We start from the raw sequence: 55,287 nt of genomic DNA, 5'->3' as shown, positions 1-55,287 counted from the left end.
GCCGAACTGGTTCCGCGAGGTGGAAAGCCCCGAGCACCTGGCCGCGCTGGCCGAGGCGGTCTGGAACCAGCACCTGGTGGAGGTGCGCTACGAGCCGTGGGGACGGGAGGAGGTCACCCGCGTGCTCGAGCCGTACGGCCTGGTTCTCAAGACGGGGGTCTGGTACGTCGCGGCCCGCGTCGACGGGGACTTCCGCAGTTACCGCGTCGGCCGGATCCGCTCACTCACCCAGCGGCCGGACCGCTTCGAACGCGCCGGCGACTTCGACCTCGCCACCTACTGGGCGTCCTGGGCCGAGGACTACCGCGCCCGGCTGTTCCACGCCGAGGCGGTGGTGCGGTTGTCGCCGCTGGCCCGCGACCTCGTGCCCTATTACCTCGGCCCGCACGCGGCCCGGGCGCTGCGGGAGACCGCCGGGCCGCCGGACGAGCACGGCTGGGTGCGGGCGACGCTGCCGATCGAGACGCCCACCCATGCGCGGATGGAGTTCTTCCGGTTCGGGCCGGACCTGGAGGTGCTGGAGCCGCCGGAGCTGCGCGACCTGATGGTGCGCAGCGCCGCCGAGGTCACCCGCCTGTACGCCGACGGCCCGGCCGGATAGGGCACGTGCTGGGCCAGCCCGCTACCGCCGCCTGCCGCTCAGCCCGGACCGCAGGCGTTCGACCGCTTCGGACAACACCTCGTCCCGCTTGCAGAACGCCCAGCGCACCAGAGGGCGCCCGGCCTGCTTGTCGTCGTAGAACACCTCGTGCGGGATGGCGACCACGCCGCAGCGTTCGGGCAGCATCCGGCAGAACTCCACGCCGTCGTCGTAGCCGAGGGGGCGTACGTCGGTGGTGACGAAGTACGTCCCACCCGGGACGAACACGTCCAGCCCGAGCGAGGACAGACCTTCGCTGAGCAGGTCCCGCTTGCCCTGCAGGGACGACCGCAGGCCGTCGTAGTAGTCGTCGCCGAACGCCAGCGCCTGCGCGACCGCCGGCTGGAACGGCCCGCCGGAGACGTAGGTGAGGAACTGCTTGGCGGTGCGCACCGCGGCCACCAGCGGCGATGTGGCACAGACCCAGCCGATCTTCCAGCCGGTGACGGCGAACGTCTTCCCGGCGCTGGAGATGGTCACGGTGCGCTCGCGCATACCGGGGTACGTGGCGAGTGGGATGTGCGGCGCGCCGTCGTAGGACAGGTGCTCGTACACCTCGTCGGTCACCACCAGCAGGTCGCGCTCGACGGCCAGCTCGGCGATCGCGGCCAGCTCGTCCGCGGTGAGCACGGTGCCGGTCGGGTTGTGTGGTGAGTTGACGAGCAGCAGCTTGGTGCGCGAGGTGACCGCGGCGCGCAGCGCGTCGACGTCCAGCCGGAAGTCCGGCGCCCGCAACGTGACCGGCACGCGCCGGCCGCCGGCCATCGCGATCCCGGCCGCGTAGGAGTCGTAGTACGGCTCCAGTGCGACCACCTCGTCGCCCGGCTCGACCAGGGCCAGCAACGCGGCCGCGATCGCCTCGGTCGCGCCCGCGGTGACGAGCACCTCGGTGTCGGGGTCGTACTCCAGGCCGTAGAAGCGGCGCTGGTGCGCGGACACCGCCTCGCGCAGGGCGGCGATGCCGATGCCCGGTGGGTACTGGTTGTGCTCGCCGGACCGGATCGCGTCGACCGCGGCGTCCAGCATCGGGGTCGGGCCGTCGGTGTCGGGGAAACCCTGGCCGAGGTTGATCGAGGAGGTTCGCAGCGCGAGCGCCGACATCTCTGCGAAGATCGTCGTCCCGAGCCCCTGCAGGCGAGCGGCCATCCGTGGGTGCGTCACGGTCACCGACCTTACTGCCGGAACACTGCGAGAACACCGCCGGAACGCACCGGCGACCGCCGCCGGCGGCCCCGGCCGCCTACCCCGGCCGGTGTGAGCGGGATGCCGTCCGGGGTCGGTCGCGCGCCGCGACCCTTGCCGATGGCAAGGTGGCAGTCGGTACGCGAACAGGTGTCGGCGAGGATGGGGACACACGACCAGGAGGTCCGCATGAGCGAGACGCACTCACCCGGGCCCGGCACGTCCGGGACCTCTGGCACGTCCGGGACCTCGGGCACGTCCGGGACCTCGGGCATGTCCGGGATCCCTCCGATGCCCAGCTGGCCACGCGCCGAGGAGGACGCGTCCGCGCGGCCGACGGAGCGTCCCCGGGTCGTCCAGATCGCGGTCTACCTCATGTATGTCGGCGCGGCGCTGTCCGCGGTGTCCGCCATCGCCGTGTTCGGCTCCCGCGACCGGCTCGCCAACGACGCCCGCGACATGCTGCGCGGGCAGAAGCAGCCGCTCACCCCCGAGAAGATCGACGCCACTGTCAACACCAGCCTGACGCTGTTCGTCGTGCTCGGCGCGGTGGCCGTGGCGCTGTGGATCCTGATGGCGGTGATGAACGGCAAGGGCAAGTCCTGGGCCCGCACCGCCGCGACGGTCCTCGCGGTCGCGAACGTCTTCAACACCGTCCTGACCGGCCTGTCCATCGTGGGGCTCGCCCTGCTCGCCACCGGCACGGTCGCCGCCGTGCTGCTGTGGCTGCCGGCCGCCCGTCCATGGTTCGCCACGGCCCGGCGCCTGCGCGTCTGAGTACGGAGATCATGCCCACCGCTCTCGTCACCGGACCCACCGCCGGTCTCGGCCGTGCCTACGCCGAGGCGCTCGCCGGCCGCGGTTTCGACCTCGTGCTCGTCGCCCGCGACCGGTCCAGGCTGGGATCCCTCGCCACCGAGCTCTCCGGCCGGTTCGGGGTGAAGTGCGAGGTCCTGCCCGCGGACCTCGCCGACAAGGCCGAGCTTCGTACGGTCGAGGAACGCCTGCGCACCGGCGAACCCCACGTCGACCTGCTGGTCAACAACGCCGGCTACGGCATGGGGGAAGGATTCCTCGACAGCAGCTCCGACGACGAGGAACGCCTCCTCGACGTCCTCGTCGTCGCGGTGCTGCGGCTCACCAAGGCCGCCCTGCCCGGCATGCTGGCCCGTCGTACCGGCGCGGTGATCAACGTCTCCAGCGTCGCCGGGTTCGTGCCCTACGGCACCTACGGCGCGGCGAAGGCGTGGGTCACGACCTTCACCGAGGGCGTCGCGAACGACCTGGTGGGCACCGGCGTCCGCGCGTTCGCGGTGTGCCCGGGCTATGTGCGGACGGAGTTCCACCAGCGGTCCGGCCTGCGGGTTCGGGGGCTGCCGAACTTCATGTGGCTGACCGCCTCCGAGGTGGTCGACGCCAGCCTGCGTCACCTGGACTCCGGCCGGCCCGGCCCGGTGGTGGTGCCGACGACCCGCTACCAGGTGGTCGCCGGTGCGGCGAGGTACGCGCCGCGGCCGTTGGTGCGGGTCGCCGCCCGCGGTGTGCGGATGCGCCGGCGCTGAGCCACTCCGCCGAGAGCCCCTCCACTGGGCACTTCCATTGACCCGTCTCCACAAGGACAGGCGCGGCGCGTGTCCTAAGCTTGCCGCCGTGCCCAGTGAGCGTTCGCAACTCCTCGACCAGATCACGTCCAAGGCGATCGTGCGCGAGACCGTCACGTTGTCGTCGGGAAAGACCGCCGACTACTACATCGACCTGCGCCGGATCACTCTCGACGGTGCGGCCGCGCCGCTGGTGGGACGGCAGATGCTGGAGCTCACCGGCGACCTCGACTTCGACGCCGTGGGCGGCCTGACACTCGGCGCCGACCCGTTGGCCACCGCGATGCTGCACGCGGCGGCGGCGCAGGGACGGCGGCTGGACGCGTTCGTCGTCCGCAAGGAGGAGAAGCGGCACGGCCTGCAGCGCCGGATCGAGGGACCCGACGTGGCCGGCCGGCGGGTGCTCGCGGTGGAGGACACCTCGACCACCGGCTCGTCGGTGCTCACCGCGGTGGAGGCACTGCGCGAGGCGGGCGCGGAGGTCGTCGCGGTGGCCGTCCTCGCCGACCGGAGCACCGGTGCGCAGGCGAAGGTCGAGGCGGCCGGGCTGCCCTACCGGTACGTCTACGGACTCACCGACCTCGGCCTGGGGTAGTCAGGGCATGTCTCGCCCCGGCCCCACAGTCCCGGACGAGTCCGGCCGTGCCGCAGAAACGAGGTCCGCGTGATCTGGATCGCCGCAGCCGTCGTCCTCGTCGTGCTGGCTGTCGCGGGCGGGGTGGTGTCGTACAACCGGTTCGTCAGCCAGCGCAACCTCGTCCAGGACTCCTGGCGGCAGGTGGACGTCGAACTCCACCGTCGGTACGACCTGGTGCCCGGCCTGCTCACCTCGGTGCGTACGCACGAGCACGGCGAGACCGAGGTGTTCGACGAGGTCGTCCGGCGGGCCGACGTGGCGGCGCGTGGCGGCGACCTGTCCCTACGGGCCGGCCGCGAAGCAGCGCTCGCGGAGGCGCTGCGGCGGCTGTTCGCGGTGGCCGACCGGCACCCGGCGCTCGGGAAGGACGAGGAGTTCGCGGACCTGCAGCGGCAGGTCGCCGAGACCGAGGACCGGATCGCGGCCGGTCGGCGCTTCTACAACGCGAACGTACGGGCGTACAACACCCGCGTCGGGGCGTTCCCCTCCAGCCTGCTGGCCGCCCGCTGCGGCTTCGAGAAGGCGGAGTACTTCGAGGTCGAGGAGGCGCAGGTGCGCGCCGCACCGGCGATCGACTTCGGCGCGCTGGGCACCCCGTCCCAGACACCGCCCGGCGACCAGTAGCGGAAGCCGCCGGTCAGTCGTTCCGGTGGGTTGTGCCGGGCAGTCGTGTCGTTCAGCTGTACCGGTCGGCCTGGGGCGTTTCGGTCTCCGCCTCCGGCGCAGGGACGGCCTGGTGACCGTTTCGGTGGGTCGCCCGCATCCGGAGGTACTCCAGACCGATCGGGACCACGGACACCAGAACGACCACGACCAGCATCAGCTCGATGTTGGTGCGGATCACCTCGATCCGGCCCAGGAAGAAGCCGAGGACGGTGACCCCGGCGCCCCAGATGACCGCGCCGATCGAGGTGTAGGTGGCGTAGCGGCGGAAGTTCATCCTCGCCACACCCGCGGTCACGGTGATGAACGTCCGCACGATGGGGACGAAGCGGGCCAGCACGATGGCGCGGGCGCCGTACTTGTCGAAGAAGTCCTGCGTCTTGTCGACGTACTCCCGTTTGAACAGCCGGGAGTCCTCCCGCCCGAACACCCGTGGCCCCGCACGGAAGCCGATGGCGTAGCCGACGAAGTTGCCCACGGCCGCGGCGACCGCGACCAGGACGCACACCAGCCACAGCGGCGTGCCGATCGAGCCCGTCGCCACCAGCAGCCCGGCGGTGAACAGCAGCGAGTCGCCTGGCAGGAAGAAGCCGATCAGCAGCCCGCACTCGGCGAAGATGATGAGCAACACCCCGACCAGCGCGTAGGGGCCGAGCGTGTCCAGGATCTTCTGGGCGTCGAGCCAGGAGGGAAGGAGCGCGAGTGTCGTCGTGGGTGGCACTCAGAGAGCCTAGCTGGCCAACCCCGGAACTCTCCGGGCCGTCCGGCCTCCTGCTGCGGAATGTTCGGGCGGTCCTGTCCGGAATGCCCGTCCCGTCCGGGTACGCGAGGCCGGTGTGGTGGACGCGGCCCGGAACCTTGCCCGGGGCGGGGCCCGCGGACCTGTATGCAGGGCATCCGTCGAAGATGGTGCGGTGCGACTCCGTGACGATCCAGCGCAGCCCGGCCACCGCGACGAGCCCGGCCACCGCCACGAGCCCGACCTGTCCGACCCGCAGGTCGGCGTGGGTCCGTGGGTGGGGCCGTGGCCTGACGACCCGCGTTACGACCCCGAACTGCTCGAGCAGGGCGACCGGCGAAACGTCGTCGACCGCTACCGCTACTGGCGCCGGGAGGCGGTGGTGGCCGACCTGGACACGCACCGGCACGACTTCCACGTCGCGGTGGAGAACTGGCAGCACGACCTGAACATCGGCTCGGTCGTACGCACGGCGAACGCCTTCCTCGCCCGGGAGGTGCACGTGGTCGGCCGGCGGCGCTGGAACCGCCGCGGCGCCATGGTGACCGACCGGTACCAGCACGTACGCCACCATCCCGATGTCGGCGCGCTGGCCGCGTGGGCCGCCGAGCACGACCTGCCGCTGCTCGGCGTGGACAACCTGCCCGGTGCCGTCGCGCTGGAGACGTACGAACTGCCCCGGGCATGCGTGCTGCTGTTCGGGCAGGAGGGCCCGGGCCTGTCCGAGGCCGCCCGCCAGGCGTGCACGGACGTACTCTCCATCGCGCAGTACGGCTCGACCCGTTCGGTCAACGCAGGCGCGGCCGCGGCGGTGGCGATGCACGCGTGGGTACGCCGGCACCGTTACGACCAGCGGCCCGGCGCGGAACCGGCCGGGCAGACTCCGGACCAGCCACCGTCGCCTCGGACCTCGGCTCGGACCTCGGCTCAGACCTCGTCCACCAGGTCGGCGACGGAGTCGACCACCAGCGAGGGGCGGTAGGGATAGCGCTCGATGTCCTGGCGCCGGGTGACCCCGGACAGCACCAGCACGGTGCGCAGGCCGGCCTCGATGCCGGAGATGACGTCGGTGTCCATCCGGTCGCCCACCATCGCGGTGCTCTCCGAGTGCGCCTCGATGCGGTTGAGCGCGCTGCGCATCATCAGCGGGTTCGGCTTGCCGACGAAGTAGGGCTCGACGCCGGTCGCCTTGGTGATGAGCGCGGCCACCGCCCCGGTCGCCGGGAGCGGCCCCTCCGGCGAGGGGCCGACCGTGTCGGGGTTGGTGGCCAGGAACCGCGCGCCGCGCTCGACCAGCCGGATGGCGGTGGTGATGGTGGAGAAGCTGTAGGTGCGCGTCTCGCCGAGTATGACGTAGTCGGGGTTGCGATCGGTGAGGACGTACCCCATGCCGTGCAGGGCGGTGATCAGTCCCGCCTCGCCGATCACGAAGGCGCTACCGCCGGGTGCCTGGTCGGCGAGGAACGCCGCGGTCGCCAGCGCGGAAGTCCAGATCAGGTCCTCGCTGACGTCCAGTCCGACGGACCGCAGCCGGGCGCTCAGGTCGCGCGCGGTGTAGATCGAGTTGTTCGTGAGAACCAGGAACCGTTTGCCCGACTCGCGCAGCCGGGCGACGAACTCCGGAGCGCCCGGGACGGGCTGGCCCTCGTAGACGAGCACGCCGTCCATGTCGGCGAGCCAGCTCTCGACCGGCCTGCGTTCGGACACCTCGCCACCTCCGGATCGGGAACCCCGCGCGCCTACCGTAGCCGGAGTGGACCGGCCCGGCGCGCGCCGAGGTGTCCCGGTCAGGCCTGTCCGCACGTCCGGCAACTGCCGCGCCGGCGCAGGTGGTACGCCAGCGTGGCGGCGGCGAGTCCGGCGCCCCACAGCGGCCACAACAGTTCCGGTCCCATGGTGGCCCACCACTGCTCGGCGAACTCGGGTCGCTGGATCAGCCGCCAGTACTCCAGCCCGGCCGAGGTGACGATGACCGACACCAGCGCCGCGGGTACGACGGCGACCTTCGGCGGCACGGTACGGCCGGCCCGGAACCACACCCAGCGCGGGTAGACCTCGCCCCACCGCTGGACGAGTCCCAGGGTGAGGATCGCGCCGAGGATGCCGAGCGACGCCAGCGCCGCGCCCGCCATCCACATGCCGTCCTGCTTGCCCTGCCGGTAGAACTCCTCGTCGATGCCGAGCGGCACTCCGAGCGCCCAGGCCCATCGGGTCGCGGCGTAGACGAGGGGAACCACCACGGCCAGGCCGACCGCCCAGCGCCCCCACCTCGCCGCCGCGGCGGGCGTCGTCCAGCGCGAGACCCGTCCGGGCGTACGGCCGCAGGCCAGGCAGGCGGCGCGGTAGCGGCGGGCGGTCGCCACCGCGAGCCCGGCCCACGCCAGGCCGCCGAGCACGAACACCGCCTGGTGGGTGACCGTCCACAGGCCCGGGTCGACGATGTGCGGCATCGAGGAGCCGGTGACCAGAACGTAGAGGCCGATCCCGGCAAGGATCGGTGCGTACGCCACCAGCATCAGCACCCGCCGGTCGGGCACGACGACCAGCAGGGCCAGCGCGCTGACCGCGGCGTACCCGGCGAACACCGGCGCCGCCCGGCCGAGGGTGCGCCCGGCGGCCAGCGCGCGGGTGGCCGCCAGGCCGAGCGCCGCGCCGAGGATGCCGAACGCGGCGAGGGCGGGTGCGGCGACGTCGGCCGGCACCGAGCCGAGGACCGACTCGAACCGCGTCGGGTCGTGGCCGGGCCCGAACGGGAATCCGGGGCCGCCCGCGGTCCAGAAGAGACCGAGGACGGCGTAGAGGGCGGACCACGCGGTGGCGGCGTACCCCAGCCGGACCGGCCAGGGCGTGGACGCGCGGTCCGGCGTTGCCGTCGTGGTCTGTGCTGGTGCCGGCGTGCCCGAGGTGGAAGCGCCTGCCGGAGCCGGCGCGGATGGCTGTGCGGGCGTTCGTCTGCTCATGCGTCCAGCCTCGTCACGCGGACGGGCCGGCACCTCTGCCGAACGGCCGACCGCGCGAGCTCACCGACGGTCCGGCGTACGCCGAATGCCGTAGTCGGGGCGCGGGCGGTGGGTGACCCCCGGGCAGGCCCGGGGGAGATCGTCGGCACCGGAGCGGATCCGCCTCCGAAATCCGCTCCGGCGCCGGGCCGGTGGGTCCCCTCGCCCCCGGCCGGAGCACCCGTTCGGACACCTCGGTGGGCCTGCGGTCGCCCCCTCCAGCGACCGCCCGGCGCATCGGGCGTACGGCATGGTGCTCGGTGGAATGTCAGTCAGGCCGACGCGGGGCGGTGTTTCGAACCGGCGTTTCGAAACGGGCCCGCGACGGCTGGGGACGCTGCTCGCCGGCGATGCGCGGTGGCGCGTGGTCGGCGCAGGCCGCTGCCAGGGGCCTGGGCGGCTGCCGCGATGGCCACCTGCGGACATCGCGAGATGACCATAGCGGTCCGGTAGCGGTGCAGGAACCCGGGGTTACCGGATTGTCGGACAAAAGGTGACCTTCTCGTTTCGGAACGTCACCGTCTCCCATCCCGCAGTCCTCCCCGGTCGCACGGCCGGTCCGGTGACGACAGCCGCGACGCGCGGGTCTACCCTGTGCGCGATGCGGACAGTGACCGAGCGGGAACTCATAGCGGCGTTCGTGGCGCTCGCGGGTTCGCCGGACGACCAGGACGACCGGGACGCCGGCGATCATCTCGGCTCCCTCGTCCGCGGCGCCATCTCGCTGCTGGACATCGGTGCCGCCGGGGTCCTGCTCGCCGGCGACGACGGGGCGCTCGGTGTCGCCGCCTCCTCCGACGACGTGGTGGCGCAGGTCGAGGCCGCCGCGCTGGCCGGGCCGGACGGCCCGGGCGTGGACTGCTTCCGCACCTTCGCCGCGGTCGGAACGCCCGACCTGGGCACGGCGCTGGACCGATGGCCGCGGTTCGCGGCGCTGGCGCTCGGTGCCGGTTACACCGGTGCGTACGCCCTGCCGCTGCGGGTGGGGGGCGCGGTGATCGGCGCGATCACCCTCCACCGTGCGGCGCCCGCGACCGGCACCGCATGCGAGGCTGCGGCCGAGATCTGGCCCGGCGACGACGCGCTGACCCTCGCCCAGGGACTGGCCGACGTCGCCGCCGCCACGGTCGTACGCCGGCGGGCGCTGCGGCAGTCCGGCGTGCTGGCCCACCAGTTGCGGTCGGCGCTGGACAGCCGGGTGGTGATCGAGCAGGCCAAGGGCATCCTCGCCGAACGCGGCGGGTTCGGGGTGGACGAGGCGTTCACCCAGCTGCGCGGGTACGCCCGGCGCAACCGCATCCGGCTGGCAGACCTCGCCGACGGGATCGTCGACGGCACGGTCGACACCCGCCCGGTGCTGGGCCGTCCGGCGGCGGAGGTGCGCGGACGCAGGTAGGCGCCGGCGGCTCACTGGTGCCGTTCCACTGGCGTTCATCGCCCCTGCCGGGACAGGTCGAGCGCCGACCGCGCGAGCCCGGCCCACCCGTCGACCGGGACCGCGCCCGCGCGAACTCCCCGCTCCAGGCCCGCGTCGCCGAGGATCCGGCGGGCCGCCGACCGGCCGGCCACGCCGGCGACCACGGTGCGCGCCGGCTGGTCCGGCCACCGGTACGCCTCGGCCAGCATCGCGTACAGCACCAGCCGGACGCGCCTGCCGGCCAGTCCGGGACGGGGCCGGACCCGCAGATGCGCGGAGTCCACCGACGGCGCGGGTGCGAACGCCGCCGCCCGGACCCGGCGGATCACCCCCAGCTCGTACGTCGCGCCCCACCGGGCGGTCTCCAGGTCGCGGGGGAGCGCGCGGCTGACGCGCTGGGCGAAGCCCCACTCGACCACCAGGTCGGCGGCGGCCAGGCTGCTCGCGTCGCCGTTCGCGTCCGGCAGCAGCCGGCGCAGCAGCAGGGTGGACAGGTCGTACGGGATGGACGCGACCACCTGGAACGGCCGGCGTGGCAGCGGCACCTTCACCAGGTCACCGGCGACCACCCGGACGTTCGGGTGGTCGCCGAACCGGCGCTCCAGCCGGGTGAGGAATCCGGGGTCGCGTTCGATGGCGAGGACGCGGGCGCCGGTGCGGGCGAGGGGAGCGGTGAGCGTTCCCGGCCCGGCGCCGAGGTCCAGCACCAGGGAGTCCGGCCCGAGGCCGGCGGACTCGACCAGCCCGCGCACCGCGGCGGCGGACCGCAGCAGGTGGATCCCGTGGTGGTTGGCGGACCGACGAGCGGACGAGCGAGCAGGCGTGGACGAGCGGGCAGGAGCGGACGAGCGGGGCGTACGGGCAGGCATGACGATCCTCGAGGGGTGCGCTGCGGATGGGAGCCGTGAAAAGGCCCCACCGAGAGCACTCGGGAGGTCACGCCGGCACGCGGGGAGGAACGACGACCGGACAGCAGCCGAAGAGAGGCAACCGGGCGGAGGTGTGCCGCGAGGGGTCAGCCGGAAGGCACCAGACCGGCGAGGAAAGTCCCGGCCGGCGCGAAGACGCCTGGGTCAGACCGTCACCGAGAGATCGGTGGGGCGGTCCAACCGCAGGCGGATGAAGAACGCGCACGCACACATGCACATGGCCGCGACCCTAGTGCGGGTACGCGACGGCCCGCGACCGAATTTCGATCGCGGGCCGAGGCGGATTCCCACGCGGATGCTGGACGTACGACAGACGTACGAGAGGGACGAGGAGTACGAGCGCGACGGCGGCTCAGCCCGCGTCGGTCTGGGTGACCTTGGAAAGCCCACGCGGTGCGTCGGGGTCCAGGCCGAGCCGGCGGGCCAGGCTCTCCACCATGAGCTGCCCGGGCACGACGGCGGCCAGCGGCGCCACCATCTCCGGCAGGTCCGGTCCCGGCACCGACAGCGCGCACGCGGCGCCGAACGCCGCGTCGCCGCCGATCCCGATGGTGGTGGCGCCCCGGCGGGCGAGGTCGGTGGCGACCTCGGTGAGTCCGCCCACCACCGGGCCGTCCTTCGCCGCGACCACGATGGCCGCCACGTCGGCGTCGACGACCGCGATCGGGCCGTGCCGCAGGTCGGCGTACGACAGGCCGCGGACCGGCCGCAGGCAGGTCTCCTCCAGCTTCAGCGCCACCTCCAGCGCGGTACCGAACAGCAGCCCGCGCCCGGACACGAGAGTCTCCGCCGACTTCGCCAGCTGGGCGGCCGCCGCGTCCACGCCCTCCCGCCGCTCGACCAGCTCCGACATCTGCGCGGGAACCCGGGCCAGGTCGGCGTCCAGGGACGTCGGGTCGGGTGCGAGGGCGGTGGCCAGGACGGCCATCGCGGTGAGCTGGGTGGTGTAGGTCTTGGTGGCGGGTACGGCGTACTCGCGGCCGGCGTCGGTGGCGAGAGTCAGGTCGGCACCCCGGGCCAGCGCACTCGTCCCGTCGTTGGTCACCGCGACCGTCCGGGCGCCGCGACCGGCGGCCCACTCCTGGGTCTCCACGATCTCGCGGGTCTCACCGGACTGCGAGACGCACACGACCAGCGCGTCGGTGAGGTCGACCTCGGCGTGGTAGTGGGTGGCCACGCTCGGCGCGGCGAGTCCCGCCATCCGGTGGGCGTGGGTCTCGACCAGGTAGCGGCCGTAGACGCAGGCGTTGTCGGAGGAGCCGCGGGCGACGAACAGGATGTGACGGGTGCCCTCGGCGAGGCGGTGCAGCTCGCCGCGCAGCGGACGGAGACCGTCCAGGGTCCGGGCAACCGCCTCCGGCTGCTCAGCGATCTCCCGGGCCATCTGGGTGGTCATGCGGCGACTCCGAAATCATCAGCGAGGCTCGTGTGTGGGCACACCCCGTCGTGGCACGATGCTCGCGACGAGGCTGCTCACGGTGTCGGAGCGACCCTAGAACGCCTGGCGGGCGGCCCGGACGGGAGGTGCCGACGGTGGACGAACGTCACCGGGTGGTCACCGACGGTCCGGTGCCCAAACACGCGCAGCTGCGGCGGATCCTGGAGTCGCTGATCGAGACCGAGCTCTCCCCGGACGCGGCGATCCCGTCCGAGCGCGACCTGATGGCCGCGCACCGGGTGTCCCGGATGACGGTGCGGGAGGCGATCGGCCAGCTGGTCTCCGAGGGCCGCCTCTACCGCGTGCGGGGCAAGGGCACGTTCGTCGCGGCACCCCGGGTCGACTCGATGCTGGAGCTCACGTCGTTCACCGAGGACATGCGCCGCCGCGGCCACGAGCCGGCGACCGTGGTGCTGCGCTCGATCGAGGCCGTTCCGCCGGCGCCGGTCCGCCGTGCGCTGGGACTCACCGCCGCCCGGACCGCCTACCGCGTCGAACGCCTGCGGATCGCCGACGGCGTGCCGATGGCGCTGGAGGACGGTTGGTACGCCGCCGACCGGGCGCCCGGCCTGCTCGACCGCGACCTGTCCCAGTCGCTGTACGCCGTGCTCTCCCGGTCGTACGGCGTGGTGATCGACGCGGCCAAGCAGGCCCTCCGCTCGGAGGTGGCCGACGCGCAGACCGCCCGGATCCTCGGTGTCACCGTGGGCGCCCCGCTGCTGGTGCTGGACCGCACCTCCACCGCCCGCGGCCGGCCGGTCGAACAGATCACCTCCTGGTACCGCGGCGACCGTTACCAGGTGCACATCGACCTCGCCCGGGCCAGCGACGCCGGCCGGGTCCCCTGGCAGCCGGGCCGCTGACCGCGGAGTGCGGGGAGGTCCGCCGGGTGCCCGCGACGCGCTGAGCCGGAGGGTGGCCTGCCCCGGCCCGGTCGCCTCGGCGATACTTGGCGTGAGCAGGACCGACAGACCAGTTCGAGGAGCGCCCATGCCTGTTGCCACGCCTGAGGCCTACGCCGAGATGCTCGACCGCGCCAAGGAGGGCGCGTTCGCCTACCCGGCCATCAACGTCACCTCGTCGCAGACGCTGAACGCTGCGCTCCGGGGGTTCGCCGAGGCGGAGAGCGACGGCATCGTCCAGGTCTCCACCGGAGGCGCGGAGTTCCTGTCCGGCTCCACGGTGAAGAACATGGTCACCGGTGCGGCCGCGTTCGCGGCGTACGCCCGCGAGGTCGCCAAGGGCTACCCCGTCAACGTCGCCCTGCACACCGACCACTGCCCGAAGGACAAGCTGGACAAGTTCGTCCGGCCGCTGCTGGAGCTGTCGGCGGAGCGGGTGAAGCGCGGTGAGGAGCCGCTGTTCCAGTCGCACATGTGGGACGGCTCGGCGGTGCCGCTGGAGGAGAACCTCCAGATCGCCAAGGACCTGCTGGCCAAGGCGGCCGCGGCCCGGGTCATCCTCGAGATCGAGGTCGGCGTGGTCGGTGGCGAGGAGGACGGCATCGTCGGCGCGATCGACGACAAGCTCTACACGACCGTCGGCGACGGCCTGCGCACGGTCGAGGAGCTCGGCCTGGGCGAGCACGGCCGCTACATCACCGCACTGACGTTCGGCAACGTGCACGGCGTCTACAAGCCGGGCAACGTCAAGCTGCGCCCGGAGATCCTGAAGGAGATCCAGGAGGCGGTCGGCGCGAAGTACGGCAAGGAGAAGCCGTTCGACCTGGTCTTCCACGGCGGCTCCGGCTCGCTGCTGGAGGAGATCCGCTCCGCGCTCGACTACGGCGTGGTGAAGATGAACATCGACACCGACACGCAGTACGCCTTCACCCGCGGCGTGGTCGACCACATGTTCCGCAACTACGACGGCGTGCTGAAGGTCGACGGCGAGGTCGGCGACAAGAAGGCGTACGACCCGCGGGCGTACGGCAAGGCCGCCGAGGCGACGATGGCCAAGCGGGTCGTCGAGGCCTGCGAGAACCTCCGCTCGACCGGTACGACGCTCGGGAAGTGACGCCTCCGGGCCGGCCTCCTCGAGGGCCGGCCGTGCCCCGGTGCCCGGTGCCGGCTCGGGTCGGCGACAGCTGGATTGAGCGCTTCGTTCGAACATGCAGGAGCCAGGACGGTGTTCACCGTCCTGGCTCCTTGCGTTCTCTCAGCGGGGCATTGGCTGACGATGTGCAACGTTTACCCGGCAGTTTGATCAACGTTTACCCGCGTCGTGGTACGACGGCCGTATCCGGCCAGGATTACCGGGAACTCTCCCGGCTTGAAGTATTGCGCGCGTTTCGCCAGGTCCGTGAAACTTAATGGACAGCGGCGACGCTTCGGACGACCCGGTAACCCTGGGCCTACGAGGGGCGTCGCCGCGACCATGTCCGGCGCATCGCACCCGCCTGGAGGTGTGCAGACCGGGCGGCGCGGGGAGGCAGTCGCGTAGGCGGCAGGATGGGCGCATGAGCACGAACCTGCTGGGCGAGCCGCCCGCCACCGAACTCCCGGAGGACACCGCCGCGCGCGCCGCCCTGGACGAGGGCACGGACGCCGCCGACGTCGCCCGCGCCCACCCGACGTACTCCCTCGCCTGGGCGCTGCTGGCCGAGCGCGCGCTCGACGAGGGGCGCGACCTGGACGCCTACGCGTACGCCCGGGTCGGCTACCACCGCGGCCTGGACTCGCTGCGGCGAAGCGGATGGCGCGGCCACGGCCCGGTGCCGTGGGAGCACACACCGAACCGCGGCTTCCTTCGCGCGCTCGCCGCACTGGCCAAGGCCGCCGGTTCGATCGGCGAGGCGGACGAGGCCGAACGCTGCTCGGCGTTCCTGGCCGAGTCCAGCGCCACCGCCGCCAAGGAACTCGGCCTCGCCGGCTGACCTCACTGGCTTACCTCCGGCCGCCCGGCCATCGCGATCTTGCCGGCGTCCAGCAGGTCGCGGAGCGCGCCGACGGACTCGCGGACATCGGCATCCCGCCGAGCCCGACGGCGCTGACCGTCAGCTGTCCGCCGGGACGATCACCCGCAGGCGCTGGGGTACGACGTTCCAGGTGCACCGGCGTTCGGTGCCGCTGTCCTGTCCGTCGGAGTTGAGCCGGAAGCGCTGTCCCGCCACGCTCACCCGGCGCGCCCGCACCGTCACCGTGTCGTCGTCGTTGTCGTGGCCGAGCTTCAGTGCGCGGCGGGCCCGGGCGATCGGATCCACCGCGAAGTTGACCACGACGTCCACGTACCCGTCGGCGAGTTCGGCATCCGCAGCCGAGCGGTCCGGGTCCGGCCCGTCGTCGGAGCCCGCGGTGCCCTCGGCCGCCGCGTTCGGTGACGGTGACGTGGAGTTGGTGACGGCCACCTGGAGTACGGGCCGGTCGAAGTCGGTGACCACCTGGTCGTCGGCCTCGATCCGGACGTGGAACGGCCGGGCGCGTGGGTGGTCCGCGTCGTGCAGGGCGTGCAGCGCGGCCAGCACGGGGATCCCGGCCAGGCCCGCGCCGTCGGCGCCGCCTGAGCCGACTGTGCCGCCGGAGCTGCCGACGTCGGCCTCCCCGGACCGCATCGGCCAGATCCGCGGCCGGTGCGGGCGTCCGCTGACGCCGAGGTGGACGGTGCTCACCACGATGTCGCCGCGGCAGTCCTCCAGCAGGTCGAACCGGCGTTCCACACCGTGAAGCACGACCTCGGCGGCTCGTGCCGGGTCGTCGGGAATGCCCGCCGACCGAGCGAAGTCCGATTCCGGCCCGTCCGGGAGGATCGCGAGGACAGCGTCGTCGAGTTCGTTGCGCTTGTGCAGCGCGCCGACCACGGTGTGCAGGTCGCTGTCGCCGCCGGCCACCACGATCTTGCGACCGCCCCGGCGGTGCAGGGCGCCGTCCAGGTCACCCGGCATGGACACCTTGCAGACATGGACGTCCGCCTGTGTGCGCAGGATGCCGATGGCCTCGCTGATCGAGTCCGGGATCCCCTGGTCGCCCGAACCGTCACCGTCTGGGTTGGTCACCACGAGCAGGGACTCCACGTCCGGCACCCTACCGTCACTGCCTCGAAGAGGCTGTCCTGCGGATCGTGGCCCGGATCACGGCATGCGACCCAGGCCACCGGTGACGCCCGGCGGCCCTACTGCCGGAGCCTCGTCCGAGCGTCGACTACCCTTGCCCGCGCAAGGGCCGTGATCTGCGATTCTGCGTGCCCGCACGGCGATGTTCAAGCCCCGCGGTGACCGCAGCCCCAAGTACCGCCACCGGAAGGACCACTCTGATGCCCGCGATCGTGCTAGTCGGCGCCCAGTGGGGCGACGAGGGCAAGGGGAAGGTCACCGACCTGCTCGGCGGTTCGGTCGACTACTGCGTCCGCTACCAGGGCGGCAACAACGCGGGCCACACCGTGGTCGTCGACGGCGAGTCCTACGCCGTCCACCTGCTGCCCTCGGGTGTGATCACTCCCGACTGCGTGCCGATGATCGGCAACGGCGTCGTCGTCGACCCGGCCGTCCTGCTGGACGAGATCGCCATGCTGGAGTCGCGCGGTGTGAGCTGTGACCGGCTGCTGATCTCGGCCAACGCCCACCTCATCGCGCCGTACCACGCGACGGTCGACAAGGTGACCGAACGCTTCCTCGGCAAGAACCAGATCGGCACCACCGGCCGCGGCATCGGTCCGACGTACGCCGACAAGGTCAACCGGGTCGGCGTCCGCGTGCAGGACCTCTTCGACCCCAGCATCCTCCGCCAGAAGGTGGAGGGTGCGCTGGAGCAGAAGAACCACCTGCTGGTGAAGGTCTACAACCGCCGCGCCATCACGGTGGACGAGATCGTGGACGGGTTCCTGCGGTACGCCGACGCGCTGCGGCCCAAGGTCACCGACACCTCCGCGGTGCTCAACAAGGCGCTCGACGAGGACAAGGTCGTGCTGCTGGAGGGTGCGCAGGCGACGATGCTGGACGTCGACCACGGCACGTATCCGTTCGTCACCTCCTCCAACCCGACGGCCGGCGGTGCCTGCATCGGTGCCGGTGTGGGCCCGACCCGGATCGACCGGGTGGTCGGCGTGCTCAAGGCCTACACGACGCGGGTGGGTGCGGGGCCGTTCCCGACCGAGCTGCACGATGCCGACGGCGAGCACCTGCGCAAGGTGGGTGGGGAGTACGGCGTGACCACCGGCCGGGCCCGCCGCTGCGGCTGGTTCGACGCGGTGATCGCGCGCTACTCCACCCGCGTCAACGGTTTCACCGACTACTTCATCACCAAGCTGGACGTGCTGTCGGGCTTCGAGCGGGTGCCGGTATGTGTGGCGTACGACGTGGACGGGGTACGTCACGACGAGATGCCGATGACGCAGACCGACTTCCACCACGCCCAGCCGATCTTCGAGTACCTCGACGGCTGGTGGGAGGACATCTCCGGCTGCCGGTCCTTCGACGACCTGCCGAAGGCGGCGCAGGCGTACATCCGCCGGCTGGAGGAGCTCATCGGTGCCCCGGTGGCCGGCATCGGGGTCGGGCCGGGCCGCGACGAGGTCATCTCGCTCCGCCCGCTGATCTGAGCACGCGCCCAAAGGAGGACCCGGCCGATGAGTGCTGACCTGCCGACGCTGGTGGTGGTGGACGCCGCCAACGTGATGGGTTCGGTGCCGGACGGCTGGTGGCGGGACCGCTCCGGTGCGGCCGCCCGGGTCCGGGACGCGCTCGCTGACGTCGCCGCTGCCGGGCTGCCCGGCGTGGTCGACCCGCCGGCGGAGGTGGTGCTGGTCACCGAGGGCGCCGCGCGGGACGTGCCGGATACGCCGTCCGTCCGCGTCGTTCCGGCGCGCGGCTCCGGCGACGACGCAATCGTGGACCTGGTGCGTTCGGCCGGACCCGACCGACGGCGGGTCGTGGTGGTCACCGCCGACCGGGGACTGCGAAACCGCGTCCAGGCGCTCGGCGCCGAGGTGGTCGGGCCGCGCACCGTCTACCCGCGCTGACCTCAGTGCCGACCTCGGTGCCGACCTCAGGTTTGACCGCCTCGCGGGCTCGCTAGGGTCGTGGCCATGGACGTACTCCTCGTCGGGTCCGGTGGCCGTGAGCACGCGCTCGCTCTCGCCCTGTCGCGCGATCCGGAGGTCTCCGCCCTGCACGCGGCGCCCGGGAACGTCGGCATGGAGCCGCTCGCGCACCTGCACCCGCTCGACCTCGCCGACAACGCCGCCATCGCCGACCTCGCGGCCCGGCTGGGGGTCGACCTGGTGGTGATCGGGCCGGAGGCGCCGCTGGTCGCCGGTGCCGCCGACGCGGTACGCGCCCGCGGGATCGCCTGCTTCGGGCCGTCCGCCGCGGCCGCCCGGATCGAGGGGTCGAAGGCGTTCGCCAAGGAGGTCATGGCCGCCGCCGGTGTGCCCACCGCGATGGCGCACGTGTGCGAGAAGCCCGAGGAGGTGGCCGCCGCGCTGGACGCGTTCGGTCCGCCGTACGTCGTGAAGGACGACGGGCTCGCGGCCGGCAAGGGCGTCGTGGTCACCGAGGACCGGGACGCGGCGCTCGCGCACGCGGCCGGGTGCGAACGCGTGGTGGTCGAGGAGTACCTCGCGGGCCCGGAGGTGTCGCTGTTCGGCATCTGTGACGGAACGACGGTCCTACCCCTGCTTCCCGCGCAGGACTTCAAGCGCGCCTGGGAGGGCGACGCCGGGCCCAACACCGGCGGCATGGGTGCGTATGCACCGCTGGACTGGACGCCGCCTGGGTTCGTCGACGACGTGGTGGCGCGCGTGCTGCAGCCCACGGTCGACGAGCTGCGGCACCGGGGAACGCCGTTCGTCGGCGTTCTCTACGCCGGGCTCGCGCTCACCGCACGCGGTATCCGGGTGATCGAGTTCAACTGCCGGTTCGGTGACCCGGAGACCCAGGTCGTGCTGGCGCTGCTGAAGTCACCGCTCGGGCGGCTGCTGTACGCCGCGGCAACCGGGGATCTCGCCAGCGCCGAGCCGCCGCGCTGGCTGGACGGCGCGGCGGTCACCGTGGTGATCTCCTCCGCCGGGTACCCCGAGAGCGCCCGGCGCGGCGACCCGATCGAGGGCGCGGAGGAGGCCGACCGGCTGGAGGGTGTCGACGTCATCCACGCCGGCACGGCACGCGACGCCGACGGCCGGCTGGTGACCGCCGGCGGCCGGGTGCTCGCGGTGACGGCGTACGGATCGGACCTGCGGCTCGCGCGGGACAGGGTCTACGACGCGGTGGCCCGGATCTCGGTCGAGGGCGGGCACCACCGCAGTGACATCGCCGCGAAGGCAGCGCTGGGCGAGATCGTCGTACCCACGTCGTGAACGGCGCGCTCGACGCGGCCGGGGCGCCCGTGGCTCCCGGTGTGACTCAGGAGCGCTGGTATGTCATGCACTCCGCGGAGTCGCGCATCCGGCCGATGCTGATGTCCGGCGCCTGGCACTCCAGGTCGACGTTGTGCGTGCAGTCGTCCATCTTGCAGGCGCCGACCTGGCCCGCCGGCATCGGCGACCCGCCCTTGCGGGGGATCCCGAAGAAGGTGTCGCAGGCGGCCATCTGCGAGTCGCCGATCGTGATGGCCAGCGCGTGGCAGGCCTGGTCGCGGTTGTAGGCGCAGGCGTCGGCCGCGCAGTTGCGTACGACGGGCATGTCCATGGTGGCCCCCGGTTCCGGTCTCGTCCGGTCTGTTCCGGTCGAGGTCTGGTCGGCGCGGTGGGTCCGCGTCGTTCGGCGTTCGCTTCCGGCGTACCCGCACCACGCTACGGGTGCACCACCCACCGCAGCGGAGATTGGCGTGTTCGCGGAATTGCCCATGACACAGGCGCGGACGGCGGGAGGCCGGACAGCGGGAGGCCGGACGCACAGCGGTCCCGACGCCTGGCCGGCGCCGGGACCGCCTCACGTAGGACGTGCTGTGGTCAGCTCGCGGTGAGTTGCTTGTTGTGGTCGTCGCGCCAGTCGATCCAGTCGCGGACCTCGGCGAGGTCGTAGTCCGGGCCGGACACCCCGACCGTGAACTGCGTGATCCCCGCGGCCACCATGCCCTCGGCCACCTCGTCGGGGGAGCCGCTGACCCCGGCGGAGCGCTCGATCTGCGCCGGGTCGCGGCCGACCTCGCCGCACCAGCGGTCCAGGACCTCGCGCTTGTGGCTGAGCGTCTCGGCGTCGCCGAAGCCGTGCCAGATCGAGGCGTACTCGGCGGTGTAGCGGAGCGTCTTCTTCTCCCCGCCGCCACCGATCAGGATCGGGATGTCGCGGGTCGGCTTCGGGTTGAGCTTCGCCCACCGTGCGGTGATGCGGGGGAGGGCGGCGGACAGCTCGTTCAGCCGGCTGCCGGCGGTGCCGAACTCGTAGCCGTACTCGGTGTAGTCACGCTCGAACCAGCCGGCCCCGATGCCGAGGATCAGCCGGCCGTCGCTGATGTGGTCCACGGTGCGGGCCATGTCGGCGAGCAACTCGGGGTTGCGGTAGCTGTTGCAGGTGACGAGGGCGCCGATCTCGACCCGGGAGGTCGCCTCGGCCCACGCACCGAGCATGGTCCAGCATTCGAAGTGCAGGCCGTCCGGCTCACCGGACAGCGGGAAGAAGTGGTCCCAGTTGTAAACGACGTCGACCCCGGCCTCCTCGGCGGCCGCGACCGCTCGCCGGATCTGGGCGTAGTCGGCGTGCTGCGGTTGGATCTGAACGGCGACACGTGCGGGTGTTGTCATGGCGGCCAGCGTATTCCGCCGGCTGGTACACACCGGACGGCCTCCACCGGGGGAGCGGCCGTCCAGTACGCCCCGGTTCGACCGGGTTTCGTGCCCGGCGGCCCGCGCGCTGGCACCTGCAGATCGCCGGCAGGTGAGCCGGGAGACAATGGGTGGCGTGCCGCAGCCTGTGATCCCCGACGTCCTCGCCGCCCGCTACGCCTCCGCCCCGCTGGCCCACCTGTGGTCACCGGCGCACAAGATCGTTCTCGAACGCCGTCTGTGGCTGGCCGTGCTCCGTGCCCAGCAGGAGCTCGGTGTCCAGGTGCCCGACGGAGTCGTCGAGGCGTACGAACGCGTCGTCGACCAGGTGGACCTCGACTCCATCCGGGAGCGGGAGAAGGTGACCCGCCACGACGTGAAGGCCCGGATCGAGGAGTTCTGCGCCCTCGCCGGCCAGGAGCACATCCACAAGGGCATGACCAGCCGCGACCTCACCGAGAACGTCGAGCAGCTGCAGGTGCGGGCGTCGCTGGAACTGGTCCGCGACCGGGTGGTCGCCACCGTCGTCCGCCTCGCCGACCGGGCCGCGGAGTACTCCACGCTGGTGATGGCCGGGCGCAGCCACAACGTCGCGGCGCAGGCCACCACGCTCGGCAAGCGGTTCGCCTCCGCGGCCGACGAGCTGCTGGTCGCGCTGGAACGCCTGGAGGACCTGCTCACCCGCTACCCGCTGCGGGGGATCAAGGGTCCGGTCGGCACCGCGCAGGACCAGCTCGACCTGCTCGACGGGGACGCCTCGCGGCTGGCCGAACTCGAGCGCCGGGTCAGCGAGCACCTCGGGTTCGAGCGGGTGCTCACCAGCGTGGGGCAGGTCTATCCGAGGTCGCTGGACTTCGACGTGCTGTCCGCGCTCGTCCAGGCCTCCGCCGCGCCGTCCAGCTTCGCCACCACGGTGCGCCTGATGGCCGGGAACGAGCTGGTCACCGAGGGCTTCCAGCCCGGCCAGGTCGGCTCCTCGGCGATGCCGCACAAGATGAACACCCGCTCGTGTGAACGCGTGAACGGCCTGGCCGTGGTGCTGCGCGGCTACCTGTCGATGGTCGGCGAACTCGCCGGAGACCAGTGGAACGAGGGCGACGTGTCCTGTTCGGTCGTCCGCCGGGTCGCCCTGCCGGACGCGTTCTTCGCCGCCGACGGGTTGTTCCAGACGTTCCTCACCGTAGTCGCCGACTTCGGTGCGTTCCCCGCCGTCGTGCAGCGCGAGCTCGACCGCTACCTGCCGTTCCTCGCCACCACGAAGATCCTGATGGCGGCGGTACGCCGGGGCGTCGGCCGGGAGACCGCGCACGAAGTGATCAAGGAGCACGCCGTCGGGGTCGCGCTGGAGATGCGGGAGAAGGGCGTGGACCGCAACGACCTGTTCGACCGGCTCGCCGATGACGGCCGGCTCGGTCTGTCCCGCGGTGAGCTGGACGCGCTGGTCGACGACCCTCTGACCTTCACCGGCGCGGCGGCGGCGCAGGTGGCCGAGGTCGTACGCCGGGCACAGGAGGTGGCCGAGCGCTATCCGGAGGCGGCGGCGTACGCGCCCGAGTCGATCCTCTAGGGACGCCGTGTTCCTGGGGTAGGCCTGGATCCGCGCGGCCGCCCGGCCGATGCTGAAGGCGTACTTCTGCGGGAGGGAGGCGTCGGCGGTGAGGCGGTGGACCGAGATCTGCGCCGGCGTGGTCGCGGGACTGGTGCCGGCCGGCGTCGGCGGCGCGCTCGGTGCTGTGGCGGGCGGGCGTTCCGGCCTGGTCGCCGGGCTCGCGATCGGTGGCGTATCGGGCGCGGCGTTCGGGTGGGCGGTCGCGTCGTTCGTGCCGTACGACCTCGCCTCCGTTCGCGGGATCGCGCGGTACGTCGTCGACCTCACCTGGAGCCTGCCGAACACCTGGCTGGGCGGGGTCCTGCTCACCGGCAACCTGCTCGCCGGGAACCGCCTGGTCGCGGACCTGAGCCGGCACGGCGGCACACTGCACCTGGCGCGGGGAACGCTGCCGGCGATGGGTGGGGTGCGGTACGTCACCACGGTCGGCACCGTCGTCGCCGGGATTTCGGCCGTACCGACCGACTCACCGGGCGCACTGGCCCTGCTCGCCCACGAGCGCGGCCACGTCCTGCAGGCCCGGCTGTTCGGACCGGCGTACGTCCCGTTGGTGCTGGCCAACTACGCGGTCGCGGTGGTCCTGCCGTTCTGGTGGTTCTGGCACGACCACGCGTCGTATCCGATCCGCTCGGTCGCGGCGTACCTCCAGCACGGGGTGTATCCGCACGTCTGGAACGAGGAGTGGTGCTACCGGGCGTACGGGCCCCACAGGTGGCACAGGACGTGGCGGCGGCGATGATCCCGCTCACGGGTCGATCCACGGTCGGGGCGGCCGCCTCGGGGTAGAACCCAGGATCAGCGACCCCGACAGCTTGGAGCAGGCAATGCCCGACACGAATCTCCCGAAGGTGGCCTTCCTCGGACTGGGCCGGATGGGCGCGCCGATGGCCCGGCACGTGCTGACCGCCGGGTACGACCTGGCGGTGTGGAACCGCACCCGCGACAAGGCCGAGCCGTTCGGACGCGACGGCGCGCAGGTCGCCGACACACCGGCACGGGCGGTGGCCGGCCGGCAGGTGGTCGTCCTCATGCTCGCCACCCCCGAGGCCGTCCGCGACGTGCTGTTCGACCCCGACGACGGCGTGGTGAACGCCGCCGAGCCGGGCACGCTGGTAATCGACTCCAGCACCATCGGGCCCACCGCGTCCCGCGAGGTCGCGGCCCGGCTGGCCGAGCGCGATCTGCGCTACGTCGACGCGCCGGTCTACGGTTCGGTCGCCCCGGCCACCGAGGGGACGCTGCGGGTCTTCGCCGGCGGCGACGCCGAGGACTTCGAGCGGGCCCGGCCGCTGCTGGAACTGTGGGGCGACCCGGACAAGGTGGATCTGGTGGGCCCGGTCGGCACCGGCAGTGCCGCGAAACTTGTCGTCAACCTCACCCTGGGCACCTCGATCGCCGCCATCGGGGAGGCGCTGCGGCTCGGCCGCGAGCTGGACCTGGAACAGTCCCTCATCAACTCCCTGATCGAGGCCAGCCCGCTCGGCGCGGCGTTCCCGCCGATCCGGGCGATCATGGAAAGTGGGCAGGCCCAGCCGGCGAACTTCGAGCTCGGCCTGCTGCGCAAGGACCTCGACCTGTGCCTGGCCGAGGTCGACGACCTCGCCCTGACCGGCGCGGCCCGGGAGGCCTGCCAGCGGGCGATGGCCGCGGGGCACGCCTCCGACGACGCCCGGGCGCTCGCCGTCGTGATGGCCGGCCTCATGTGAGCCCGTCAAGCATGCTGCGCGGATGAACGCTGATTCGGATTCCTCCGCGCAAGAATCCGGGCGATTCTGGCGGCTGCCGCGGGGGAAGCCGTGCGCCATACCGCGCTTCGTAGACCACAGCGGGGATGCCGTGCTGGTGAAGAGCGAGCGCGGTGGCGCAGCCGGCGACCCCTCCGCCGACGACGAGAACCTTCCTCATGAGCTGGACTCCCCTCTGCCGAAGCGTCGACGTCTTCTAGCCGGATGCGACGAGTTCCACCTCGAAGCCCTGGCCGTCCTCGAGGTAGCCGGCGTAGTGGTCAGGTCCGCCCGCGTGCGGATGCCTGTCGGCGAACATCAGCTCCCACCCGTGGCCGGGTGCGGCGGCTACCAGTCGGTCGACCTCGCCTCGTCCGGCGATGTGGAACGCCAGGTGGTTCAGGCCGGCGCGGCACCGGTCGTGCGGGCCGGGCCGTAGCGCGGGTGACTGCTCGGCGACGAGGTACGTCGGGCCGAGCCGCCAGCTGATCCCGGCAGCCCAGTCCTGGAAGACGGTCCAGCCGAGCTCGCCCAGCAACCAGCCCAGGCTCTCCTTGGTGGCGGCCAGGTCGGCGACCCAGAGTTCGACGTGGTGAAGCTGTCCAGGTGTGGTCACCCGACCGACGTTATCGCCGTTCTGGCTGGGTGAGCAGCCACGTCGGCGGGAGGATGGCCGCCATGGCCTCAGCCTCAGCGTCTCCACCTTCGCCACCGACGAACTCCCGGCGGCCGAACGTCGTGCTCGTCGTCTCCGACGACCACGGGTACGCCGACCGCGGCGCCCTCGGCATCGACCCGCGGGTGCGTACGCCCGCCCTCGACCGACTGGCGGCCACCGGTGTCACCTGCGAACAGGCGTACGTCACCGCGCCGATCTGCAGCCCCTCGCGAGCCGGGCTGATCGGCGGCCAGTACCAGCAGCGGTGGGGCGCCCGGTGGTTCGACACCAGCGCGTTCCCCGACCACCTTCCCTCCCTGGCCGAACGCTTCGCCGACCTCGGCTTCGCCACCGGGTACCTGGGCAAGGTGCACTACGGCGGTGAGGGACGTGGCGACCGGGCCTGTCCGCCGCACCACGGGTTCGCCGAGAGCTGGTACGGCCTGGCCGGGCAGCAGATGGGCCGGCTCAACTACCTGCACCACTCCCGGTCGGCGGTGGAGCGGTACGGGCCGGAGGCGTCGTGGCGGATGGCCGTGCAGCCGATGCTCGACGGCGACGAGGAGTCGGAGCTGGAAGGCTTCCTGACCGACGAGATCGGCGCCCGGGCGCGTGACTTCGTGGCGCGGCACGAGGACGAGCCGTTCTTCTTGATGGTGGCGTTCAACGCGGTGCACAACTTCTGCTTCCAGCTGCCGGAGGAGGAGCTTGTCAAGCGCGGGTTGGCGAAGGTCGACGACTGGGACCCGTCGGTGTCTGCGTACGTCGACTGGTACGACGGCGCGATCTGGCCCGATCTGCCCGACGGGCGGGACTATTACCTCGCCCAGCTGGAACTCATGGACGCCCAGATCGGCCGGCTGCTGGACGAACTGGAGACCCGGGGCCTGGCCGAGGACACGATCGTCGTCTACACCACCGACAACGGCGGCTCCACCTGCAACTTCGGTGTCAACGCGCCCTTGCGCGGGACGAAGTACACGCTGTGGGAAGGCGGGATCCGGGTGCCGTTCCTGGTCCGCTGGCCGGGTGGCGGCGTCGGCAGTGACGCTGGCGTCCGCAGTGACGGTGGCGTCGGCAGTACCGGTGGCGTCCGCAGTGACGGTGGTGCTGCCGGGACCGCCGGGGCGCAGGGTGCGCGCTCGACCTACCGGCTGGTGAGCACGCTGGACCTCTATCCCACGTTGCTGTCCGCAGCGGGCGCCGACCAGACGGCGTGGGAGCACAGCGACGGCGTCGACCAGTTGCCCGCGCTGCGGGGCGAACCGGACGCGCCGGGCCACGACACGCTGCACTGGGACTGCGGATTCCAGTGGGCGGTCCGCCACGGTGACTGGAAGCTCCGGCACGCCGATGACGGCCCGCACGCTCAGGCGCTGCTGCGGACCGAGCACGCCGAGGTCGGCGTGGGCGACCGGCTCACCCACCTCGGCGATGACATCGGTGAGGAACGCGACCTCGCCGCCGAACACCCAGAACTGGTCGCCGAGCTCACCGCGCGGCACCGGGCCTGGCAGGCGGACGTGGCATCGCGTAGGTCAGCGGACATCACGTAGCCGGGGCGTTGGGTTCTGGGGGCGCCGGGTTCCGCCGACAGCGAAGTGCCCTGGCCCACCCCGGCGTTCGGGGCCAGACTTCGGCGCATGTCGTCGCGAACCGTCGCCGTCCTGTCCGACATCCACGGCGTGCTGCCCGCGCTGGAGGCGGTGCTGGCCGAGCCGGACGTCGTCGCCGCCGACCAAGTCGTGCTCACCGGCGACCTCGCCGCCGGTCCGCAGCCGGTGGAGACGCTGGACGCGCTGGCGGCGCTCGGCGACCGCGCGGTGTGGGTACGCGGCAACGCCGACCGGGAGCTGGTGGAGTACGCCGCCACCGGAACGATGGCCACCGACGATCCCGTGGCGCGGTGGGCGGCCGGGCAGCTGCGCAAGGAGCAGTTGACACTGCTCGCGGAGCTGCCCACCTCGGTGACGCTGGACGTCGACGGGCTCGGGCCCACCGTGTTCTGCCACGCCACCCCGCGCGACGACGAGGAGGTCGTCGTGGTCGACTCGCGGCTGGACCGGTGGAGCGAGGTGCTGGCCGGCCTCGACCCCGCCGTACGCACGGTGGTCTGCGGGCACACCCACATGCCGTACGCCCGGCTGGCGAACGGCCGCCTCGTGGTCAACCCCGGTAGCGTCGGGATGCCCTACGGCGGGGCCGGCGCGCACTGGGCGTTGCTCGGGCCGGGGGTGAGCCTGCGGGTGACCGACTTCGACGCGGACGCGGCGTGCGAGCGCGTCGCCCGCGAGTCCGGGTATCCCGACGCGGCCGAGTGGGCGGACTACTACCTGCGCTCCCGGGCCTCCGACGCGGACGCACTCGAGGTGATGGCACCGCGAGACGGCCGGCGCACCTCCGGTCTGGAAGGATCGGAGCCATGAGCGAGCCCGCACCGCCGCCCGGCCTCACCCACGTCTACTCGGGCAAGGTCCGTGACATCTACACCGACGGCGACGACCTGATCCTGGTCGCCTCGGACCGCATCTCGGTCTACGACGTCGTTCTCCCCACGCCGATCCCGGACAAGGGGCGGATCCTCACCGCCCTGTCGCTGTGGTGGTTCGAGCGGCTGGCCGACCTCGCCCCCAATCACGTGCTCTCCAGCACCGACGTCCCGGCGGAGTTCTCCGGCCGGGCGATCCGCTGCCGGCGGCTTTCCATGGTGCCGGTCGAGTGCATCGCGCGCGGCTACCTCACCGGCTCCGGCCTGGTGGAGTACGCCGACAGCGGCACCGTGTGCGGCGTACCGCTCCCGCCCGGGCTGGTGGACGGATCGAAGCTCCCCGAGCCGATCTTCACCCCCACCACCAAGGAGGCGGTGGGCGCCCACGACCAGCCGATGACCTACGACGAGGTCGCCGGCAAGGTCGGCGCGGACACCGCGGGCGACCTGCGCGATCTCACCGTGGCGATCTACCGCCGGGGTGCGGAGATCGCGGCCGAGCAGGGCATCGTCATCGCCGACACGAAGGTGGAGTTCGGTTTCGCGCCGGACGGGACGATGACGATCGCCGACGAGTTGCTGACGCCGGACTCGTCGAGGTTCTGGCCGGCCGATTCCTGGGAGCCGGGCCACCCGCAGTTCGCCTACGACAAGCAGTTCGTCCGCGACTGGGCGACCTCCACCGGCTGGAACAAGCAGCCGCCCGCGCCCGAGGTGCCGGCGGACGTGGTGGCCGCCACCCGGCAGCGCTACGTCGAGGCGTACGAACGCCTGACCGGCGACACCTGGTCCTGAACCCGCCCGCGCGTCAGGCCTGAGCGTCAGGCCGGCGCGTCTGGCGGCGTGGTGGTCGTCGGCGTGGGCTGAGGCTCCGGCGGCGGCGGGTCGGTCGTCGGCGTCGGTGTGGGCGTCGGCTCCGGGTCCGGCGGGGGAGCGGGCGGCGAGGGCTCCGAGGTCGGCGGTGGCGAGGAGTGGCTGGGCGGCGGAGGCGCCGGCGTGCTCGTACGGGTCCGGGTGGGTTGCGGGGCGGGTGCCGGCGGAGGGACAGGAGCCGACGTCGCCGTTCGGCTCGGCGTGGGGGTGGGCGCCGCGGTCGGCGGCCCGTCCGTCACGGTCGGCTTCACCCCCTGCGGCGAGCGGCGGTCGATGACGACGTCCGAGCGTGCCGCCGGTCGCGCGGCCTCGATCGCCTCGGGGGTCACGGCGGCGGTCGGCGGCGCCGTCGGACGTAGGACCCCCGCCACCGGCGCGGTGGGTGAGTCCTGCACGAAGCCCATCCAGTCGTCCTCCGGCCCGTCCGCCGTGGTGTCCCCGACCGCCCTGCCGGGCACCCGGACCTGGTCGGCGTCGGTGACGGGCGCCGCGGTACCGCCGAGAACGGCCACGGTTCCCCAGGCCAGCGTGGCCACCGAGGCGGCGGCCAGGGTGCCGAGCGCGGCGACGCCGGCGGTCCGGCCGCGCATTGCGTTCGCGCCGGTCCACGAGTCGGTCCACAGCTGCCGGCCGGACCTGGTGAGGCGTTCGGTCCAGGAGGGAGCTACCGGCTGCGGGGCCACCGGATGGCTGCTCGGGTCGACGAGCGCGAACGCGGGCGGGCCGGTTCGCCGCAGCGCGGCGAGGTAGCCCGTGGCGTACGGCCCGAGGACGAGTCCGGCCAGCCGCTCCGGCAGGGCGGCGCCGGCCGCGACCAGCCGCCGGTGCAGGTCGGTGCAGCTCGTGCAGGTCCGCAGGTGCTCGCTGACCTCCTCGGCCTCCTCGTCGTACAGGCCGTCGAAGGTGTGCCGGCCCAGCGTCTCCAGGATCTCCCGGCACGGTGCCGGGAGGTCCGCGCGCTCGTCGAGCTGGTGGCGTAGGTAGACGCGCCGGAACGCCGCCTGCGCGCGGTATCCCGCGACGGCCGCGTCCGAGGCTTCGGCGCCGAGCACGACGGCGAGGCGCTCGGGGGAGTCGTGCTCGACCGCGGCGTGCCACAGGGCGGTGAGCACGGACTCCGGCAGGTGTGCCACTGCCCTGTCGGCGGGGTCCGCGAGGTCCCGGGTGTGAGCCGCTGCCAGCGGGCCTGCCGGGTCTGCCGGATCCTGCTCCGGGCCGGAACGGTGCAGGCCGTTCCCCGCGTCCAGCGACGTGGACGTGGACACTCGCAGGACCGCACGGAGGAAGAACGGACGGAACGCCGCCCGCGGACCGGCGCCGGCGTGGACGGTGGCGAGCACATGGTCGCCGGCCGCCCGCAGCCGGTCCTCGACCGTCGGGGAGGCCGCGTCACCAGTCGGGGAGTCGCCGTGCGGGGAGTCCCCGGCCAGGGCGCCGGCGGGCAGGGAGGCGAGCAGGAGCCGGCCCGCGGGTTCGTGCCGCCGGAGAAGTTCGGCGTAGGCGTCGGAGTCCCCCGAACGCGTGGCCGTGATCAGTACGGCGTCCGGGCGGGGTGCGGCCGGGTCGGGAGCCAGCTCCGCCAGCAGGGTCCGCAGCCGGTCGTGGCCGACGTGCCGCCCGGCCGGGCCCGTCTGGGTCTCCCAGCGACCCGGGAGCAACGGGTGACTCTGCGCGTCGAGGCGATGCTGTGGTTCCGGTTCGGCTGACCTCGGGTCGTGCGGTCCCTCCGACATGTACGCGCCCCCTCGTACGATCCCCTACCGGAGTGGGCAGCCTATTGCCTGATCGGCACACTCGCCACGAGGCGGAAGCGGCCCGGGTGGCCCCGCTCGCTAGGCTTGGCCGAAGTTGTCGCGTCCAAGTCGCGTCCAGGAGAGGGGCACCCGTGGCCAGGGTCGTGGTCGATGTCATGCCGAAACGGGCCATTCTCGACCCGCAGGGCCGTGCGGTCGCCGGTGCGCTGGAGCGGCTGGGGTTCGGCGGCATCGCGGACGTCCGCCAGGGCAAGCGGTTCGAGCTCGAGGTCGACGGCGAGCTCACCGAGGAGCGCCTCGCGGAGTTGCGCCGGGCCGCGGAGACGCTGCTCGCCAACACCGTGATCGAGGACTTCACCGTCCGGGTCGAGCACGTCACCACGCAGGCCTGACATGCGCATCGGAGTGGTGACCTTCCCCGGCTCCCTGGACGACCGGGACGCCGCCCGCGCGGTGCGGATCGCCGGCGGTGAGGCGGTGGCGCTGTGGCACGGCGACGCCGACCTGGCCGGGGTCGACGCAGTGGTGCTGCCCGGCGGTTTCTCCTACGGCGACTACCTGCGGTGTGGAGCGATCGCGCGGTTCGCGCCGATCATGGGCCCGATCATCGAGGCGGCCGAGAACGGCCTGCCGGTGCTCGGCATCTGCAACGGTTTCCAGATCCTGTGCGAGTCGCACCTGCTGCCGGGCGCGCTGGTTCGCAACGACCGGCGCAAGTTCGTCTGCCGCGACCAGGGGCTGCGCGTCGAGAACGCCGAGACCGCCTGGACCTCCGCCTACACCGCCGGTCAGGAGATCGTCGTTCCGCTGAAGAACGGCGAGGGCGGGTACGTCGCCGACGAGGACACCCTCGACCGGCTGGAGGGCGAGGGGCGGGTGGTCGTCCGCTACCTCGGCGACAACCCGAACGGCTCCTACCGCGACATCGCGGGCATCACCAACGCCGCCGGCAACGTCGTCGGCCTGATGCCGCACCCCGAGCACGCGGTGGAGACGCTGTGCGGGCCGACCAGTGACGGGCTCGGCTTCTTCGCCTCCGTCCTGGGCCGGCTGGCCGCCGCTCGCTGACCCTCCGGTTCGTACGCAGAACTTCGTACGCAGAACTTCGTACGCGGAACACCGGCACGCTCCCGCCGACCTGCTGGCCGGCGGGAGCGTTCCGTCTGCTGTCAAGGCCGCCTTGTCAGGGCGGCACACCTATTCCTTGAGGGCCTCGTTGCCGGCGCGCTGCGCGTCGGCCAGCCCCTTCCCGACCGGCGTACGACCGAGGAAGATCTCCTTCATGATCGGGTCCATCGCGGTGGCACCGGCGTTGACCCGCGGGCCCACCGGCGCGGGGAACGTCTTACCGGAGGCCGCCTTCCGGAACGCCGCGATGTCCACGCCCTGCTTCTTCCAGTAGGCGACGAACGCCCCTTCGTCGGCTGTCACGCCCGGGAACGCGTACCCGCCCTCGGCGATCGGCCGCTGGCCCTGCGCGGAACCCATCCAGGACAGCACCTTCGCCGTCGCGTCCGCGTGCGTGGTCCTGGCCGAGGCGACCGCGGCGACACCGTGGACGACGCCCACCCGGCCGGCCGGGCCCTCCGGAAGGGGAGCGACGCCCCAGTCGAAGTCGGCGTTCTCCTCGATGGTCTTCAGGTTGTACGGACCGGACTCGAACATCGCCAGCTTGCCCTGCACGAACAGGTCCCGCGTCTTGTCGCCGTTGTCGTTGGTGTCTGCTGCAGACGGGGCGACGTGGTGCTTGTTGATCAGGTCGACGACGTACTGGATCGACGCCCTGGTCTTCGGGTTGTCGGTGGCGAACTGGTCGCCCTTCTGCCACGTGGCGCCGTTGGAGCCGACGAAGTTCCAGTAGACGCCCTGGGCGTCCAGGCTCGCGTTGTAGCCGTACTGCTTGATGCTGTCCGGGGCGAAGCCCGACTGGCCGGGGTGCTTTCCGGCGGCGTCGACGGTGAGCTTCCGCGCCGCGGGCAGGAACGTGTCGCCGTCGCCGTTCGGGCTCCAGCGCAGGGTCGCCGGGTCGACGTTGGCCTGCTTGAGCAGTCTCTTGTTGTAGTACAGGCCGATCGAGTCCCACAGCTGGGGAACGCCCCACAGCTTCCCGTCACGGGTGTAGAGGTCGACGACCGAGGGCTTCCAGTTCTTCTTCTCCGCCTTGAGTTTCGAACCGACGTCGAGCAGGTTGCCGTTGTCGGCGTAGATCCCGAAGTTGGAGGTGTTGGTCCAGAAGATGTCCGAGGCGTTGCCGGCGGACACGTCGGCGGTGAGCTTGTTCCAGTAGTCGTTCCACGGCACCAACTGGACCTGGACGTCGATGTTCTTGTTCTTCTTCTCGAACTGCCGGAAGGACTTCTCGTACGCCTTCGCCACCTGGTCGTCCCAGAGGCGGAAGGTGACCACCGTCCTGCCGGACTTGCTGCCATCACCGGCACCGCTGTCGCTGGTGCCGTCGGTGTCACCGCCGCCGACAGCGCAGCCGCCGGCCGCGAAGGCCAGCGCCGCGGTGGCGGCGATGAGGAGCCGTCGAGCCTTTCGCACAGGCTTTCCTTTCGGGTTTCTTCTTGCTGGTCGGCCGACCGGCGGCCCGGACTATCTCAGTCCGGTGAGCGAGATCGACCGGACGACGTGACGCTGGAAGACGAGGTACACGACGAGCAGCGGCGCCATCGCCACCGTCGTCGCGGCGGTCACCAGCGTCCAGTTTCCGGAGTACTGGCTTTGCAGGCTGGCGGTCGCCACCGTGAGCACCTGCCACTTGGTGCTGCTGGTGATGATCAGCGGCCACAGGAAGTTGTTCCAGTGGGAGACGACCGTGATGATCGCCAGGGTGGCGAGGATCGGCCGGCTCATCGGGACGACGACGTACCAGATCGTGCGCAGCGTGCCCGCGCCGTCGATCTTCGCCGCACTCAGGATGTCCTCGGGGATGCCGCGGAAGTACTCCCGGAGCAGGAAGATGGCGTACGGCGAACCGAACACGAACGGCAGCACGATTCCCCAGAACGTGTCCCGCAAACCCGCGGTTGACAGCATCGTGTAGAGCGGGATCAGCGTCACCACCTGCGGCACCATCAATGTCGCGAGGTAGACCCAGAACAACCCGTCCCGGCCCGGGAAGCGCACCCTCGCGAACGCGTACGCCGCCAGCACCGAGAACACCAGTTGGCCCACCAGCACCACCAGCACGACCTGCACGGTGATCACCAGCGGCGGGATGAAGTCGTAGCGCCCGCCGAACAGCTCGGCGTAGTTGGCGAACGTCACGGGGTCTGGCAGCGCGAGCGGCCCGCCGGTGGCGAACTGCCTGGCCGACCGGAGCGAGGTGAGCACGCTCAACAGGAACGGTGCGAGCGTCACCACGGCGCCCCCCAGCAGCAGGACGTACGTCATCACGTTGGCGGCCAGTGCGCGTGCGCCCCAGCGCTCTCGGCGACCGGCGGGCCTGTGGGTCCGGCCCTCGCCGGCCCTGGTCGGCCCCGGTCCGGTCGGGCGTCCCGTGCCCGGCCTGACGGGCGTACCGGTCGAGGCGTCAGGAGAGGTCATAGGTGATCCGCCGGCGGAAGTAGAGCTGCTGGCCGACGGTGACCGCGACCAGCAGGACGAACAGCAACACGGCGAGCGCGGCGGCCCGGCCCAGCCGGAACGCCTCGAACGCCTCGTAGTAGATGCGGGAAGCGATCACGTCGGTGTGCCCGGCCGGCCCGCCCTTCGTCATCGCGTACACGGTGTCGAAGACCTGGAAGCTGGAGATCACGCCGGTGACGAGGATGAAGAACGTCGTCGGCCGCAGCAGCGGGAGGGTGATCCGCCAGAACACCTGCCGCGGCCCGGCGCCGTCGATCCGGGCGGCCTCGTAGATCTGTTCGGGGATGGCGTTCAGCCCGGCCAGGAAGAACAACGTGACGTACCCGACCTGCGACCACACCGTCACCGAGGCCACCGCGGGCAGCGCCAGGACCGGGCTGGACAGCCACTCCACCCGGTGCCCGGTGAGCGCGTTCAGGGCGCCGTCGGACGGGTCGAAGATCCACCGCCACACCACGCCGAGCGCCAGCGGCGCGCAGATCCACGGGATGACGTAGACGACCCGGAAGATGCTCGACCCGGGCAGCCGGCGGTTGAGCAGCAGCGCGGCCACCAGGCCCAGCACGGTCTGCACCGGGATGACGATGAGGACGAAGAACGCCGTGACGAGCACGGAGTTGCCGACCTTCGGGTCGGTGAGGATGTCGCGGAAGTTGGCCAGGCCGACCCACTTCGCCGGGCTGATGAGATTCCACTGCGACAGGCTGAGCGCGAGAACGACGAACACCGGAAGGATCAGGAAGATGCCGACGCCGAACAGGCTCGGTGCGAGCAGCGCATAGCCGGTACGGGCGTCCCGTCGGCCCAGTGTGTTCACGTGCCTGATGCTCCCCGTGTTCCCGTACTCCCCGTCGGTCCGCACTGGTCGTGAGGTGCGGTCGGTGGCGCGTCGTCGACGCGGCAACCGGGAAAGCCTACTGATCTCGTCGGTCACTCGCCCGAGGGCGCTGCAGAGCGGCGGAGAGCGGCGGAGAGCGGCGGGACGGGGCTGCCGGACAGGCCGGGTGGCCGCGATCGGTACCGTTGGGCCTGTCGTGCCCGCCTCGCCGCCGGTGCCCAGCCGCCAAGGGTGCGGCGAGGACGCGGACGAGGACACAGCGGACAGGAGAGCGCCCCGGTGAGCGTCGACACCGTGAAGCAGGCCGGGGACAACCCGGACGCCCCCCAGCCCTACGCCGAGCTCGGCCTGAAGGACGACGAGTACGCCCGGATACGGGACATCCTCGGCCGCCGGCCCACCAGCTGCGAGCTGGCGATGTACTCCGTGATGTGGAGCGAGCACTGCTCCTACAAGTCCTCCAAGGTGCACCTGCGCAAGTTCGGTGACCTGCCCGCGGAGACACACCGGGGCAAACTGCTCGCGGGCATCGGCGAGCAGGCCGGGGTGGTCGACGTCGGCGAGGGGTACGCCGTCACGTTCAAGATCGAGTCCCACAACCACCCGAGCTACGTCGAGCCGTACCAGGGCGCGGCGACCGGCGTCGGCGGGATCGTCCGGGACATCCTGGCGATGGGTGCCCGCCCGGTCGCGGTGATGGACTCGCTGCGGTTCGGCCCGGCCGAGGCACCCGACACCCACCGGGTGCTGCCCGGCGTGGTGGCCGGGGTGGGCGGCTACGGCAACTGCCTGGGCCTGCCCAACATCGGCGGCGAGGTCGTCTTCGACCCGACGTACGCCGGAAACCCGCTGGTCAACGCGCTGTGCGTGGGTGTCCTGCGGCACGAGGACCTGCACCTGGCCAAGGCGGCCGGCGTCGGCAACCAGGTGATCCTCTACGGCGCCAAGACCGGCGGCGACGGCATCGGCGGGGTGTCGGTGCTGGCCAGCGAGACCTTCGACGCGTCCACCGGGGAGGGCGGCGGCGGACCGGCGAAGCGGCCCGCGGTCCAGGTCGGCGACCCGTTCATGGAGAAGCTGCTGATCGAGTGCACGCTGGAGCTGTTCGCGGCGGGCATCGTGGTCGGCATCCAGGACCTCGGCGGCGCGGGCCTGTCCTGCGCGACGTCGGAGCTGGCCTCGGCCGGCGAGGGCGGCATGCACGTCTGGCTGGACCGGGTGCCGCTGCGCGACTCCTCCCTCGCGCCGGAGGAGATCCTGATGAGCGAGTCGCAGGAACGCATGATGGCGGTGGTCGCGCCCGCCGACGTGGAGCGGTTCCTGCAGATCTGCGCGAAGTGGGACGTCCCGGCGACCGTGGTCGGTGAGGTGGACGACTCCGGCCGGCTCACCGTGGACTGGCACGGCCAGACGGTGGTGGACGTACCGCCGCGTACGGTCGCCCACGAGGGCCCGGTCTACCGGCGCCCGTACGCCCGGCCGGACCGGCAGGACGCCCTCCAGGCCGACCTGCCCGACCACCTGCCCCGGCCCTCGTCCGGTGCGGAGCTGCGGGAGACGCTGCTCGCCCTGGTCGGCTCGGCCAACCTCGCCGACCGGTCCTGGGTCACCGACCAGTACGACCGCTACGTCCTTGGCAACACCGTCTCCGCCCAGCCCGACGACGCCGGCATGATCCGGGTGGCCGACGACTCCACCCTGGGCGTGGCCGCGGCGACCGACTGCAACGGACGGTTCGTCCAGCTCGACCCGTACGCCGGGACCCAGCTCGCGCTGGCCGAGGCGTATCGCAACGTCGCCGTCTCCGGTGCCCGCCCGCTCGCGGTGACCAACTGCCTCAACTTCGGCTCGCCGGAGGACCCCGGGGTGATGTGGCAGTTCGAGCAGGCCACCCACGGTCTGGCCGACGGCTGCCGCGAGCTCGGCCTGCCGGTGACCGGCGGCAACGTGAGCTTCTACAACCAGACCGGGCATCAGCCGATCCTGCCCACCCCGGTGGTCGGCGTGCTCGGCGTCACCGACGACGTGACCCGCGCGATCCCGCAGGGCTGGCGCACTGCGGGTGCGGCGCTGTACCTCCTCGGCACCACCGCGGCGGAGTTCGGCGGCTCGGAATGGGCGCACGTGGTGCACGGACATCTCGGCGGACTCCCGCCGCGGGTCGACCTGGCCGCCGAACGCCGGCTGGCGCAGGTGCTGGCCGAGGCCGGCGACGCGGGCCTGGTGCTGGCCGCGCACGACCTGTCCGACGGTGGGCTCGCCCAGGCGCTGGTCGAGGGCAGCCTGCGGGCCGGGTTCGGTGCGCGGGTGAGCCTGCCGGGCGACGTCGAGCCGTTCGTCGCGTTGTTCGCCGAGTCCGGTGCGCGCGCCGTGGTCAGCGTGGGGCCGGACAACGAGGCGGAGTTCGGGCGGCTGTGCGAGCGGGCCGGCGTACCCACCACCCGGATCGGCACGGTCGGCGCCGGCGGTGAGGACGCGGCGCTGGTGGTCGAAGGAGAGTTCGAGGTGCCGCTGGCCGAGCTGCGCGCCACCTGGACGGCGACCCTGCCGGGGTTGTACGAGGAATCCTGAGCCGAGCGGGCGGGCTTACGGCACGCTGCCCGCTCGCCCGCTCCGGCGGCTCACTCCGGCGGTGGCGCGAAGAGCCAGCTCGACAGCAGGTAGAGCAGGAACAGGATCAGCAGCACCGCGGGAAGTGCCTGCACCAGCCCGGGCCACCTGCGCGCACCCAGCCGCCGGATCACCCACACCACGGCCCAGCTGAGCATCAGCACCACGACGGCGGCCGGGATCACGATCAGCAGCGAGATGGCGAACGTCCAGCCGCCCGCGCGTACCAGGTCGACGCCCGGCACGGAGTAGAAGCCGAAGGCGACCATCCCCAGCGCCGCCAGCAGCACGATCCCGACCAGGGCCGCGGCCCAGTGGTAGCCCTTCTTGCTGGCGGGCAGCGGCGGGCCGAGTGGACGCAGCGTCGAATGGCCGCTGCTCAGCCTGGAATCCTGGTGCGTCATCGGGTCTCCCCCTCAAGGTCTGTGTCGATGGTAGCCGCGCCGCTCTCCGACGTGTCATCCCGACTGACGCCCTCAGCTGCCGCCCGCGCCTGCCCGCGCCGGGTGGAAGGAACGCCCCGACGGAAGGGTGTCCGGATCGGGCCGCCGCGCCGGCAGATTCAGATCAGGGGGTACGCGCGGTACAGGGCGACCACGGCGACCGCGAACAGCACCAGAGCCGCGGCCAGCGCGCCCTGTGCAGAGCCGGACCAGCTCCTGGTCGGTCCCCGGCGCAGCAGCAGCACCACCAGCCAGGCGGCGCCGGTGGCCAGCGCGGCGAACGGCGCGGAGATGAAGGTGAGCAGGACCGCACCCTCCCGGCGGGTGAGGGTGCAGCCGAACCCGATCCCCTCGCACTGCCCGACGGGCAGGCTGTTGTGCGGCCAGCTCCAGGCCAGCAGGGTCAGGATCGCCACGAGGTAGGGACCGAGCACGAACGCCGTGCACCACTGCAGGCCGCGGCTGGCGGCAGGTCGGCGTTCGGTCTTCACGTGGTCAGCTTCCGCGCCGACGGCGGCCGGAGCATCCGCGCGGATACTCATCCGCCATGAGTATCTGGTGGATTCCGCGAACGTCAGGAACCACCCGGGGTGGCCCGAAGTCTGCTTCGGATGAGGCGGGGAGACCCCCGCGGCGGGAGGGGCCGGGACGGGGCCCCTCCCGCGGGGTTTGCTGTGCGGCCGCTCGGGTGGGGGCCCTGGCCGGCGCAGCAGGTCAGCGCGGGCCGTCGGGGGGACGGGAGGGATACGGCCTCCGCGCTCCGGTCACCCAGCGTTTCGCCCGGTAACCGATATGTACGACGTTAGTCGGTCCGAGACCTGCCCGGACCTGGTCCGGGCAAGTCTGTGGACAAGTTTTCCCGTCACATCCGGAATTCCCGACCGGAACGCCGATCTGGAATGCCCCAACTGGCATGCCCAGCCGTCATGTCCACCCGCGAGGGCCGGCTGCCAGGGTCCGGCTGGAATGCCGGTCCGGCCTGGCGGCGTTGCGGGCGGCGAGGGCGAGCCTCGCCCGAAAATCTTGAGCAACCGGGAATGCCTGTAAGCGTGTAATCAGTTGAGTGGGCATGACCACGCTCACCCTTCCGTTGCTGTTCCTCGACGACACGGTCCTGCTGCCCGGCATGGTCGTGCCGGTCGAGCTCGACAGTGAACGCCGCAGCGCCGTCGACGCGGCCCGACTGGCCGCCCAGAACGGCACATCCGGTGCAGAAGAGAGCACCGGCATCCAGAGCGACCCGTCTCCGCGGGTGCTCGTCGTACCCCGCATCGAAGGCAGGTACGGCGCCGTCGGTGCGGTCGCCGAGATCGCCCAGATCGGCCGGCTCCCCAGTGGCGAGCCGGCTGTCGTACTCCGTGCCGTGTCGCGCGCCCAGGTCGGCGTCGGCGTCAACGGCCCCGGTGCGGCCCTGTGGGTCGAGGCCGAGCCGATGACCGTGCCGCCGGCCGACGACCGCACCCGCGAGCTGGCCCGGGAGTACAAGTCCGTCCTCGTCTCCATCCTGACCGAGCGCGGCAGTTGGCAGGTCGTGGACACCGTGCAGCGGATGAACGACCCGAGCGAACTGGCCGACGCGGCCGGCTACGCCTCCTGGCTGGAGGGCGACCGCAAGGTCGCGCTGCTGGAGACCGCGGACACCGCCCGGCGGCTGACCCTGCTGCTGGAGTGGGCCCGCGCTCACCTGGCCGAGCTGGAGGTCGCGGAGAAGATCCGCGAGGACGTCCGCGACACCATGGACAAGACCCAGCGTGAGTACCTCCTGCGCCAGCAGCTCGCCGCCATCCGCAAGGAGCTGGGCGACGACCCCGAGGGAGCAGACGACTACCGCTCCCGGGTCGAGCGCGCCGACCTGCCGGAGAAGGTCCGCGAGGCCGCGCTGCGCGAGGTCGACAAGCTCGAACGCACCTCCGACCAGTCGCCGGAGACCGGGTGGATCCGTACCTGGCTCGACACCATCCTCGACCTGCCGTGGAACGTCCGGACGACCGACGCCACCGACATCGCCGCCGCCCGGGCGGTGCTCGACGCCGACCACGCGGGCCTGGAGGACGTGAAGGACCGGATCGTGGAGTACCTCGCGGTCCGCGGCCGGCGCGCCAGCCGGGGTCTGCAGGCCGTCGGCGGACGGGGTTCGGGTGCGGTGCTCGCCCTCGTCGGACCGCCCGGCGTCGGCAAGACGTCCCTGGGCGAGTCCGTGGCCCGCGCGCTGGACCGGAAGTTCGTCCGGGTCGCGCTGGGCGGCGTCCGCGACGAGGCCGAGATCCGTGGCCACCGGCGTACGTACGTCGGCGCGATGGCCGGCCGGATCGTCCGGGCCATCAAGGAGGCCGGCTCGATGAACCCCGTGGTCCTCCTCGACGAGGTGGACAAGGTGGGTTCGGACTTCCGCGGCGACCCGGCGGCGGCCCTGCTCGAGGTGCTCGACCCGGCGCAGAACCACACGTTCCGCGACCACTACCTCGAGGTCGAGCTCGACCTGTCCGACGTGCTCTTCCTCGCCACCGCCAACGTGGCCGACACCATCCCACCGGCCCTGCTGGACCGGATGGAGCTGGTCGCGCTCGACGGCTACACCGAGGACGAGAAGGTCGCCATCGCCCGCGACCACCTGCTGCCCCAGGCGCTGGACCGGGCCGCGCTGTCCGCCGACGACGTGCGGGTGACCGAGGACGCGATCCGTACGGTCGCGGCCGACTACACGCGTGAGGCGGGCGTCCGTACGCTCGACCGCGCGCTGGCGAAGGTGCTGCGCAAGGTCGCCACCGCGCTCGCGACCGGGAAGGCCACCGCGCCGGTGGAGGTCGGTGCCGCCGACGTGCGGACCTACCTCGGCCGGGCGAGGTTCCAGCCGGAGTCGGCGCGGGACGGCTCGACGCCGGGCGTCGCGACCGGTCTCGCGGTCACCGGTGCGGGCGGAGACGTGCTGTACGTCGAGGCCGCGACCATGACCGGCGAGCCCGGGCTCAACCTCACCGGGCAGCTGGGCGAGGTGATGAAGGAGTCCGCGCAGATCGCCGTGTCATACCTCCGGGCACACGGCAGCGAGCTCGGCGTTCCGGTCGAGGCGCTGACCAGTGGCCGGGTGCACGTCCACGTGCCGGCGGGCGCGGTGCCCAAGGACGGGCCGTCGGCGGGGGTCACCATGACCACCGCGCTGGCGTCGCTGCTGTCCGGGCGGCCGGTCCGGCCGGAGGTGGGGATGACCGGCGAGGTCTCCCTCACCGGACGGGTGCTGCCGATCGGCGGGGTCAAGCAGAAGCTGCTGGCCGCGCACCGGGCCGGGCTCACCGAGGTGATCCTGCCTCGGCGAAACGAGCCCGACCTCGACGACGTGCCCGAGGCGGTGCTGTCGGACCTGCGGGTCCGGCTCGCCGACGACGTGTCGGAGGTGGTGCGCTGGGCGCTCGCGGACAGCGACGCGGCCGGCAACGACGCCGACCAGGCGGCCGTCCGCGCCGCCTGACCTTCGACGCCGGCGACGGCGGTCCTGAGGGAAGATCCGGGGGAAAGCGCACGGAAGCGGAGAGCCGTTGTCCGGGGCGGGCCACGAGGTGGTCGAAGATCGGGCCCGCCCCGGACCGGCCACCGGTGAACCCGCGCGCCATGGGCGACCAACAGCGGCGTCGACGGGGACCGGCGGATTGGGACGGTCCCAGAGGTGTCCTGGTGACGCCGCTGGTACTTCCACGGGGTTCGCGGAGCGTTCGCGGCGCTGGTTCGAGGATGCTCGACCGCCGGGCGAAGTGGATCAGTGTGCGTACTCAGCTTCGCCGCTCCGGCACTCAGGGCCCGGCTGAGTTCTCTGCCGCCCGCTCTGCCGGTCTCGCGCGGGCGTGGACGTTCCCGTCGTGCGCGCGAACGTACCCTTGCAGTTACGTACCACATCGGTTACGTTCGTCTCCATGGACGCGGTGTTGCAGGCGTTGGCCGACCAGAGCCGCCGCACGGTGCTCGAGATCCTCAAGGACCACCCGGCGACGGCCGGCGAACTGGCCGAGGCGCTGCCCATCGCGCGTCCGGGCGTGTCCCGGCACCTGCGGGTTCTTCGCGAGGCCGGGCTGGTCGACGTACGCCAGGAGGCCCAGCGGCGCATCTACAGCCTGCGGGCCGAGGCGCTCGTCGAGGTGGACGAATGGCTCGAGGGATACCGCGCGCTGTGGCAGAACCGGCTCGATGCGCTGCACACGGAGATCGCACGAGGGAAGAGGGCGCGGAAGTGAAGATCACCGGGACGATGCGGGCACTCGACGAGACCCGTGGAGCGGTGCGCGTGGAGGACGTGTACGACACCGACATCCAGGATCTGTGGACGGCGTGCACCACACCCGAACGGCTCTCGCGTTGGATCGCCGAGGTCGCCGGCGACCTGCGTGAGGGCGGGACCGTGCGGGCCGTCATGACCAGCACCTGGACCGGCCCGATGCGGATCGAGGTGTGCGACGCGCCGCACCACCTGCTGCTGACCTCCCAGCCGGGGACGGACGAGGAGGCCCAGATCGAGGCCTGGCTCACGGTCGAGGGGGCCGGCACCCGGCTGGTGGTCGAGGAACGCGGTCTGCCGGTCGGCGGCCTGCACTTCTTCGGAGCCGGCTGGCAGGTCCATCTGGAGGACCTCGGCCGCTCGCTCGCGAGCGACGGCCCCGCTCACGTCGGCGGGTGGTCGGAGCAGGCTCCGGCCCCGGCCTGGCGCCGGCGCTGGACCGAGCTCACCCCCGCCTACGAGGACGCCGTGGTCGGCTGATGTCGGACACCATCAGCCTGGACGGGACCACGCTGAACGCGCCCGACGCGCTGGAGCTCGCGCAGTTCTACGCCGCGATCACCGACGGCGTCGCCAGGGGCAACTCGCACTGGGCCGCAGTCACCGGCCCGAACGCCTTCCTCACCTTCCAGCGGGTCGAGGACTTCCGGCCGCCGGTGTGGCCAGGCAACGACGTACCCATGCAGATGCATCTCGACTTCCACGTCGACGACCTCGAGGCGACCGGAAAGCGGGTCCTCGCCGCCGGGGGCACGCTGCTGGACTTCCAGCCCAACTCCGATCACTGCTTCGTCTACGCCGATCCGGCAGGGCATCCGTTCTGCCTTTCGACCTGGGCCGGCCGGGAGCTGGCCGACAGGTTCGGCCCCGGCGACGGCTAGACGCCTGGGCCGGTGCCGGCGACCTACGGTCGAAGGGCCGGCCGGCGCGGTCGGTCGCGATCACGGCCGACGATCACGGCCGACTGGCGCGCGTACCCGGAAGTGTCGTTCAACGTGCCCCGGGGATCTGCCTTGACCTGCAGGCCGCACGCCGACGTCGGTTTGTCCCGCGGAGGCCCGTTCCGTCCGCCAAGCCCCTTATTTCCGGCGGATCCCGGCCGGTGCGGCCGGGTACGGGACAGGTGCCGACCGGATCGCCCGGCGTTCGAAGCGCGAAGGAGTGGGCACGCATGAGCCCCGTGATGACACTCGTGACGACCTCGGTGACGACGCCGGTGCTGACGCCGGGGTTGGATGCCGGGTGGTATCGCGAGGTGACCGAGTTCGCCGCGTCGACCCCGGGCTGGCTGGCCCGGTTGGCCGAGGCCGCAACCGACGCCGGGTTCGCGGTGTTCGCGGTCCTGTTCGTGTTCGCGTGGTGGCGGTCCCGGCGCGGGGACGCCCGCGGTGTCGCCCTCGCCGTGCTGGCGCCGGTCACCACCGTCGTGGCGTACGCCGTCAGTGAGGTCGCCAAGTCCTTCCTGCGCGAGGAACGCCCGTGCCGGGCGGTCGCCGCAGTCGTCACGCTCGCACCGTGTCCGGTGAGCGGCGACTGGTCGTTCCCGAGCAACCACGCGACGATCGCGGCCGCGGCCGCCGTCGGGCTCGTGCTGGCCTGGCAACGGCTGGCGTGGCTGGTCGTCCCGCTCGCCCTGCTGCTCGGGGCCACCCGCGTCTACCTCGGCGTGCACTATCCGCACGACGTGGCCGCCGGACTGGTGCTCGGCGGCGGAGTGGCACTGGTCCTCGGCCTGGTGTTCGCCGGTGCGCTCGTGCCGGTGGTTCAGCGGCTGCGGTTGCTTCCCCTGGTCGGCGTGCTGCTGGTCGCCGGCGGGGCGGCGGCCGGGAGTCCGACGAGAGCGGCCGGGCCACGTGCCCAGGTGGTGCGGGGCCCGGCCCGGGCAGTGTCCAGGACCTCCGCCGGTTCCCACCGTGCGGACGACAACTCCCGGCGACCCGGCTGACGCGTCCGGTCCGGCTGACACTCCTGCCCGGCTGACGCGGGTGACCTCGCGAGGCCGCGCACCACGCCATAGGCTCGCCCGGTGCCCGCACGACTGCGTCCTGCCGACCCGTCCGACGCGGCTGCCGCGCTCGCCCGCGTCCTGCATGCCCACGACGCGGGAGAACGCCCGTCGGCCGAGGACCTGCGACTGCTGGTCCGGCACTCCCTCGCCCTGTTGCTGGCGCGGGCGCCCGGCCGGTCGGTGGAGGTGCGCGTTCCGCCGTACGCCGCGATCCAGTGCGTGCCCGGCCCCCGGCACACCCGGGGCACGCCCCCCGGTGTCGTGGAGACCGACCCGCTGACCTGGGTACTCCTCGCCGCCGAGCGGATGACCTGGGCGACCGCGCGGGAGTCGGGCGCGCTGGCCGCGAGCGGGGAGCGGACCGACCTGTCGGTCTACCTCCCGCTCCTGCCATCGGCCCAGGTTGCACCGGGTGATGCGACCGAGTGACCGCCACACAATGCGCTGACCTGCGGTTATGCGGCCAGGCCCGGTCGGGGAGAAAAAGTCGGGGAAATTTGCGATTCGACGGAACCCAACCGGGATCCGCCCCGTCTCAGTGCCGGTGGTCCGAAGCCATCTGGAGAAGCCCTCGCGATACCCCCCGACGCGGGGGCTTCTTCATGCCCGGATTCGCCAACGGTGTCAGGGCCACGATTCATGTCCCCGACTCGCCCCCGACCCCGTGCGAACGCGTGGCACCGGCTGTCGGCGCGGTCCACTAGCGTCGGCCAGGTGACAGCCCACCAGCCCCATGACCCACCGTCCGCGCGGAGCGCGGGTGAGCCGACGCCCGACTGGGCCCTGCGCGAGCCCCCGCCCGACGACTGGGATCCGGGCGAGCCGGCACCGCCCGACGACTGGGACCACGCCGAGGCCCGCCCGTCGCAGACCCCGCCGAGCGCGCGGCGCCGATCCGTCGAACGCGCGGATCCCGGCGAGCGCCCCGACCCCGCCGAGCGCCACGACCCGGCCAGGTTGCGCGCGGAGGCCGACGCTCACCTTCGCCGGCTGGTCGGCCGGGACGACGCCGCGTTCCGGGAGGGCCAGTGGGAGGCGATCGAGGCGCTGGTCGCCCGCCGCAGACGGGCACTCGTCGTCCAGCGCACCGGCTGGGGCAAGTCGGCCGTCTACTTCGTGGCCACCGCACTGCGCCGCGCCCAGGGCGCGGGCCCCACGCTCATCGTGTCGCCGCTGCTCGCCCTGATGCGCGACCAGGTGGCCGCGGCCGAGCGGGCCGGCATCCGGGCGGTGACGATCAACTCCGCCAACGCCGACGAGTGGGCCGACGTGGTGAAGGCGCTGGCCGAAGACGAGGTCGACGTCCTGCTCGTCAGCCCGGAGCGGCTCAACAACCCCCGCTTCCGGGCCGAGCAGCTGCCCGAGCTCGCCGAGCGGACCGGTCTGCTGGTCGTCGACGAGGCCCACTGCGTCTCCGACTGGGGCCACGACTTCCGGCCCGACTACCGCCGCATCCGTGACCTGCTGGCCCGGCTGCCCGCCGACACCCCGGTTCTCGGCACCACCGCGACCGCCAACGCCAGGGTGGTCGCCGACGTTGCCGAGCAGCTCGGCGGGGGCGACGTGCTCACCCTGCGGGGCCCGCTCGCCCGCGACAGCCTGCGGCTCGGCGTGCTCCGCCTGCCCACCGCCCAGCAGCGGCTCGCCTGGCTGCTCGCCCACCTCGAGGAGCTGCCGGGCAGCGGCATCATCTACACCCTCACCGTCGCCGCGGCCGACGACATCGCCGCGTTGCTGCGGGAGGCGGGCCACGCCGTGCTCGCCTACACCGGCCGCACCGACGACACCGAACGCCGGTCAGCCGAGGAGGCCCTGCGCGGCAACGAGGTCAAGGCGCTGGTCGCGACCTCCGCGCTCGGGATGGGCTTCGACAAGCCCGACCTCGGCTTCATCGTGCACGTCGGCGCCCCGTCATCCCCGATCGCCTACTACCAGCAGATCGGCCGGGCCGGGCGGGCCACCGAGCGCGCCGACGTCCTGCTGCTTCCGGGCGTGGAGGACGCCGACATCTGGCGTTACTTCGCCACTGCGTCGATGCCGCGCCAGGACCAGGCCGACGCCGTGCTCGCCGCCCTCGCCGACTCCGGCAAGCCGATGTCCACCGCCGCGCTGGAGGTCGTCGTCGACGTCCGCCGCACTCGGCTGGAGCTGCTGCTGAAGGTGCTCGACGTCGAGGGGGCGGTCCGGCGGGTGTCCGGCGGGTGGGAGGCGACCGGCCGGCCCTGGGTCTACGACGCCGAGCGATACGCCCGGGTGGCCGGCGTCCGGGACGCCGAGGCTGCGTCGATGCTCGAGTTCGAGAAGCACGACGGCTGCCGGATGGCCTACCTCCAGCACGCGCTGGACGACCCCAGTGCCACCGACTGCGGGCGCTGCGACCGGTGCGCCGGGGAGTGGTACTCCACGGACGTGCCGGCGTCCGCTCAGGATGCGGCGGCCGGGCGGCTTGCCCAGGTGGGCGTCGCGATCGAGCCTCGCGCGATGTGGCCGAGCGGGATGGACCGGCTCGGCGTTCCGGTGCGTGGACGGATCGCCGCCGCCGAGCGCGCGGAGACCGGTCGCGCGGTGGCCAGGCTCACCGACCTCGGCTGGGGGCAGCGGCTGCGAACCCTGCTGGCGCCCGGCGCCGAGGACGCCCCGGCGCCGGAGGCGGCGATGAAGGCCTGCGTCGACGTACTCCGCACCTGGGGCTGGGAGCGGAGGCCGGTGGCGGTGGTGGCGATGAGTTCGCGTGCCCGGCCGCGACTGGTCGGTTCGGTCGCGGAGGGGCTGGCCCGAATCGGCCGGCTGCCGCTGCTGGGTTCCATGGAGCTCGTCCACGGCGGGCCGATCGGTGAGCCGGGCGGCAACAGCGCGTTCCGGCTGGCCGGCGTGTGGGACCGGCTCGACGCCGGCGCCGAAGTCCGCGAGCGACTGGCGTCGCTCGGCCGGGACCTCGGCGAGCCGCCGCCGGTGCTGCTCGTCGACGACGTGGTGGACTCGCGGTGGACGATGACGGTGGCGGCCCGGGCGCTGCGGCGCGCCGGAGCGGGGGAGGTGCTGCCGTTCGCGCTCGCCGTCGCCGGCTGAGCTGTCGTCCGCGTCAGGCCGCGACCGGCGCCGACTCCTCGACCTCCGCGTCGAGCTCGGCCTTCTCCGCACGGTAGGCCCGAAGCGACCACGCCACGGCGCCCGCCCACAGCACCGCGATGATCACGTAGGCCACGCTGCGTGTGCCGGCGGCGGCGTCCACCAGGTCCGACTTCAAGATGGTGCGGACGTTGGTCAGCACGATGACGCCGCCGACCAGCGAGCCGAGGATGCGGCCGGGCAGGAGCCGGACCAGCCAGGCGGCGATCGGTGCCGCGACCAGGCCGCCGACGAGGAGCGCGGCCACCGCGCCGAGCGGGATGCCCGCGCCGCCGAGGCCGATGAGGAAGCCCAGGCTCGCCGCGACCGAGACCACGAACTCGCTGGTGTCGACCGAGCCGATCACCCGGCGCGGCTCCATCCGGCCGCTGGCGAGGAGGGCGGGGGTGGCCACCGGCCCCCAGCCGCCGCCCCCGGTGGAGTCGACGAAGCCCGCGAAGATGCCGAGTGGGGCAAGGAACGTCGCCCGTATCGGCTTGCCGAGCTGGCCGCGCGGGGTGCCCCAGGCGGTGAAGCGGATCAGGATGTAGATGCCGAGTGCCAGCAGGATGCCGGACATCACCGGCGCGGCGGCGTCGGTGGACAGCGAGCTGAGGAAGGTCGCGCCGGCGAAGGAGCCGATCGCTCCGGGGACCGCGATCCGGCCGACGACCTTCCAGTCGACGTTGCCGAACCGCCAGTGCGAGGCGCCCGAGGCCAGCGTCGTACCGATCTCGGCAAGGTGCACGGTCGCCGACGCGGCCGCCGGCGTCACCCCGGTGGCCAGCAGGAGCGTGGTCGACGTGACGCCGTAGGCCATGCCCAGGCTGCCGTCGACGAGCTGGGCGGCCAGCCCGACGATCGCGAGAAGAACGAGCTTGCGCACGCGCGCGCCCACCTTTCAGATATTCCCTATCTACCCGGTGGGAATAGCCTAAGGTAAGTGGGGAAGGCGTGTGCACACTTCGTCCAGATGGGAAGACGCCGGACATCGTCGCGGCGGCGTACGCTGGCGCACCGTGACCAACATCGACCCTGCCGAGGCCGTCAGCGCCGTGCTTCCCGCAGTCCGGGACGATCTGGAGCGGCTGATCCGGATCCCGTCCGTGAGCGCCGACCCCGCCGCGCGGCCCGACGTACGCCGCACCGCCGACCTCACCGCCGAGCTGTTCCGTGCCGAGGGCGCGCAGAGCGTGGAGATCCTCGAGGTCGACGGCGGCCAGCCGGCGGTGGTGGCTCAGTTCCCGGCGCCCACCGGCCAGCCGACCGTGCTGCTGTACGCGCACCACGACGTCCAGCCCACCGGCGAGGTGGCGCAGTGGACCAGCCCACCGTTCGAGCCCACCGAACGCGAGGGCCGCCTCTACGGGCGCGGTTCCGCCGACGACAAGGCCGGCATCGCCCTGCACCTCGCCGCTGTCCGGGCCTTCGGCGGCCGCCCGCCCGTCGGGGTGACGGTGTTCGTCGAGGGCGAGGAGGAGATCGGTTCCCCGGCCCTCGGGGAGTTCCTCGCGAAGTACCGCGACCGGCTCGCCGCCGACGTCATCGTGCTCGCCGACTCGGCCAACTTCGACGTCGGTATCCCCGCGCTGACCACCACCCTGCGGGGCCTCGTCGACTGCGTGGTCGAGGTGCGCGCCCTCGACCACGGTGTGCACTCCGGGCTCTACGGCGGTGCCGCACCGGACGCGCTCACCGCCCTGTGCCGGCTGCTGGCGACCCTGCACGACGAGGAGGGGAACGTCGCCGTCGACGGCCTGGGCACCGCACCTGCCCCGGCCGTGGACTACCCCGAGGAGAGGTTCCGTGCCGAGGCCGCGATGCGTCCCGGCGTACGCCTGCTCGGCGAGGGCAGCATCGCCGAGCGCATCTGGGCCCGGCCGACCGCCTCCGTGCTGGCCATCGACGCTCCCCGCGTCGCCGACGCGTCCAACACCCTGGTGCCGGTGGCCCGGGCCAAGGTCAGCGTCCGGCTCGCGCCGGGCGACGACGCGACGCAGGCGATGAAGGCGCTGACCGAGCATCTGCGTACGCACGCGCCGTGGGGCGTCGAGGTCGACGTGACTCCGGGTGACGCCGGCCAGCCCTACGCAGCGCAGGCATCCGGCCCGGTCTACGACGCGGCCAGGGCGGCGTTCGCGCAGGTCTGGAACCGCCAGCCGGTGGACATCGGGATCGGCGGCTCGATCCCGTTCGTGGCGGAGTTCGCCGAGACCTTCCCCGACGCGGCCATCCTGGTCACCGGCGTGGCCGACCCGCACTGCCGGGCGCACGGGGTGGACGAGAGCCTGCACCTCGGCGACTTCGCCCGGGCCTGCGCGGCCGAGGCGCTGCTGCTGACCAAGCTCGTCCGAGCGTGAACGCCGCTGCGGGTGTCCGCATACTGAGCTTTGCTACGGAACTCGGAAGAACCGCCCGGCCGCGGTTGCTGCGCTGACAATGTCCTCCGCCTCCACCCAGCCGCCCGACCAGTCAGCCGATCGATCGGCAGACCAGCAGGCCGATCGGGCCTCCGGCCAGCCGTCCGATCAGCCGGCCGGCCAGAGCCGGCGCCGGATCGCGCCGATGCTGATCGTCCTGCTCGGCGGGCTCACCGCTCTGGGGCCGATGACCATCGACCTCTACCTCCCGGCGCTGCCGCACATGACGCGGGAGCTGCACAGCAGCCAGACGTTGCTGCAGCTCACGCTCACCGCCGCGCTGGTGGGCCTCGCCGTCGGTCAGGCCGTGGTCGGCCCGCTCTCGGACGCGGTGGGCCGGCGCCGCCCACTGCTGGTTGGCCTCGGCACCTACGCCGTCGCCTCGGTGGTGTGTGCCGTCGCACCGACGATCGAGGTGCTGGTCGCCGGGCGGGTGGTGCAGGCGCTCGGCGGCGCGGCGGGGATCGTGATCGCCCGCGCGATCGTGCGTGACCTGGTGTCCGGCCGGGAGATCGCCCGGCTGTTCTCGCTGCTGTTGCTGGTCACCGGTCTGGCCCCGATCCTGGCGCCGGTCGTGGGTGGCCAGCTGCTACGGCTGGGCTCGTGGCGAATGCTGTTCGGGGTGCTGACGGCGTTCGGGGTGGTGCTGCTCCTCGGCGTCGTGTTCGGACTGCGGGAGACCCTGCCGGCCGAGCGCCGCCGTCACGGCGGGGCCCGGGACGCGGCCAACAGCTATCTGAGCCTGGTCCGCGACCGGTCGTTCCTCGGCTACGCGCTGGCCGGCGGCTTCGGGTTCGCCGGGATGTTCGCCTACATCTCCGGTTCGCCGTTCGTCTACCAGGAGGTCTTCGGGATCAGCCCGCAGTTCTACGGCGTGCTGTTCGGCCTGAACGGCCTCGGGCTCATGGCGTTCTCCCAGACCAACGGCCGGCTGGTCCGCAAGGTGGACCCGCGCCGGCTGCTGGCGATCGGCCAGTTCACGTCGCTGGCCGGTGCGATCCTGTTGGTCCTCGCGGCCGCGACGTCGGTCGGGGGAGTGGTGGGCGTCCTGCTGCCGCTGTTCGTGGCGGTGGCGAGCCTCGGCATGGTGGGGCCGAACGCGATGGCGCTCGGCCTGGCCCAGCACCCGGAGATGGCGGGTACGGCATCGGCACTGATCGGCACGCTGCAGTTCGTGGTGGGTGCGTTGGCAGGCCCGCTGGTCACCGCGGTCCAGGTGCGCTCGGCCTTGCCGATGGCGACCGTCGTCGCCGGGTGCGTGGTGCTCGGGATTCTGGCCCGGGCGCTCCTCACCAGGGACCGGTCGGAGGCGTCGGAGGAGCCGTCCGGACGGCCTGCTCGCCCGGTTACGGCGTCGGCGGAGGAGAGCTGAGCAGGCCGCGTTCGTCGAGCAGGCCGAGGACCTTCGCCACGGCGTCCTCCACGGTCACGTCGCTGGTGTCGAGGGCCAGATCGGCGTCGTCCGGCGGCTCGTACGGGTCGGAGATCCCGGTGAACTCGGGAATGAGCCCGGCCCGCGCCTTGGCGTAGAGGCCCTTGCGGTCGCGGCGTTCGCACTCGGCCAGCGGGGTCGAGACGTGGATCAGAACGAACGTACCGCCGGCGGCCTCCACCATCCGGCGTACTTCCGCCCGGGTCGCGGCGTACGGCGCGATCGGTGCGCAGATGGCGAGCCCGCCGTGCCGGGCCACCTCGGCGGCCACGAACCCGATCCGCGCGATGTTCGCCTCGCGGTCGGCGCGGGAGAAGCCGAGGCCGGCCGACAGCATCCGGCGTACGACGTCGCCGTCGAGCTGGGTGACCGTACGGTCGCCGCGTTCGAGCACCAGGTCGTGCAGGCGGCGGGCGAGTGTCGACTTGCCCGAGCCGGACAGGCCGGTGAAGAACACGACGAGCCCCCGCTGGTGGGCGCTCCGGGTCGCGGGCCCGAGGGCCGCGGCGACGGGCGCCGGGTGTCCGCCGCGGTCGCCGTCCCCACCGTCCTCGTCCGGGAGCCGCACCGGATCGCCGTACGCCCCGGCCACCAGGTCGCGGAGCGCGAGGTCGGCCGCCGGGTCCGCGCGAGCCGCGAGGGGTACGGGAACGACCAGCGGCTGCCCGGGCAGCAGTTCGGCGGCGGCGAGGGTGGCGCGGACCAGCGTGTGCGCCGAGACGCCCCGCGGTGAGCCGGCGCCGACCAGCGGGAGCAGCACCGTCGCGTCGTACCCGGCGACCGCGCCGGCCAGCCGGTCCAGCGCGGCCCGGTCCAGCGGAGCGTCCACCACGACCGCCGCCACCCTGGTGTCCGGGCCGAACGTGTCACGCACCTGCGCCGGACTGCGGTGCAGGTGACGGAACACGCCGTCCTCGCGCGGGCGCAACGGCGTGACGGTCCCGGTCAGCGTCCAGGCACCCGGCGCGGTCTCCGCCGCGACGGTGACGTCCAGCCGGGCCACCGGGGTGCCCTCGAGGTCGGTGAGCTCGGCGGCGGCGAGTTCGGGGGTGGCGTCCTCGCGGGACGCGACGTTCGCCGGCGCCGCCACGGTGACCTCGGCGAGGATGCCGTCCAGGGCCAGCGCCAGGTCGTCGTACTCCCGCGGCGACGGCGCCCACCGCGGGACTTCGGCGCCGGCACGCTCAGGCTCGCTCATCGACTGCTCACACCTCCATGACCAGCGTGACCGGTCCGTCGTTGACCATGCAGACCTCCATGTGCGCGCCGAACCGGCCGGTCTCCACGTGTGCCCCCAGGCCACGAAGTGCGGCGCAGAAGTGCTCCACCAGCGGTTCGGCGACCTCGCCGGGCGCGGCCTGCGACCAGGACGGCCGGCGGCCCTTGCGGGTGTCGGCGTACAGCGTGAACTGGCTGACCACCAGCAACGGCGCGCCCACGTCGGAGCAGGACCGCTCCTCGGGAAGGATCCGCAGCCCCCAGATCTTGCCGGCGAGCTTCTCCGCCAGCGCCGGGGTGTCGGTGTGGGTCGCGCCGAGCAGGACCAGCAGCCCCGGCTTGTCGATCGCGCCCACGGTCTCGCCGTCGACGACCACCCGGGCCTCGCTGACACGCTGGACGACCGCACGCATGGCCCCCATTGTTCCGGCTCTGTCAGGATGCGGTGCATGCCGACCCTCATCACCGTCGCCCCGACCGGGGCGGAGACCACCAAGGAGGCGTGTCCGACCCTGCCGACCACGCTGCCGGAGCTGGTCGAGACCGCCCGGCGCTGCCAGGACGCCGGGGCGGCGATGATCCACCTGCACATCCGCGACGCCGAGCACCGGCCCACCCTCGACGTCGGCCGGCTGCGGGCGGCGGTGGCCGCCGTACGCGCCGAGACCGACCTGGTGGTCCAGCTGTCCACCGGCGGCGCGGTCACCGACCCCCTCGAGGACCGGCTGCGGGTGCTGGACGCCGAACCCGACTCGTGCTCGCTCACGATGGGCACGGTCAATTTCGGTGACGACGTGTTCATCAACCCGTGGCCGTTCGTCACCCGGTTGTACGAGCTCAGCCAGGAGCGGGAGATCGTCCCGGAGTTCGAGCTGTTCGACCTCGGCCACGTGGCGGCGTTGCACCGGCTGCTGGACACCTACGGCCTGCCGTACGGCGGCCGGGTGCACGCGGACCTGGTGATGGGCGTTCCGGGCGGGATGCCCGGGGACACGGCCACTCTGGTGGCGGCGGTGCGGGCATTGCCGGAGGCAGTGACGTCGTGGTCGGCCACCGGTATCGGCCGGACGACCCTCCCGGTCGCGCTGGCCGCCCTCAGCTGCGGCGGCCACCTCCGGGTCGGCATGGAGGACACACTGAACTTCGCCCGGGGCCGCCCTGTACGCCACAACGACGAGCTGGTCGCCCGGGCCGCCCGGCTCGCCGAGCTGGCCCAGCGGCCGGCGATGTCGCCCGGCGAGGCGCGCGACCTGCTCAACGTCAAGCCGCGGTAGCCACGGCAGCTGCGGCGGCCCGCGACAGGGCGCGTCCTCATCGGCCGGGGGTAGGGTGCGGCCTCGTGTCGTCCCTGATGTCGTCTCAGCCCCCGCAGCCCGCCCACCTGCCCGTCCTCGCCGAGGTCGTCCGCTCCGGCTTCGTGGAGTGCCGCCACCACGGCTCGGTGGTGGTGCTGGACGCGGACGGTTCGACCGCGCTCGCCGTCGGTGACGTGGAGTCGCCGATCTACCCCCGCTCTGCCAACAAGCCGATGCAGGCGGCCGGCATGCTGCACAGCGGCCTGGACCTCGAGGGCGAGCTGCTGGCGCTGGCCACCGCGAGCCACTCCGGCGAGGAGTTCCACGTCGCGGGCGTACGCCGGATCCTGGCCGGCGCCGGGCTCACCGAGGACGACCTGCGCTGTCCGCCCGACTGGCCGGCCGACGTGGCCGCTCGGGACACGCTCGTCCGGGCCGGCGGGGGGCCCGCCCGGGTGACCATGAACTGCTCCGGCAAGCACGCCGCGATGCTCGCCACCTGCGTCGCGGCCGGCTGGCCGACGCAGACCTACCTCGACCCCGGTCACCCGTTGCAGAAGGCGATCCGGGAGTCGGTGGAACGCCTGGCGGCGGAGAAGGTCGCGCACACCGGGGTGGACGGCTGCGGCGCACCTCTGTTCGCGCTCAGCCTCACCGGCCTGGCCCGGGCGTTCCAGGCGATGGTGCGGGCACCGGAGGGCTCGCCCGAGGGACGGCTCGTGGCGACGGTCCGCGCCCACCCGGCGTACGTCAGCGGCAGCACCCGGGACGAGGCGGCGCTGATCGGCGCGACGCCGGGGCTGTTCGCCAAGGGTGGGGCCGAGGCCTGCTACGCGGTCGCGCTTCCGGACGGCCGGGCGGTCGCGCTGAAGATCGAGGACGGCGGCCAGCGGGCGCGCCCGGTGGTGATGGCCGCGGTGCTGCGCCGGCTGGGCGTCACCAATCCGGCCGTGGGGGACCAGGCGCACGCCGTGCTGACCGGCGGCGGGATCCCGGTCGGTGAGATCCGCGCCGTGGGTCTTTGAGCAGTCGACCGCCCGCCAGGGGTCTGCGCGTTCGGTGAATCGCGGAGTTCGCGACTCATATTTGCTGCCAGTTTGCGCTTGCTAGCTTTTGCAAGCACACTGGCGACGTGAAGGTCCGGTCTATCGGCACTCTCGGTGACTACGTGCGGGAGCAGCGGCGCAACGCCGAGCTCTCCCTGCGGCAGCTCGCCGACCTCGCCGGAGTGTCCAATCCCTATCTCAGCCAGATCGAGCGCGGCGTGCGCAAGCCGTCCGCCGAGGTGCTCCAGCAGCTGGCCAAGGCGCTGCGAGTTTCCGCGGAGGTTCTCTACGTCCGGGCCGGACTGCTCGACCCCACCGAGGGTGACGGCGAGCAGGACATTTCGGTCGAGATGGCCATTCACGCCGACCCAATTCTCTCGGTACGCCAGAAGCGGGTCCTGCTCGACATCTACTCGTCGTTTCGCCGTGAGGCCGACGAGGAAGAGACCAGTGAGCCGGAACGCGAGAGCACTACCCAGAACCGGGCTGTACGTCACGCCCGTCAGGAGGACTGACATGCCCCGCACCACTCGCAACAAGAACCTCAACGAGACCATCACCCCGCTCTACGTGCTGGCCGGTGCCGGCGACCTGGCAGTGGAGAAGATCCGCGAGATCTCCAAGATGGCCTCCAGCAAGATCTCCTCGCTGGAGACCACCGACCCGGCCGAGGTGTCCGACCGCATGCAGGTGCGGATCGAAGAGGGCGCCGACACCCTCGGGGTGGTGCTTCGCAGCGCCACCAGCGACATTCGCGAGCAGGCCAAGGGCATCTCCGGCCGCGCGCAGTCGGCCATGCAGGCGATGTGGATGTCCGCAGGCGACGCCTACGACGACCTGATCGAGCGCGGTGAGGGCGTCGTGAGCCACCTGCGCGGCCAGAACGGCCGGACCATCCAGCGCACGGCCGCCGGCGCGCGTGGCGGCCGGACCACCGCGGCCAAGAAGGCCGGCCGCTCGGCCACCAAG

At 72.6% G+C, this 55,287-nt stretch carries 56 protein-coding genes (2 of these 56 running past the window's edge); 35 read left to right on the top strand and 21 right to left on the bottom strand.

Annotated features, from left to right (window positions below; all coding sequences use genetic code 11):
- Positions 1 to 601: the 3' portion of a YafY family protein gene (locus tag ABZV93_RS12500; protein WP_354933970.1), read on the top strand. It extends 383 nt beyond the left edge of the window; only the last 601 of its 984 coding nucleotides appear in the window; its start codon lies off the left edge, out of view; it ends in the stop codon at positions 599 to 601.
- A 21-nt stretch (positions 602 to 622) separates the two neighbouring features.
- On the opposite strand, the gene ABZV93_RS12495 is transcribed toward ABZV93_RS12500, so the two are convergent.
- Both ABZV93_RS12495 and ABZV93_RS12490 read right to left on the bottom strand, forming a co-directional pair.
- A complete protein-coding gene (locus ABZV93_RS12495) occupies positions 623 to 1,786 on the bottom strand; it encodes a pyridoxal phosphate-dependent aminotransferase (RefSeq protein WP_354934000.1) in 1,164 nt (387 codons plus the stop codon).
- Positions 1,787 to 1,812: 26 nt separating this feature from the next.
- Positions 1,813 to 2,097, bottom strand: a complete 285-nt coding sequence (locus ABZV93_RS12490) for a hypothetical protein (RefSeq protein WP_354933968.1) — start codon at positions 2,095 to 2,097, stop codon at positions 1,813 to 1,815.
- A 16-nt stretch (positions 2,098 to 2,113) separates the two neighbouring features.
- On the opposite strand from ABZV93_RS12490, the gene ABZV93_RS12485 reads away from it, so the two are divergent.
- The 4 genes from ABZV93_RS12485 to ABZV93_RS12470 all read left to right on the top strand — a co-directional run bounded on the left by ABZV93_RS12485 (position 2,114) and on the right by ABZV93_RS12470 (position 4,684).
- Positions 2,114 to 2,599: a hypothetical protein gene (locus tag ABZV93_RS12485; RefSeq protein ID WP_354933966.1), complete on the top strand. Its 486-nt coding sequence runs from the start codon at positions 2,114 to 2,116 to the stop codon at positions 2,597 to 2,599.
- 11 nt (positions 2,600 to 2,610) lie between these two features.
- The gene (locus tag ABZV93_RS12480; protein ID WP_354933964.1) at positions 2,611 to 3,384 is read left to right on the top strand and encodes an SDR family oxidoreductase; all 774 of its coding nucleotides are present in this window, start codon (positions 2,611 to 2,613) and stop codon (positions 3,382 to 3,384) included.
- An 88-nt stretch (positions 3,385 to 3,472) separates the two neighbouring features.
- Positions 3,473 to 4,018, top strand: coding sequence for an orotate phosphoribosyltransferase (pyrE, locus tag ABZV93_RS12475; protein WP_354933963.1), 546 nt, complete (start codon positions 3,473 to 3,475; stop codon positions 4,016 to 4,018).
- A gap of 69 nt (positions 4,019 to 4,087) precedes the next feature.
- Positions 4,088 to 4,684 (top strand): LemA family protein, encoded by a 597-nt coding sequence (locus ABZV93_RS12470; RefSeq protein WP_354933961.1) that lies wholly within the window; start codon positions 4,088 to 4,090, stop codon positions 4,682 to 4,684.
- Positions 4,685 to 4,736: 52 nt separating this feature from the next.
- Here ABZV93_RS12470 and ABZV93_RS12465 read toward each other — a convergent pair whose 3' ends face one another.
- Positions 4,737 to 5,444: a VTT domain-containing protein gene (locus tag ABZV93_RS12465; RefSeq protein ID WP_354933959.1), complete on the bottom strand. Its 708-nt coding sequence runs from the start codon at positions 5,442 to 5,444 to the stop codon at positions 4,737 to 4,739.
- Positions 5,445 to 5,706: 262 nt separating this feature from the next.
- On the opposite strand from ABZV93_RS12465, the gene ABZV93_RS12460 reads away from it, so the two are divergent.
- Complete coding sequence (locus ABZV93_RS12460) at positions 5,707 to 6,444, top strand: TrmH family RNA methyltransferase (RefSeq protein ID WP_354933998.1); 738 nt, start codon at positions 5,707 to 5,709, stop codon at positions 6,442 to 6,444.
- On the opposite strand, the gene ABZV93_RS12455 is transcribed toward ABZV93_RS12460, so the two are convergent.
- Both ABZV93_RS12455 and ABZV93_RS12450 read right to left on the bottom strand, forming a co-directional pair.
- A complete protein-coding gene (locus tag ABZV93_RS12455; RefSeq protein ID WP_354933996.1) occupies positions 6,390 to 7,130 on the bottom strand; it encodes an HAD-IIA family hydrolase in 741 nt (246 codons plus the stop codon). The two genes, ABZV93_RS12460 and ABZV93_RS12455, sit on opposite strands and share 55 nt — an antisense overlap.
- Positions 7,131 to 7,249: 119 nt before the next feature.
- On the bottom strand, positions 7,250 to 8,422 hold the full coding sequence (locus tag ABZV93_RS12450) for an NYN domain-containing protein (protein WP_354933957.1): 1,173 nt from the start codon (positions 8,420 to 8,422) through the stop codon (positions 7,250 to 7,252).
- Between the two features lie 640 nt (positions 8,423 to 9,062).
- Between ABZV93_RS12450 and ABZV93_RS12445 the strand changes: the two genes are divergently transcribed.
- Positions 9,063 to 9,857: an ANTAR domain-containing protein gene (locus ABZV93_RS12445; protein WP_354933955.1), complete on the top strand. Its 795-nt coding sequence runs from the start codon at positions 9,063 to 9,065 to the stop codon at positions 9,855 to 9,857.
- 35 nt (positions 9,858 to 9,892) lie between these two features.
- On the opposite strand, the gene ABZV93_RS12440 is transcribed toward ABZV93_RS12445, so the two are convergent.
- On the bottom strand, positions 9,893 to 10,747 hold the full coding sequence (locus tag ABZV93_RS12440; RefSeq protein WP_354933953.1) for an rRNA adenine N-6-methyltransferase family protein: 855 nt from the start codon (positions 10,745 to 10,747) through the stop codon (positions 9,893 to 9,895).
- Between the two features lie 412 nt (positions 10,748 to 11,159).
- A complete protein-coding gene (locus ABZV93_RS12435; RefSeq protein ID WP_354933951.1) occupies positions 11,160 to 12,203 on the bottom strand; it encodes an SIS domain-containing protein in 1,044 nt (347 codons plus the stop codon).
- A gap of 137 nt (positions 12,204 to 12,340) precedes the next feature.
- Between ABZV93_RS12435 and ABZV93_RS12430 the strand changes: the two genes are divergently transcribed.
- From ABZV93_RS12430 to ABZV93_RS12420, 3 genes are all read left to right on the top strand, one after another.
- Positions 12,341 to 13,108 (top strand): GntR family transcriptional regulator, encoded by a 768-nt coding sequence (locus ABZV93_RS12430; RefSeq protein WP_354933949.1) that lies wholly within the window; start codon positions 12,341 to 12,343, stop codon positions 13,106 to 13,108.
- A 127-nt stretch (positions 13,109 to 13,235) separates the two neighbouring features.
- Positions 13,236 to 14,261 (top strand): class II fructose-bisphosphate aldolase, encoded by a 1,026-nt coding sequence (gene fbaA / locus ABZV93_RS12425; RefSeq protein WP_354933947.1) that lies wholly within the window; start codon positions 13,236 to 13,238, stop codon positions 14,259 to 14,261.
- Between the two features lie 442 nt (positions 14,262 to 14,703).
- A complete protein-coding gene (locus tag ABZV93_RS12420) occupies positions 14,704 to 15,120 on the top strand; it encodes a DUF3151 domain-containing protein (RefSeq protein ID WP_354933945.1) in 417 nt (138 codons plus the stop codon).
- 120 nt (positions 15,121 to 15,240) lie between these two features.
- Here the strand turns inward: ABZV93_RS12420 and ABZV93_RS12415 are convergent, their stop codons facing one another.
- Positions 15,241 to 16,254, bottom strand: coding sequence for a diacylglycerol kinase family protein (locus ABZV93_RS12415; protein WP_354933943.1), 1,014 nt, complete (start codon positions 16,252 to 16,254; stop codon positions 15,241 to 15,243).
- Positions 16,255 to 16,493: 239 nt separating this feature from the next.
- Here ABZV93_RS12415 and ABZV93_RS12410 point away from each other — a divergent pair, with 239 nt between their 5' ends.
- The 3 genes from ABZV93_RS12410 (at position 16,494) to purD (ending at position 19,532) form a co-directional block, all read left to right on the top strand.
- Positions 16,494 to 17,777 (top strand): adenylosuccinate synthase, encoded by a 1,284-nt coding sequence (locus ABZV93_RS12410; RefSeq protein WP_354933941.1) that lies wholly within the window; start codon positions 16,494 to 16,496, stop codon positions 17,775 to 17,777.
- 27 nt (positions 17,778 to 17,804) lie between these two features.
- Complete coding sequence (locus tag ABZV93_RS12405; protein WP_354933939.1) at positions 17,805 to 18,197, top strand: NTP pyrophosphohydrolase; 393 nt, start codon at positions 17,805 to 17,807, stop codon at positions 18,195 to 18,197.
- A 66-nt stretch (positions 18,198 to 18,263) separates the two neighbouring features.
- Entirely contained in the window at positions 18,264 to 19,532 is a 1,269-nt protein-coding gene (gene purD / locus ABZV93_RS12400) for a phosphoribosylamine--glycine ligase (RefSeq protein WP_354933937.1), read from the top strand.
- A gap of 46 nt (positions 19,533 to 19,578) precedes the next feature.
- Here the strand turns inward: purD and ABZV93_RS12395 are convergent, their stop codons facing one another.
- Together ABZV93_RS12395 and ABZV93_RS12390 are read right to left on the bottom strand one after the other, a co-directional pair.
- On the bottom strand, positions 19,579 to 19,863 hold the full coding sequence (locus ABZV93_RS12395) for a DUF1540 domain-containing protein (RefSeq protein WP_354933935.1): 285 nt from the start codon (positions 19,861 to 19,863) through the stop codon (positions 19,579 to 19,581).
- Between the two features lie 263 nt (positions 19,864 to 20,126).
- A complete protein-coding gene (locus ABZV93_RS12390; RefSeq protein ID WP_354933933.1) occupies positions 20,127 to 20,918 on the bottom strand; it encodes an LLM class F420-dependent oxidoreductase in 792 nt (263 codons plus the stop codon).
- 148 nt (positions 20,919 to 21,066) lie between these two features.
- On the opposite strand from ABZV93_RS12390, the gene purB reads away from it, so the two are divergent.
- The 3 genes from purB to ABZV93_RS12375 all read left to right on the top strand — a co-directional run bounded on the left by purB (position 21,067) and on the right by ABZV93_RS12375 (position 24,254).
- Complete coding sequence (purB, locus tag ABZV93_RS12385) at positions 21,067 to 22,506, top strand: adenylosuccinate lyase (protein WP_354933994.1); 1,440 nt, start codon at positions 21,067 to 21,069, stop codon at positions 22,504 to 22,506.
- Between the two features lie 88 nt (positions 22,507 to 22,594).
- Positions 22,595 to 23,287 carry a hypothetical protein gene (locus ABZV93_RS12380; RefSeq protein WP_354933931.1) on the top strand — a complete coding sequence of 231 codons (693 nt, stop codon included), beginning with the start codon at positions 22,595 to 22,597 and terminating at the stop codon, positions 23,285 to 23,287.
- A gap of 85 nt (positions 23,288 to 23,372) precedes the next feature.
- A complete protein-coding gene (locus ABZV93_RS12375) occupies positions 23,373 to 24,254 on the top strand; it encodes an NAD(P)-dependent oxidoreductase (protein WP_354933929.1) in 882 nt (293 codons plus the stop codon).
- Here the strand turns inward: ABZV93_RS12375 and ABZV93_RS12370 are convergent.
- Complete coding sequence (locus tag ABZV93_RS12370) at positions 24,247 to 24,453, bottom strand: FAD-dependent oxidoreductase (RefSeq protein ID WP_354933927.1); 207 nt, start codon at positions 24,451 to 24,453, stop codon at positions 24,247 to 24,249. The genes ABZV93_RS12375 and ABZV93_RS12370 overlap by 8 nt on opposite strands.
- A 36-nt stretch (positions 24,454 to 24,489) precedes the next feature.
- Positions 24,490 to 24,888, bottom strand: a complete 399-nt coding sequence (locus tag ABZV93_RS12365) for a VOC family protein (RefSeq protein ID WP_354933925.1) — start codon at positions 24,886 to 24,888, stop codon at positions 24,490 to 24,492.
- Positions 24,889 to 24,950: 62 nt separating this feature from the next.
- Between ABZV93_RS12365 and ABZV93_RS12360 the strand changes: the two genes are divergently transcribed.
- The 3 genes from ABZV93_RS12360 to ABZV93_RS12350 all read left to right on the top strand — a co-directional run bounded on the left by ABZV93_RS12360 (position 24,951) and on the right by ABZV93_RS12350 (position 28,213).
- Complete coding sequence (locus ABZV93_RS12360; RefSeq protein ID WP_354933923.1) at positions 24,951 to 26,486, top strand: sulfatase-like hydrolase/transferase; 1,536 nt, start codon at positions 24,951 to 24,953, stop codon at positions 26,484 to 26,486.
- 87 nt (positions 26,487 to 26,573) lie between these two features.
- Positions 26,574 to 27,356 carry a metallophosphoesterase family protein gene (locus tag ABZV93_RS12355; protein WP_354933921.1) on the top strand — a complete coding sequence of 261 codons (783 nt, stop codon included), beginning with the start codon at positions 26,574 to 26,576 and terminating at the stop codon, positions 27,354 to 27,356.
- The gene (locus ABZV93_RS12350) at positions 27,353 to 28,213 is read left to right on the top strand and encodes a phosphoribosylaminoimidazolesuccinocarboxamide synthase (protein ID WP_354933919.1); all 861 of its coding nucleotides are present in this window, start codon (positions 27,353 to 27,355) and stop codon (positions 28,211 to 28,213) included. The genes ABZV93_RS12355 and ABZV93_RS12350 overlap by 4 nt, the downstream gene beginning before the upstream one ends.
- Before the next feature lie 26 nt (positions 28,214 to 28,239).
- Here the strand turns inward: ABZV93_RS12350 and ABZV93_RS12345 are convergent, their stop codons facing one another.
- Positions 28,240 to 29,949, bottom strand: a complete 1,710-nt coding sequence (locus tag ABZV93_RS12345; protein ID WP_354933917.1) for a hypothetical protein — start codon at positions 29,947 to 29,949, stop codon at positions 28,240 to 28,242.
- Positions 29,950 to 30,176: 227 nt separating this feature from the next.
- On the opposite strand from ABZV93_RS12345, the gene purS reads away from it, so the two are divergent.
- Entirely contained in the window at positions 30,177 to 30,437 is a 261-nt protein-coding gene (gene purS, locus ABZV93_RS12340; RefSeq protein WP_354933915.1) for a phosphoribosylformylglycinamidine synthase subunit PurS, read from the top strand.
- 1 nt (position 30,438) lies between these two features.
- Complete coding sequence (gene purQ / locus ABZV93_RS12335; protein ID WP_354933913.1) at positions 30,439 to 31,113, top strand: phosphoribosylformylglycinamidine synthase subunit PurQ; 675 nt, start codon at positions 30,439 to 30,441, stop codon at positions 31,111 to 31,113.
- Positions 31,114 to 31,242: 129 nt separating this feature from the next.
- Here purQ and ABZV93_RS12330 read toward each other — a convergent pair whose 3' ends face one another.
- From ABZV93_RS12330 to ABZV93_RS12320, 3 genes are read right to left on the bottom strand one after another with little or no spacing between them, the layout of a single operon-like run.
- On the bottom strand, positions 31,243 to 32,589 hold the full coding sequence (locus ABZV93_RS12330; RefSeq protein WP_354933911.1) for a sugar ABC transporter substrate-binding protein: 1,347 nt from the start codon (positions 32,587 to 32,589) through the stop codon (positions 31,243 to 31,245).
- Positions 32,590 to 32,640: 51 nt separating this feature from the next.
- Entirely contained in the window at positions 32,641 to 33,594 is a 954-nt protein-coding gene (locus tag ABZV93_RS12325) for a carbohydrate ABC transporter permease (RefSeq protein WP_354933909.1), read from the bottom strand.
- A complete protein-coding gene (locus ABZV93_RS12320) occupies positions 33,581 to 34,453 on the bottom strand; it encodes a sugar ABC transporter permease (RefSeq protein ID WP_354933907.1) in 873 nt (290 codons plus the stop codon). Before ABZV93_RS12320 ends, ABZV93_RS12325 begins: the two co-directional genes overlap by 14 nt.
- Positions 34,454 to 34,753: 300 nt before the next feature.
- Between ABZV93_RS12320 and purL the strand changes: the two genes are divergently transcribed.
- Positions 34,754 to 37,045, top strand: a complete 2,292-nt coding sequence (purL, locus tag ABZV93_RS12315) for a phosphoribosylformylglycinamidine synthase subunit PurL (protein WP_354933905.1) — start codon at positions 34,754 to 34,756, stop codon at positions 37,043 to 37,045.
- Positions 37,046 to 37,095: 50 nt separating this feature from the next.
- On the opposite strand, the gene ABZV93_RS12310 is transcribed toward purL, so the two are convergent.
- Together ABZV93_RS12310 and ABZV93_RS12305 are read right to left on the bottom strand one after the other, a co-directional pair.
- Complete coding sequence (locus ABZV93_RS12310) at positions 37,096 to 37,488, bottom strand: hypothetical protein (RefSeq protein WP_354933903.1); 393 nt, start codon at positions 37,486 to 37,488, stop codon at positions 37,096 to 37,098.
- A 158-nt stretch (positions 37,489 to 37,646) separates the two neighbouring features.
- Entirely contained in the window at positions 37,647 to 38,069 is a 423-nt protein-coding gene (locus ABZV93_RS12305; RefSeq protein WP_354933901.1) for a hypothetical protein, read from the bottom strand.
- Positions 38,070 to 38,596: 527 nt separating this feature from the next.
- Here ABZV93_RS12305 and lon point away from each other — a divergent pair.
- From lon to ABZV93_RS12270, 7 genes are all read left to right on the top strand, one after another.
- Positions 38,597 to 40,993, top strand: coding sequence for an endopeptidase La (gene lon / locus ABZV93_RS12300; protein WP_354933899.1), 2,397 nt, complete (start codon positions 38,597 to 38,599; stop codon positions 40,991 to 40,993).
- 439 nt (positions 40,994 to 41,432) lie between these two features.
- Positions 41,433 to 41,750 carry a metalloregulator ArsR/SmtB family transcription factor gene (locus ABZV93_RS12295; protein ID WP_354933897.1) on the top strand — a complete coding sequence of 106 codons (318 nt, stop codon included), beginning with the start codon at positions 41,433 to 41,435 and terminating at the stop codon, positions 41,748 to 41,750.
- Entirely contained in the window at positions 41,747 to 42,271 is a 525-nt protein-coding gene (locus ABZV93_RS12290; RefSeq protein ID WP_354933895.1) for an SRPBCC domain-containing protein, read from the top strand. Before ABZV93_RS12295 ends, ABZV93_RS12290 begins: the two co-directional genes overlap by 4 nt.
- The gene (locus ABZV93_RS12285; protein WP_354933893.1) at positions 42,271 to 42,672 is read left to right on the top strand and encodes a VOC family protein; all 402 of its coding nucleotides are present in this window, start codon (positions 42,271 to 42,273) and stop codon (positions 42,670 to 42,672) included. Before ABZV93_RS12290 ends, ABZV93_RS12285 begins: the two co-directional genes overlap by 1 nt.
- 290 nt (positions 42,673 to 42,962) lie before the next feature.
- Complete coding sequence (locus tag ABZV93_RS12280; protein WP_354933891.1) at positions 42,963 to 43,736, top strand: phosphatase PAP2 family protein; 774 nt, start codon at positions 42,963 to 42,965, stop codon at positions 43,734 to 43,736.
- A gap of 81 nt (positions 43,737 to 43,817) precedes the next feature.
- Positions 43,818 to 44,228, top strand: coding sequence for a sterol carrier family protein (locus ABZV93_RS12275; RefSeq protein ID WP_354933889.1), 411 nt, complete (start codon positions 43,818 to 43,820; stop codon positions 44,226 to 44,228).
- Between the two features lie 528 nt (positions 44,229 to 44,756).
- On the top strand, positions 44,757 to 46,868 hold the full coding sequence (locus tag ABZV93_RS12270) for a RecQ family ATP-dependent DNA helicase (RefSeq protein WP_354933992.1): 2,112 nt from the start codon (positions 44,757 to 44,759) through the stop codon (positions 46,866 to 46,868).
- Positions 46,869 to 46,881: 13 nt separating this feature from the next.
- Here the strand turns inward: ABZV93_RS12270 and ABZV93_RS12265 are convergent, their stop codons facing one another.
- On the bottom strand, positions 46,882 to 47,793 hold the full coding sequence (locus ABZV93_RS12265; RefSeq protein ID WP_354933887.1) for a sulfite exporter TauE/SafE family protein: 912 nt from the start codon (positions 47,791 to 47,793) through the stop codon (positions 46,882 to 46,884).
- Between the two features lie 133 nt (positions 47,794 to 47,926).
- Here ABZV93_RS12265 and ABZV93_RS12260 point away from each other — a divergent pair, with 133 nt between their 5' ends.
- Together ABZV93_RS12260 and ABZV93_RS12255 are read left to right on the top strand one after the other, a co-directional pair.
- Positions 47,927 to 49,267 (top strand): dipeptidase, encoded by a 1,341-nt coding sequence (locus tag ABZV93_RS12260; protein ID WP_354933886.1) that lies wholly within the window; start codon positions 47,927 to 47,929, stop codon positions 49,265 to 49,267.
- A gap of 79 nt (positions 49,268 to 49,346) precedes the next feature.
- Positions 49,347 to 50,699 carry a Bcr/CflA family multidrug efflux MFS transporter gene (locus tag ABZV93_RS12255; protein WP_354933885.1) on the top strand — a complete coding sequence of 451 codons (1,353 nt, stop codon included), beginning with the start codon at positions 49,347 to 49,349 and terminating at the stop codon, positions 50,697 to 50,699.
- Here the strand turns inward: ABZV93_RS12255 and cysC are convergent.
- Positions 50,674 to 51,957, bottom strand: a complete 1,284-nt coding sequence (gene cysC / locus ABZV93_RS12250; protein WP_354933884.1) for an adenylyl-sulfate kinase — start codon at positions 51,955 to 51,957, stop codon at positions 50,674 to 50,676. The genes ABZV93_RS12255 and cysC overlap by 26 nt on opposite strands.
- Before the next feature lie 7 nt (positions 51,958 to 51,964).
- A complete protein-coding gene (dtd, locus tag ABZV93_RS12245) occupies positions 51,965 to 52,390 on the bottom strand; it encodes a D-aminoacyl-tRNA deacylase (protein WP_354933882.1) in 426 nt (141 codons plus the stop codon).
- 36 nt (positions 52,391 to 52,426) lie between these two features.
- On the opposite strand from dtd, the gene ABZV93_RS12240 reads away from it, so the two are divergent.
- The 4 genes from ABZV93_RS12240 to ABZV93_RS12225 form a co-directional block, all read left to right on the top strand.
- The gene (locus ABZV93_RS12240; RefSeq protein WP_354933880.1) at positions 52,427 to 53,251 is read left to right on the top strand and encodes a 3-keto-5-aminohexanoate cleavage protein; all 825 of its coding nucleotides are present in this window, start codon (positions 52,427 to 52,429) and stop codon (positions 53,249 to 53,251) included.
- A 77-nt stretch (positions 53,252 to 53,328) separates the two neighbouring features.
- A complete protein-coding gene (locus ABZV93_RS12235) occupies positions 53,329 to 54,297 on the top strand; it encodes an asparaginase (RefSeq protein ID WP_354933878.1) in 969 nt (322 codons plus the stop codon).
- Positions 54,298 to 54,404: 107 nt separating this feature from the next.
- The gene (locus ABZV93_RS12230) at positions 54,405 to 54,833 is read left to right on the top strand and encodes a helix-turn-helix transcriptional regulator (protein ID WP_354933876.1); all 429 of its coding nucleotides are present in this window, start codon (positions 54,405 to 54,407) and stop codon (positions 54,831 to 54,833) included.
- Position 54,834: 1 nt separating this feature from the next.
- On the top strand, positions 54,835 to 55,287 hold the 5' portion of the coding sequence (locus tag ABZV93_RS12225) for a hypothetical protein (protein ID WP_354933875.1). Its footprint extends 309 nt past the window's final position; 453 of the gene's 762 nt are visible here — the first part of the coding sequence; it begins with the start codon at positions 54,835 to 54,837; its stop codon lies off the right edge, out of view.

The organism is Actinopolymorpha sp. NPDC004070, from assembly GCF_040610475.1.
In the GTDB taxonomy this organism is placed as follows: Bacteria; Actinomycetota; Actinomycetes; order Propionibacteriales; family Actinopolymorphaceae; genus Actinopolymorpha.
The sequence above is the reverse complement of the archived record's forward strand: the minus strand, read 5'-3'. Positions and strand labels throughout refer to the sequence as shown.

Bases quoted from the DNA above. Each gene is read 5' to 3' on its own strand.
- ABZV93_RS12435 (WP_354933951.1), bottom strand. From the start codon at position 12,203: ATGACCACCCAGATGGCCCGGGAGATCGCTGAGCAGCCGGAGGCGGTT.
- ABZV93_RS12410 (WP_354933941.1), top strand. From the start codon at position 16,494: ATGCCCGCGATCGTGCTAGTCGGCGCCCAGTGGGGCGACGAGGGCAAG.
- ABZV93_RS12360 (WP_354933923.1), top strand. From the start codon at position 24,951: ATGGCCTCAGCCTCAGCGTCTCCACCTTCGCCACCGACGAACTCCCGG.
- ABZV93_RS12355 (WP_354933921.1), top strand. From the start codon at position 26,574: ATGTCGTCGCGAACCGTCGCCGTCCTGTCCGACATCCACGGCGTGCTG.
- fbaA (WP_354933947.1), top strand. From the start codon at position 13,236: ATGCCTGTTGCCACGCCTGAGGCCTACGCCGAGATGCTCGACCGCGCC.
- ABZV93_RS12285 (WP_354933893.1), top strand. From the start codon at position 42,271: ATGTCGGACACCATCAGCCTGGACGGGACCACGCTGAACGCGCCCGAC.
- ABZV93_RS12480 (WP_354933964.1), top strand. From the start codon at position 2,611: ATGCCCACCGCTCTCGTCACCGGACCCACCGCCGGTCTCGGCCGTGCC.
- ABZV93_RS12450 (WP_354933957.1), bottom strand. From the start codon at position 8,422: ATGAGCAGACGAACGCCCGCACAGCCATCCGCGCCGGCTCCGGCAGGC.
- ABZV93_RS12295 (WP_354933897.1), top strand. From the start codon at position 41,433: ATGGACGCGGTGTTGCAGGCGTTGGCCGACCAGAGCCGCCGCACGGTG.
- cysC (WP_354933884.1), bottom strand. From the start codon at position 51,957: ATGAGCGAGCCTGAGCGTGCCGGCGCCGAAGTCCCGCGGTGGGCGCCG.
- dtd (WP_354933882.1), bottom strand. From the start codon at position 52,390: ATGCGTGCGGTCGTCCAGCGTGTCAGCGAGGCCCGGGTGGTCGTCGAC.
- purQ (WP_354933913.1), top strand. From the start codon at position 30,439: ATGCGCATCGGAGTGGTGACCTTCCCCGGCTCCCTGGACGACCGGGAC.
- ABZV93_RS12445 (WP_354933955.1), top strand. From the start codon at position 9,063: ATGCGGACAGTGACCGAGCGGGAACTCATAGCGGCGTTCGTGGCGCTC.
- purB (WP_354933994.1), top strand. From the start codon at position 21,067: ATGGGTGGCGTGCCGCAGCCTGTGATCCCCGACGTCCTCGCCGCCCGC.
- ABZV93_RS12310 (WP_354933903.1), bottom strand. From the start codon at position 37,488: ATGACGCACCAGGATTCCAGGCTGAGCAGCGGCCATTCGACGCTGCGT.
- ABZV93_RS12405 (WP_354933939.1), top strand. From the start codon at position 17,805: ATGAGTGCTGACCTGCCGACGCTGGTGGTGGTGGACGCCGCCAACGTG.
- ABZV93_RS12440 (WP_354933953.1), bottom strand. From the start codon at position 10,747: ATGCCTGCCCGTACGCCCCGCTCGTCCGCTCCTGCCCGCTCGTCCACG.
- ABZV93_RS12280 (WP_354933891.1), top strand. From the start codon at position 42,963: ATGAGCCCCGTGATGACACTCGTGACGACCTCGGTGACGACGCCGGTG.
- ABZV93_RS12325 (WP_354933909.1), bottom strand. From the start codon at position 33,594: ATGACCTCTCCTGACGCCTCGACCGGTACGCCCGTCAGGCCGGGCACG.
- ABZV93_RS12370 (WP_354933927.1), bottom strand. From the start codon at position 24,453: ATGAGGAAGGTTCTCGTCGTCGGCGGAGGGGTCGCCGGCTGCGCCACC.
- ABZV93_RS12240 (WP_354933880.1), top strand. From the start codon at position 52,427: ATGCCGACCCTCATCACCGTCGCCCCGACCGGGGCGGAGACCACCAAG.
- ABZV93_RS12455 (WP_354933996.1), bottom strand. From the start codon at position 7,130: ATGGACGGCGTGCTCGTCTACGAGGGCCAGCCCGTCCCGGGCGCTCCG.
- lon (WP_354933899.1), top strand. From the start codon at position 38,597: ATGACCACGCTCACCCTTCCGTTGCTGTTCCTCGACGACACGGTCCTG.
- ABZV93_RS12420 (WP_354933945.1), top strand. From the start codon at position 14,704: ATGAGCACGAACCTGCTGGGCGAGCCGCCCGCCACCGAACTCCCGGAG.
- ABZV93_RS12305 (WP_354933901.1), bottom strand. From the start codon at position 38,069: ATGAGTATCCGCGCGGATGCTCCGGCCGCCGTCGGCGCGGAAGCTGAC.
- ABZV93_RS12395 (WP_354933935.1), bottom strand. From the start codon at position 19,863: ATGGACATGCCCGTCGTACGCAACTGCGCGGCCGACGCCTGCGCCTAC.
- ABZV93_RS12350 (WP_354933919.1), top strand. From the start codon at position 27,353: ATGAGCGAGCCCGCACCGCCGCCCGGCCTCACCCACGTCTACTCGGGC.
- ABZV93_RS12485 (WP_354933966.1), top strand. From the start codon at position 2,114: ATGCCCAGCTGGCCACGCGCCGAGGAGGACGCGTCCGCGCGGCCGACG.
- ABZV93_RS12255 (WP_354933885.1), top strand. From the start codon at position 49,347: ATGTCCTCCGCCTCCACCCAGCCGCCCGACCAGTCAGCCGATCGATCG.
- ABZV93_RS12235 (WP_354933878.1), top strand. From the start codon at position 53,329: ATGTCGTCTCAGCCCCCGCAGCCCGCCCACCTGCCCGTCCTCGCCGAG.
- ABZV93_RS12390 (WP_354933933.1), bottom strand. From the start codon at position 20,918: ATGACAACACCCGCACGTGTCGCCGTTCAGATCCAACCGCAGCACGCC.
- purD (WP_354933937.1), top strand. From the start codon at position 18,264: ATGGACGTACTCCTCGTCGGGTCCGGTGGCCGTGAGCACGCGCTCGCT.
- ABZV93_RS12495 (WP_354934000.1), bottom strand. From the start codon at position 1,786: ATGGCCGCTCGCCTGCAGGGGCTCGGGACGACGATCTTCGCAGAGATG.
- ABZV93_RS12490 (WP_354933968.1), bottom strand. From the start codon at position 2,097: ATGCCCGAGGTCCCGGACGTGCCCGAGGTCCCGGACGTGCCAGAGGTC.
- ABZV93_RS12375 (WP_354933929.1), top strand. From the start codon at position 23,373: ATGCCCGACACGAATCTCCCGAAGGTGGCCTTCCTCGGACTGGGCCGG.